Below are 57,671 nucleotides of genomic sequence, written 5' to 3' on the forward strand. Positions count from 1 at the left end.
CGCTTCAACTTCCGTATCCGCCATATTCCGATAGGCATTGCGCCTCTCTTTATCGTTTTGTTTTTCCCTTCGTTTCCGTTGGGACTGCAAAGGTAGAAATCTTTTTTGAACTTCCAAAAACTTTCTGAAGTTTTTTTTCTTTTCTCTTTTTCCGATTTCCGCGCTCAACTCTCGTTAAACCCTTCTTTTTTCATGGTTCCCTGCTCTCGCGGCAACCGTCCCTCCCTTGCGGAGTGGTGCAAAGATAGGGAGTTTACTAACAAACTTCCAAGCCTTTTGTTCTTATTTATTTCATTTTCCCCTTAACTGCCTGTAACGGTGCGAGATTCTTTTTGTAAAACAGGTGATCGGAAGGCTGGGAAGGCCGGTTCCGGGACAGAATGGGGACGGGAACCGGGACTCGATACAGGCTCCGCAGCGGAAACATGGATGAACATTGTATTGCTCGATCTGCTTAAGCTCGGGATCTCTTTGGTAGCCCGCTCGGCTCAACGCCCAATCGAAGACGATGCGCATAGGCGCAGCCTATAAACTGGTGAATATTGATAAGACCGGAAAATTGTGCCGTCGGAAAGAAACAGCAACGCAGGATATAACAGGGGACGGACGGATATCGGTAGGGCCAGAACAATGGCAGAACACAGGCTACCGGAATACCTTCTTCTGTAGCTATACTTTTCTACCTGTTTACTTAGGTTTAGTTTAGGGTTTGGTTAGGTTTAGTTTAGGTATAGTATAGGTTGTAGCTAAGCAAACCCTAACTTATTACTAAGCTAACGATAAACAAAAGCTAAACTAAGAAATAAAGCATCCTTAACTCTCCCTTATTTAGGGAAAGGTGGTTCCGCTCGGGGACAACGCTCCGGCTGCTGACAAAGGTCTGCGGAAACCCCCGACTGCCCTCCCAGCCTCCTTCGTACCATGGTCGGGGCTGGTTTAGCCCCTGAACGTCCTGCGTCCGTAGTGAGTCCGTGTTGTCTCCGACTCTAAGCCCGCACTCACCCCGCTGCCAGCACGGACAAATGACGCTCCGAACGCGACCATATCCCCCGGATGCCCCTAAAAAAGGCCAATACCAGACTGAACCGTAGCCGAACAACTCCGTAGCAACGCAGCAAACACGAAAACAACTCGGAAAAACATACTATCAAAGGCGCAAAAAGAATTTGGGAGCAGAGCAGCGTAGGGGAATGTCCCAATTTAACGATGGAGCGGAGCAACCCTTGTTATCTTATCTCCCTTGGTTTAAAGCAACACATAAGCTGTCTTTATTTATCAGTGATACACCGTGAATACGTGCTAAACCCGAGGTGAGTCTGCGTTGAGTCCGAGTCAGGCACGCAGTAAGCCCTGTCACGCTATGCTCCCCCCTTGAACTGTCCTTAGAGTGGCTTTCGGAGCGGAATGAAAACTGGATAAACACTGGATAATGACTAAAAAGCGCTATATGCCCGAAGAAACACAGCATAAAAAGGGCTAAAAAAGCATTTCGCCCTACTGATTTCCCGCATCGGCCTCAGCATAGGATCGAATCAGGATCCAGTTTAGAAACCTATTTCGAATTCTGGACGCCCTATCTTATCGTTTTTACCTATCGACGGTATTAATCTGAAACATGCTCAATGACCGCCTTAGTAAATGTTTGCTCGAGTATTATAGGCTTTACCTAGGTTTCCTTGATTAGCATTAGTCTGGGTACTCTTTTAGTAAAAGCTAAATATTTCATCCGATTAGCGGTCTGCTTTAAGAACAATTCATCTACTTATATAACAGTCAATTTTACAACTACTGGAATAACGCTTTTTTCAGTAAATTTGATCTAGGTTAATAAATAACAAAAAAGAAGACCTTATTTTTAAGAAATTAAAGATATTAAATACTTTTATTGCAAATAAAACCATATTGGTCCATGATAGATTATGCTCAGCTTTTAAAACAGGTAGAAGAATATGCTGAAACTTATATTACAGAAAATATTTCAGTTTGCCATTGTTTTCACAATACGATACACACACGTTCTGTTGTACGTGCGGCGGAGGAGATTTCATCGTACTATAAACTAGGAGAGGAGGATCACTTTATTGTCATTAGTGCCGCCTTCTTTCATGATCTCGGCTACGTAAAATCTGACAATGCTATTGGTCATGAAAAGAGAAGTGTCGAAATTGCTTTAAATTTCCTCCAGGACAAAGGCATACCGGAAGCCATACAGGAAAAAATCAAAGGTTGTATTTTAGCAACGAGAATGCCTCAGGATCCTACAAATCTGCTGGAGCAAATTCTCTGCGACGCAGACCTATTTCATTTTGGGAATGAGGATTTCGTCAACAGAAACAAACTGATGAAAGCCGAAGCTGAAGCAGTACTAGGGAAGGAGATCGATAAAGACGTATGGCGGGCCGGCACAATCAAACTATTAATGAGCCATCATTACCATACTGAATATGCGCAACAAAAGCTTAATGCCAAAAAGGAGATGAATCTAAAAGAACTGGAGAAAAAACAGGAGAAATCTATCTCAAAAAATAAAGAAAGTAAAAAGGAAGACAAAAAGGAAAAAGAGAAAGGCAGTAAGCCAGAACGTGGGATAGAAACAATGTTCCGGATTACGTCCTCAAACAATCAGCGACTAAGCGACATGGCAGACAATAAGGCCAACATCCTCTTAACGGTCAATTCTATTATCCTTTCTGTCGTGATTGCTGTCTTATTTCGGAAACTAGATGCCAACGAGCACCTGATTATCCCAACAATTATCTTAACTACAGCCGTGGTAGCAACCATGGTCATGGCCATACTATCAACGATACCCAAAATTCCGTCGGGTAAATTCTCAAAGGAGGAAATCGAACAGAAATCAGTCAATCTTCTCTTTTTTGGAAATTTTTACAAAATGAAACTCGACGATTATAACGATGGTATGCAGAAGGTAATGGTCGACTCGGAATTTCTATATGGCATGCTCACCAAGGATGTTTATTCGCAAGGTGTGGTATTAGGACGAAAATATAAGCTTCTACGATACGCCTATGGAATTTTTATGTTTGGACTTGTTATATCGGTTGTTTCTTTTGTCGCCGCAACCATATTTTAATGCAATACTATAAAAACAGTGAAATATTTCAGCATCATGTTTTCCAAACTTTCTTTTTTATTTAAAAAGATGCCGCCTTTAGATCAATCATTAGCTACCAATAGATAGCATCATTATTAATGTTGTTGTAAGCATGTTGCCATAACCATAAATTTATACGGATGAAGAAGAAAGACCTTTATATCAACAGAGACATCAGCTGGCTGTCGTTCAATGATAGGGTACTTGACCAAGCTGGTCGTCAGGAGGTACCTTTATTGGAAAAACTACAGTTTCTCGCTATTTTCTCATCCAATCTGGATGAATTTTATCGGGTTAGAATGCCTGTACTGATGGCTTGGAAAAAAATAATGAAGCAAAATCCCGGACAGCTCATTCCGAACATAGATATTGGGACGTATAAAAAAGCGTCAAAAACCATCAACAAACAACAGGAAAAATTTGGCCTAATACTAGCTGATATTATCCAAGAATTAGCAAAAGAAAATATATTCTTTATTTACAATCGAGCTATTCCGACCGAAATAAAAGACCTCACAGCCCAGTATTTCTTTACTACAATTGCCTCCTACCTCCAAATTATACCGATTGATGATACTTCTTTTTTCCCGATCAACAATCAGCTCTACTTCGTCGTTACAGACGACAATACTGGAGCTGTATTCTTTCTAAATGTCCCTTCAAATCATATTGGTCGCTTTTTCACCTGTGAGATCAATGGCAATAAATATGTCGTGCTCATAGATGATATTATCAAAGCATTTTTCCCTGAAGCCATAAGAAATACATCATTAAATTTCTACTCCTTTAAAATCACAAGGGATGCGGAATTAAATCTCCAAGATGAATTTGAGGGTGATATTGCCCAAAAAATCGAGACGGAAGTCAATAAACGTGACCTTGGCTATGCGACACGCTTTCTATTCCAGCCAAATCTGCCAAAACAGTTGATAGAAACACTGGCAACATTATTTGATCTGCGGAAAAGTAGCATTGTCGAAGGCGGAAACTACCACAATCTCAAGGATCTATTTTCATTTCCGATTAAAATAGCCGAACTTTCTTATCCAAAACAGCTGCAAATTAATAAGAATCAGAATTTTAAGGAATCTATCTTTGACCAAATAGACCGAGAGGATCTGTTAATCAGTACTCCCTATGAATCGTTCGACCCCATACTGCGTTTTTTTAACGAGGCTGCGATAGATCCAACCGTAGACGAGATTTACACAACCTTATATCGCATCGCCGGTGATTCACATATTGCACAAGCACTCGCTACCGCAGCAAAGAATGGAAAAAGAGTCAATGTATTTGTCGAATTGAAAGCGCGCTTTGATGAAGCAAATAATATACATTGGGCCCGATTGATGAAAGAACAGGGGGTAAAAATTACCTATAGTATCCCCAATTTAAAAGTACACGCCAAAATAGCGCTGGTCAAACGCAAACAAGGTCGTGAAAGTGCATTGCTAGGTACAGGAAATCTAAATGAAAAAACGGCGAAGGTCTACACAGACTATTTCCTCATTACCTCAAATAAGCTATTGACCAACGAATTAAATATGTTATTCGAGTTTTTACCGGCCCGGAGAAAACCCCATAGTCCAAATGAGCTGTCTTTTAGTCATTTACTGATTGCACAGTTCAACCTCAAACATACGTTTTTATCCCTGATCGACCAGGCCATCCAAGCTGCTAAAGCCGGAGAGACAGCTACAATAAAAATTAAATTAAACAATCTTGAAGAAGAATCGTTAATCAATAAATTGTATGAAGCAAGCCGGGCAGGGGTAAAACTGCAGCTATTGGTCAGAGGAATCTGTAGGCTAAAACCACAAGTACCTGGATTGAGCGACAAGATTGTCGTGAAACGGATTGTAGGACGATATTTAGAACATGGCAGAATATTTATTTTTCAATATCAAGCACAAAGCAGCGTATACCTGGGTTCTTCGGACTGGATGAACCGCAATATCTACCGACGTATAGAAACTTGCTTTCCGCTGCTGAATCTAACATTAGCCCATCAAATACAGGAGCTGTTCGATATTCAGTTTGCGGACGACACCGAAGCAACTTTGCTGGATGAACATGGGCAAAATCAGGCAATAGAAACACAACAGAAGAATGTTTCGCAGCAACAAATCCTTAATTATTTGAAAGGCAAAATGAAACAATAGGACTATTCAGTAAGGCATCTCATAAAAGCATGACCAGCCTGAAAGCCCAACAAAATAATCATTGCACGTAAGCTCATTCAGAAATCTGATGACTTCATCAATTTAAATTTAATCATATAATGATGAAAAACCCGACGATATTGACAACTATGGCATTAGGCTTAGCCTCCGCTATTTTTCTCGCCTGCAACCCGAATAATACAGCCAAGGAAAATAACAACAAGCTCGCTCATGTTCAAGCTGAAAAACCGCAACAAATACCCTATACATTATCTTCGGGCATAAAAATGAGTTTGCCAGACGAGTTATTAGAAATATCCGGGATAGCCTTTCTCGCGGGACAGAATGACGATATTTATGCCATCCAAGATGAGCAGGGCTTTCTTTATAAGTTTAACCAACCGACACAAAAAGTCACGTTCAACCCTTTCGGAAAAGATGGCGATTATGAGGATATCTCGATAAGCAATACACATTTCTTTATCTTAAAGAGCAATGGCAGCATCTATTCCTTTCCGATTGCCGAAAAGGACGATATAAAAAACGTTGTTGAACAGAAAAATTTACTCCCAAAAGGAGAGTACGAGGGACTTTTTGTTGACCGCGAAAGTAACCAGGCATACGTATTATGTAAAGAATGTAAGGTCGATAGAAAACAACCACAAACCTCTGGCTATGTCTTTTCAATTGACGAGCATGGTCAATTTCAGCCGAAAGGAGAATTTGCCATCCAGCTTGATCAACTTCAGGCATTTGATGCTAAAATTAAGAAAACGTTCAAACCCTCGGCGTTAGCTAAAAAAGCAGACAGCAAGGAATGGTATATCTTATCTTCTGTAGACAAAGCCCTTGTGGTAACCGATGAGAATTTTCGTGTAAAATCGCTCTCTCCATTAAATCCGAAGATTTTCCCTCAACCCGAAGGTATTAACTTTGATTCAAAATTCAATCTTTACATCAGCAGCGAAGCCGGTAATCAGGATAAAGGGATCATTTATAAATTTGAACAAAAATAGGCATGAAAAAGGTTGTACCATTCTTTCTTATTTTTCTTGCTAGTCATGTTTATTCACAACAAAAACATACACAGTCACCTGCACATCAGGGCAAGTCCTTTGCTAAAACCGTCATCAAGGACAGTGTAAGTATCGTTGCAAATGCAAAATATGGTAAAGCCAGTAAATTCAAAAAGTTCTTCCTTGGCGAAAACTACCGCAAAGAATGGGCTGCAGAAACCACCTTACCTTTGCTCCAACTTTCAACCTTATACGGGGGACTGCGTCCTGTCAAACAAGGAGGCGGGATGCAATCGGTTTCTCTACGACTTACAGATTCAAGCGGTCGGGAATGGGCCCTACGATCAGTCAATAAAAGGACTGAATCCCTCATACCAGAAGAGCTACATGGCACCTTTGTGCAGGATGTCTTGGACGATGCCACTAGCGCGCAGCATCCCTATTCCGCGCTTATGATCCCCGCTTTGGCAAATGCCGTGAACGTCCAACATGCCCATCCAATCATCGGCGTTGTTGCACAAGACAGCATATTGGGTGAATACGCTCCGCTTTTTGAGCATACGGTGGCTTTACTAGAAGAACGCGAACCTCTTGGTGATTCAGACAACAGCCCAAAAGCTGTACGAAAACTACAGGAAGATAACGACGATAACTTTAAGGCTAAGGCATATCTCCGCGCAAGAATGCTGGATGTACTGGTAAGCGACTGGGATCGACACGAGGATCAATGGCGTTGGTACAATGAAAATCAGGATAGCACAGATCACGATAAAGACTATATTCCTATTCCCCGCGATCGGGATCAGGCACTGCGTGTCACACAAGGTTTTCTAATGAAAGATATCTATCAGCAATTTGTCAACCCAGTCATGCAAGGTTTCACGACCGGTATTCCCGATATTCGCTATTCTTTGTTTAAATCACGCTTTTTAAATGCTCATCCGAGCAACCAGCTTCCTCACAAGGAATGGACCAAAGAGGTCAAGCAATTTGTAGCACGTCTCACAGATTCGGTATTATGGGAGTCGGTACATAGCCTGCCGCAATCGTCCATTGCTATTCGTGGAGAGCAAATTTTTAAAACACTTCAAAGCCGTCGTGATGCACTGCCCATGGCGATGGAAGAGTATTACAATTTCATTAATAACATTGTCGATATTCATCTCAGCGACAAAAATGAAAAAGTAGAAATATACAGCACAGCGAATAAAAACTTAAAAGTCAAAGTTTCGAAGATCAATAAAGATGGGAAAGTCACCAAAGCATTGATGGACAAAACCTATAAAGATTCCCTGACGAAAGAAATTCGTCTCTATCTGGCTGAAGGAAAAGACTCTGTTGTCATCGATAACGCAAATTCTCCTATAAAACTCCGAATTATTGGCGATAACACGCCAAAGACTTATGTGATCAACCAAAGCAAATCGAAAATACAGCTTTACGAAAACACCAAAAATTCCACTTTACTGGGTGAAAAGAACAAAATAAAGCTTCATTATGCACAAGATAGTACCAACACGCAATTTGTTCCTGTAAACCTGTACAACACCTGGCTTCCCCTGGTGACTGCGGGTTATAATGCTGATGACGGTTTTTCGCTGGGGCTAGGGGCTGCTTATACACATCAGCGTGGATTTAGAAAAAGTCCTTTTACGTATAAGCAACAACTTACTGTAGCAACAGCCTTCCGGACCGGAGCTTATAAAATTCACTATAGAGGCGAATGGATAGCTGTTGTCGGGGACGCGGATCTTGTTGTCGATGCGCTAGCAAAAGCTCCTGACAACACGCAGAATTTCTTTGGCGTAGGTAATAACTCGCTCTTCTTAAAGGAACAGTATGGTGCAAAATATTACAGAAGTAGATTCAATATTTTCAATGTCAATCCACAGTTAAGGTGGAAACCTTCAGCTACATTAAACTTTGCCGTAGGTCCGCATATCCAATTTTACCACCTAGATCCGATTGAAAATCAAGATCGATTTATTTTAAATCCCCAAGCTTTACATTCTTACGATAGTTTATCGATTACCAAAGACAAAGCTTTTGCAGGTATCAATGCATTTTTAACGCAAGATTCCCGTAATCGAAACATTAACCCAAGTAAAGGGCTATATATTGAAGCCGCTTTTAATTCTTATTTTGGACTCAATCAGTACTCAAAAAACTCAGCGCAGTTAAGTGCAGCAATGACGGGCTATTTTAGCGCATTCAATGAAGGTATTATATTCGCCAATAGAACAGGAGGGGGCACCGTTGTCGGGAACCCTACATTTTATCAATATCTATTTCTAGGCGGCCATGAAAATCTCAGGGGATTTCGCCAGTATCGATTTGCAGGGCAACAGATGCTTTACAATAACCTAGAGGCTCGTGTCAAAGTAATTGATGTCAAAAGCTATGTTCTTCCAGGTGAATTCGGACTAATGGGTATGTATGATGTTGGAAAAGTGTGGGCAAAGGGCTATAACAACGATAAGTTTCATCAAGGTGTGGGTGGAGGCATTTATTACATCGTCGCCAATGCACTTCCTTTGCATTTTGTCATGACGAAATCCAATGAAGGTTGGTATCCCTATTTCAGCACAGGTTTCCGCTTTTAAAATTTTCGATCCATGGAGATAAAGAAAGTACAACTCACAACGGCGAAAATGGCCAATACGTATGCAAATGGCAGGCTAGACTTTGAACCATTTTTCAAATACCTGGAATCTTTTATTGAAAATGGCACTTCATCGGATGACATGATTCCTTTGTTTGCGTTGGAACGCATCAAAGAAATAGAGCATCTCAACGGTAAACTCTGCAAGCATAACCTCAATGCCTATAAAGATATTCTGCAATTGATTTATAGCCTCTCCGTATCGTTGGTTGACACTGCTCCAAAAAGGTACTGGGCACTCACAACAGCCCTAGCAGAAGAAGTCTTCTATGGAACGGAAGCCTTTTTCGACCTAACTAGCCATCAGCTTGTGGAGCAAGAAATTCAAGGGAAGATGCGTACCGGAAGCCTTCTTACTAATCAAGAAAAGCTCTTTTATACCCTCATTTTCGAGCGTCTGTATGGCTTTTCTTCCAATGAAAACAGCAGCATTGTTTATCATCAACTCAATGATCAGGGGGAGATCGTGGATTATTACGATTTGGACATCGATTTCAAATTTGTTGAGATCAAGGCAAAAAAAACACTGCCTGCGCTTGATATAGGTCGTTTATCGGAAAATCCCAGTGATTCGCTTTTTGATTGGAATACCGTTATCAATACCGTTAAACTGGAAGATTTTGAGTTATCGGGCTTTAGTATTGTAACTTTCAGAAAGACCAGTACGGAACATACTTTACGCCGCATTCAGTCCATTCTTTTGGAACTGCCAACATACAATTATCACCTCTTTTTCGCTGATTTAGAAAAAATCATCACACCGCTATTAAAAGGGACTGATACCATATTTAGTCTATTTCCGTTATTCCAATTAAATGGGGTCCCATTTTTTGATTATTCAATCACCAATAAGAGCATCTTGATTGCGGAAGCGTATACCGCAAATAAAACCTTCAAGATCAATCCTGAACTTGCGGGCTACCTAAAACATCCGCATGTTATATTTTATACCAATAATGCGACGAATGGCCTCCGAAATACCACATCTATTTTCGACGAGCGGATTGGTCGCTCGGGGGTAACGACCTATCTGTGTATTCCACTTATCCATAATCATTCCCTCTCAGGCATATTGGAAATATACAGCTATGAACAAGATCAGCTCGACAATGAGACAATGCAAGCCTTAAGTTCTTTGGTTCCGCTTTTATCACAATTATCTCAGGATATCACGCTAGAATTTAAAAAACGTATCGACGATATCATCATCAACCGGTTTACGACCATACAGCCCTCGGTTCAGTGGAAATTTAACCATATCGCAGCCCAGTACATTCAGGAACTGGAAAACGACAGTCGGGATGCGCATATCAAAGCGGTTGTATTTGAAGAAGTCTATCCGCTCTATGGTGCTGTCGATGTAAAAGACTCCACGATCATACGAAACGCCTCCATTCTGAAAGACTTTAGCTTCAAGGTCAAACAGCTCGCAATGCTTATTGATGAGCTCTCTTTAGATGGAAAGCACAAGTTGATTATGACCTTTTCAGCACGTGTTGAACAAATTACAGAATCTCTTGATCATATTTCTTTTGATGAGTCGATGGTCAAGATCATTGAGTTTTTTAGGAAAGATGTACAGCCATTTTTAGAAGAAGCCAGAAAGCAATTTCCGTCAAAAATAGAGGTGATTGAACATTATGCGAAGCATTTTTTCACCAATCGAGAAACCGGTGAATTTTATAGGAATGAATTTGAAACTTCTTTACGCCAGATCAATCAATTGATCGGTAAGGAACTAGACCATTTCAATAGCTTTATCCAAGGGAATTACCCATCGTATTTTCAAAAATTCAGGACAGACGGTATTGAATATGATATTTATATCGGCGAATCCATCACGCCACAACAGCCATTTAGCTACGAATTTATCAATGTATTTAGGCGTCAGCAAATTATTTCTATGGCTAGAATTGCGCTGAAAGCTTACCATACAAAGGATATTCTGCCTTTGGCTTTAGAAACAACACAATTGATTTTTATCAATCCACATAGCATTGATATCAGCTTCCGGGAAGATGAACGGAGGTTTGATGTAGAGGGATCACTCAATATCCGTTATGAAATAATCAAAAAAAGGATAGACAAAATTCGGATAAAGCGAACCAAAGAACGACTTACCCAGGTCAATAAAATTGCTATTGTCTATTTATCGGATGAAATCCTGGAGGACCTCATGTTAAGTATAAAGGCAATCTATGACATGGGCATCATTGAGCATACCATCGAACATTTAAAATTGGAGGATGTACAGGGAATCGCGGGTTTGAAAGCTATTCGCCTTTCGGTGAATTTAAACTATCAAGATTTCTCCTAAATTTGTCCAATAAAGGGAAGTTTATCCCCATTGGTGTTAAGCTATATGGGGTACCGTCAACTGGAGATTTTAATATAATGATTTAAAAAGGATTACCATGATTACTGATGCCAACTATTTTTATCTAAGCGATTTGCTTGGCACCTTATTTTTTGCAATATCAGGCACGCTGTCGGCAAAACGTAAAGATATTGATATTTTTGGGGCAGCCTTTTTAGGCTTTGTGACAGCCATTGGCGGTGGATCGATGCGGGATGTATTTTTGAATCTGCGCCCAGTATGGGTCAATGATAGCAATTACCTCATTGCTATTTTCCTCGGAATTTTAATTGCCATTGTCTTCAACAAACAGTTGTATGGTTATTATCGCACGCTGACACTTTTTGATGCCATCGGAATTAGCTTTTTTACTATCCTAGGGGTACAAAAATCACTCAATTACGAAAGCAATACCTATGCTGCCATTATCTTTGGAATGTTCACCGCGGTATGTGGGGGGATGACGCGCGATGTCTTACTCAACGAAACCCCCTTAATCTTTAAAAAAGAAGTATATGCTACGGCCTGTTTAGGTGGAGGTCTCACATATATCTTGCTGGTGCATCTCGATTTTGATCTTTCTTGGGCAGCCTTTATTGGGGCTGCTGTTGTATTTTTAATACGAATGACAGCCGTTAAATATCGTCTATATTTACCTCGGTTGGATTGAGGAATGTTCTTCTTCGCGCATGAAATTTCTATAACACGCTCTACTGGATGACCGATTCGATCTCAAAAATAGATTAAAAGGATGGATCAGTAGGTAGAACACGGATATTCTTGATCTCCAACCAATTTTATGCCGAAGAAGCCGCAAAAAAAAGCGTTAGTATGAACTAACGCTTTTTCTTTTGCTGTGGAAATTTCATTTTATAACCAACGCGAATATTTCCTTTCGCGATAGCATCTAATCGCCCCTTAAGCATCGTTTTCTTCAAGGCACTCAATTTGTCGGTAAATAGTTTACCTTCAATATGATCATATTCGTGTTGTACCACACGGGCAGCCAAACCTGTTAAGTCTACTTCATGTTCTTCAAAGTTCTCATCCAAGTAATTGATGCGAATATTTCTGTGACGCAATACGTCCTCATTAATATCTGGGATACTCAGGCATCCTTCACCGAAAGCCCATTTCTCACCAGACTCTTCAACCATGATGGGATTGATGAAAACTTTTTTGAACGATTGGAGTACTTCTTTGTTTTCTTCATCATCTTCTGCGAAAGGAGTTGCGTCGATAACGAACATCCGTATAGGCAAGCCTACCTGTGGAGCTGCCAAACCAACACCATGAGCTGCATACATGGTATCGAACATATCATCAATCAATTTCTTTAAATCTGGATAGTCTTCATCTATTTCCTCAGCGACCTTTCTTAATACAGGATCGCCATACGCCACTATCGGAAGTTTCATATGTATTATAATTATTTATAAGTGCCGATACTCATTGCTATACCTGAGTTCGTTACACGTTGTTTGCTTTTAAAGATCACTAGGCACCTGTTGTAATTTTAGCACGATTTTATTTCAGATCATGTCAGGCTAATTGCTCACCCTGAGTCATTGTACTATTTTAACAAGGATACCCTGTAGCACCATTATATTTTTCGGTACAAAGGTACGGATAATTATTAAAAGTGAATATTTCGTCAAAACTTCCATAAAAGTTACTTTTGTTTTATGGATCCTTCGTTTTTAAATTTGTCAACGCAGTTCAAGCTTAGGCTCGAGCAGGCCCTTGAAGTCCCATTAGGGCTTTGCCAGGATGATGGATTTATACAAATATACTCTCCGGAATTAGCAATTAACATTTTACTATACCCTCATAACAAATCCGTTAGACGTGATACTTCCGACCCTTGCATTCATATCGATGAGGACCAATTAATAACAAAGTTTGATTTGATCGTCAGACGCATTGTTGCTAGAACAAAAAATGACAAACGCATTTACGCACGCAATACTGTAGTCGCCCGGATCGACAAAAGAACGAGTTTACAGTTCCTCGTGGAACATCATTTACAAACCGCTCTTCCCGGCAAGTATCGTTATGGCCTTTATGAACGGGGAGAGCTTGTCGCCGTCGCGGTATTCTCTGGAGGACGCCGAATGCTGGATAAAGATGAAGACTATCGCTCATTTGAATTATTACGCTTTTGTAATAAAACAGGTATTAATGTTATAGGAGGCCTAAGCAAATTAATTAAAGCATTTTGTAGCGATTTCTCGCCAGGAGACATTATGACTTTCACCGATCGTGATTGGAGCCAACACTCTTCGCTCGAAAAAATTGGGTTTGTTGCTAAAGAAATTACGGCACCTATTAACTTTTGGATCACAGGAACAAAGCGGTATACCTATCGAAATACAGATGAATTAAAGGGGCTTAGGGAGCAGTTCCCCCATGGCTTTCCCAAAGAAAATATGGGTAGCATCAAGATGATTTTATACATAAAATAAGCTAAATTGTGTATATTGTACACTGTAAAAGTTTGAAAAATAAATAATCAAAAATAATAACGTTATGAAGAGAAAACTTCGCATGGGTATGGTCGGAGGCGGAAACGATGCCTTTATTGGCGCTGTACACCGTATTGCTGCTTTTATGGATGGCAAGATTGAACTGGTTTGTGGTGCATTTAGTATTGATCCACAGATTTCAAAACAATCTGGAGAGGACTTATTTGTAGCTCCTGAGCGTGTCTATCTAAACTATGAAGAGATGATCGAAAAAGAATCTTTGCTTCCCGAAGGCGAACGCATGGATTTTGTAACGATCGTAACACCCAATTTTTTACATTTTGCTCCCGCTAAATTAGCGCTAGAAAAAGGTTTTGATGTTGTCGTTGAAAAACCAATGACAGTATCTGTTGAAGAAGCAAAAGAATTACAAGAAACGGTAGAACGTACTGGTCGTACGCTGTGCCTTACCCATACGTATTCAGGCTACCCAATGGTTAAACAAGCCAAAGCAATGGTCAAAGAAGGTCACTTCGGTAAGATCAGAAAGATTGTTGTTGAGTATCCACAAGGTTGGTTAAGTCGTTTAACGGAACGCGAGGGTAATGCAGGAGCTGCTTGGCGTGCAGATCCGAAACGCTCGGGTAAATCGTTGGTTATGGGTGATATCGGTACCCATGCTGCGCATTTAGCGGAATATGTATCGGGCTTAAAAATCCAAGAGCTATGTGCAGACCTAACAACATTTGTTGAAGGCCGTCTATTGGATGACGATGGGTCGGTGCTTTTGCGTTTCGAAAATGGTGCTAAAGGAGTATTGATGGCTTCGCAAATTTCAGCCGGAGAAGAAAATGCGGTTCGTATACGTATCTATGGTGAAAAAGGTGGATTGGAATGGGCGAATGAGGATCCGAACAATTTAATTATCAAAATGCTTGATCAGCCTCGTCAGCTTTATCGCACAGGCAATGCTTACGCAGCGCCTTATACGTTGAGTTCGTTTGCAACACATAATACCCGTGTACCAGCGGGTCACCCTGAAGGGCTATTAGAATCATTTGCAAATATCTACCGTAATTTTGCGGCAACAGTTACAGCAAAACGTGAAGGAAAAACTCCTACAGCTGAACAACAGGATTTTCCAACAGTTTACGATGGCGTAAGAGGCATGGCTTTTATTGATACTGTCGTAAAAAATAACGAAGGAACAGAAAAATGGACTAAATTTGTTCTGTGATAGACAGATTAAAATATACACTTTCTCTTTTGGAACAGCAAACCGTTCCAAAAGAGAAAGTTATCGTTATCTTAGGGCCTACAGCTTCTGGAAAAACGAAACTGGCCGTCCAACTGGCCCAACACATTGATGCTGAAATCATCAGTGCTGATTCCCGCCAAATCTATCGAAGGATGGACATCGGTACGGGAAAAGACCTATCGGAATACCAAGATATTCCCTATCATCTTATCGACATTCATGAACCGGGAGAACGCTACAATCTCGGAAACTTTATTGCTGACTTCCGTCAAGCCCAACAATCCATTCTAGAAAAGGGAAAACATACCATCCTATGTGGTGGTACAGGTTTATATATTCAAAGTGTAATCCAAGAAAATCCCTATGCGCTGATCCCATCAATCGAAGGCTTCAAGGAGTCATTACTTGCATATCCAGAGACGGAGCTGTTAGCGCGTCTTCAGGAATATACACTACCTGTGAACTTTCAGATCGATCTTTCGACCAAAAAACGTATAATCCGAGCAATAGAAATATTAGCGTTTTTAGAGAATCACCCCGATCACATCGTCCAGCAACAAGCGGTAGATAGCATTGTTATCGGATTAAATCCCCCGTTGGAAATCAGACGCGAACACATTAGCCAAAGATTAAAACAACGATTGAATGAAGGCTTCTTAGAAGAAGTGTGCGGGCTCTTGAGAGAAGGTATTACACACGAGCAACTTCAATACTATGGTTTGGAGTATAAATATGCGTCGCTCCATCTCCTTGGACAGCTCGATTATCCTGCTTTTACAACAAAACTGGAGACAGAAATACATCGCTATGCCAAAAGACAAATGACTTACTTCCGCAAAATGGAAAAAGACGGCATAATTATCCATTGGGTTTAAACAATACAATGATATAAAAACAAAAAAGGGTTAGTATCACTACTAACCCTTTTCGTTAATCTCTTTCTATTATAACTTGATTTCTTCATCCTTCGCATTGAAGAAATGGAATTCAGTTAGATAATATGACGTCATTGGATTTACTTTAATCCATTTTCCGTACTTCATGAACCATTTCATTCTTTTAGAAATCAAACCAGACTTAATGTAGGCGTCTATATAAGGGTGAACACATAAGGTCACCTTCTTTTCGTTCTGTTCTTGAAGAATAAAGCTCAAATTATTTTCAATATCATCCATGAGGACAATACTTGATCGGATTTCACCTGTACCATCACAAGCCGGACATTTTTCGTTTGTGACGATATTCATTTCAGGTCTAACGCGCTGACGTGTAATTTGAACCAATCCAAATTTACTTGGAGGCAAAATTGTATGTCTCGCTCTATCCGCTACCATACATTCTTTTAAGAACGTATACAACTCTTTTCGATGATTGGGTTTATGCATATCGATAAAATCGATGACTACAATTCCGCCCATATCACGCAAACGCAGCTGACGCGCAATTTCTTTTGCTGCTTCCATATTGACCAGCAATGCATTGTCTTCCTGATTCTCCTTATTAGCAGAACGGTTACCACTGTTGACATCAATGACATGCAAGGCTTCGGTATGCTCTATAACGAGGTACGCACCGCCCGGCAATGTTACAGTTTTGCCAAAAGCTGCCTTGATTTGCTTTTCAACTCCGAAATGATCAAAAATTGGCTCTTTATGTTTATAAAGTTTGACAATTTTCTCCAAGTCTGGAGATATATCGTGTATATATGATTTTGTTTCTTCGAAGATCGAAGGATCATTAACATAAATATGCGAAAACTCGTCTGTCAAAATATCCCGTAGAATAGTGGATGCACGATCCATTTCGCCAAGAACCTTTTGAGGCGGTTCAGCATTACGAAGACGTTTGGTAAATAGCTCCCATTTTGAGATCAGGTCCAATAAGTCACGTTGTAGTTCTTCAACACCCTTACCCTCGGAAACTGTACGAATGATAACGCCAAAATTAGCTGGCTTAATTCCTTCGACAATCTTTTTCAGGCGGTTGCGTTCGTTACTACCTTTGATACGCTTGGAAATGGAAACAGTACTTGAGAAAGGTACCAAAACGACAAAACGACCCGCTATTGAAAGGTCTGAACTCAGACGCGGTCCTTTTGTTGAAATGGGTTCTTTGGCGATTTGTACTGGCACGAGCATATTTTTGCTCAAGACATCAGAGATCTTACCAGCTTTATCGATATCCTTTTCAAGTTTTAAACTATTGAGCAGTTTCTCTTGATAACTGCCATTCTTCACTATACGCGTAAGCTTTAGCAAAGATTGAACTTGAGGACCCAAATCTAAATAATGTAGAAAAGCATCCTTTTCGTAGCCTACATCTACGAAAGCTGCATTAAGCCCAGGCATAATTCGCTTAATACGTCCGAGATAGATATCTCCAACGGCGAAGTTATTATTTGCGGGCTCGCGGTTAAGTTCAACAAGCTGCTTATCTTGTAGTAAAGCAATAGTTACCCCTTTATCAGGAGTTGAATCGATAATTAATTCCTTTACCAAAAGCTACTCATTTTTGATACCTATGCAATATCCTATCGCAATCTTGGGTATCCGATTAAACATTTAAAGAACGTTGTTACGAAAAAAACAATCTACATCCCCTTCACAGACATGTAGATCGTTTCGTAAAGCTATCTCAGCAAAATGGGCCAAGATGTTTAAAAGCTTATCACAAGACTATTTTTTCTTGTGTCTATTTTTTCTTAAACGTTTTTTACGTTTGTGAGTAGCCATCTTGTGTCTTTTTCTTTTTTTTCCGCTTGGCATAGCTAAATTTTTTAATGATTATAAAATAATAAATTAATTACTTGCTCAATTCCGCGATCTTTCGATCGATGAATTGTGATAGGGAAGGATCGGCTGCCAGTTCCTTACTTTTTTGAAAAGCTGTAACGGCTTCCTTTTTCATCCCAATATTTTCATAGCCTGTGGCTAAGTAAAAGTATGACTCAGCATCGGGTTTTTGATCGATAACGGTCTTAAAACGCTCGATGGCTTTGTCAAACTGACGGGATTGTAATGAAAACAATCCCAAAGTTTTGTTTGCTTCTAAGTTTTTAGGATCGGCAGCAACGACTTCTCGCAATAAGGCAATACCTGCCATAGGGTTGTTCGTTCCTGATACCATTGCGGCACCCAATCCTGTTTTTGCATCCAAACTGCTTGTATTCGCTTTTAACGCAGCCTCATATGCATGAATAGCATTTTGATTCAACGCTTGGGCTAAAGTAGAATCTTGCAAATTTGTATAAGCGGCACGATAAGCATTACCTGCTTTCAACCAATATTCAAACTTCGGTGAAACCTTTGCCATTTCCTCATAGATGAAAGCCTGAGGGGCTGGTTTTGCGACATCATCCCACTTATTTGCCAACTGTTGCAACAGCTTTATCTTATCCTCTCCAGAAGCTTTTGCAACTTGGCCCTCAATATCGGAAATTTCTTTGACTAAACTAGCATCTAAACCTTGTTTTGTCATCGAAGATATATTTTCCAAATTCACTTCATTGGAAGGCTTCGACTCAGATGCTGCAGCAGTTTGTTTTTCTTTGTTCACCAAACCTTTAATAGGCTGTGCTAAAAGCACAGCAACCAAGGCTACTACTGATCCTATTACTATTATCTGTTTGGTTTTTGCCATTTTAATCTATTTTAAAGATTATTTATTGCCATTCTTTACTTTCTCTACGAAAATTTTAGCTGGCTTGAAACTAGGAACAAAGTGTTCAGGGATAATGATTGCTGTATTTTTTGAAATGTTTCTTGCAGTCTTCTCAGCTCTTTTTTTGACTACGAAGCTACCAAAACCTCTTACATATACATTTTCTCCTCCGATCATTGCGTTTTTGACAACTTTAAAGAACGCCTCTACGGTTTCTTGAACATCTACCTTCTCTAAGCCAGTTTTGGTAGAGATTTCTGCAATAATTTCTGCTTTAGTCATATCTATTTTACTGTAATTATTTATTTTTCAACCCTTAAGCCAACTAATGTTTGGGGATGCAAAAGTATTGTTTTAAAATGAGTAATGGAAATTATTTAAATACTTTTTTGATAAATAAGCTTCCAAAAGCCAAACATTTACAATCAATTAACGAGACATTGCGTCCAACCAACCATTAAATAGACCTCAAAAATAAAAACAATTATCTAATTTACAAGATGTTGACTTATTACTTGTCATATAAAAATCAATATATGCCAATTGCATGACTCAGCTGGTCCAAATCTGCTTTGGTATGGTGCGCGTTTACCACAATCCGATTTAATAGAGGGTCTGTAGCGAGGGGATAAGGAAAACTTGAAACCAGTATTCCAGCATTCATCAGCCTCGCATAAAGGCCCGTATCCATTGAAGAAAAGACCGGAAAATCAGCAACAGCGTTTAATCCAGACTCCATATGTGCTTTGAAGGAATTGATATTATATTGCAGTTTTTCGAATTGCTGTAGATAGACCTGCTCTCCATGAACAAATGCATATAAGCTGGCTGGTGAACTTGGAGAAGCCCCTGTATAAAAGTTTGATCGCTTGAGATACTTGATCCGTTCCCCATCGGCCAAAATCAATCCAGCATCTGTTGCCAGGCCTTTTGCCAAAGATGCGACGACGATCAGTTCGATATTAGTCTGCTGAAAACTACTTGTATCCAATGAAATGCTATTCTTGCGCAAAACTCCTATTCCGTGAGAATCGTCCAAGAGCAGTATAATCTTTTTGTCCGGATCAATACGATTGAAAACAGTGAAATCGTACAATTCTGGCCGCATATTGTCCAAGCTGTTGCTAACGATGATAAATGATGTTTGGGCTGAATGATTGATATACTCGATCGTTGCATTGGCCCACTCAACAAAATGCCCAGTTGCAACGGGCTTCTTATCCAGCCATAAAGAAGGGTGACAAGCGGGAGCGTACAATACTTCTCCTTCGGTCGCCAAGGTTCTTACAAGAAATTGCGTTGCCAGATATCCACTTGAGAGCAACAGGCTTGCTTCAAAACCAAAACGCTTTGCGGCATATTCTTCGGCCTGATCAAATATGGCCTGTTGCACATTATTATTTCGTGAAGTGCCGTTGTTGATACCATACCGCTGTATACCTTCTATGAAAATAGAAGCATATGCTTTATCTGTTGCCAGCCCTAGATAGGAAGTTCCACCAAAAAAAAGATATTCCTTACCGCCGACCACAATAACGCGACCTGTTGGTTGTTCTAAATGTGTAAAATTATTCATCTATGTATAGCCGATTCATTTTATTAGCGGGTCAAAACCGCGGGGTTAGCGATATGCTGTGGATCGCCCTCGGAAAAGGCTACAATATTCTCAAAAGCAAGTCTAAATAATTGTTCGTAACCATTTTTCTCCACATAGCCAATATGTGGCGTACAAAGTACATTTGGCCGCTGCAATAACGGATAGTTCGGATCAAAGATTGGTTCGGACTCATAGACATCTACCGCAGCCATCCCCGGAACACCTGTCTCGAGCGCGGTCAATAACGCCCCCTCTTCAACCAACTCAGCACGAGAGGTGTTGACAAAAAGCGCTGTCGGCTTCATAGACCGGAGATCTTCGAGCTTTACGACACCTCGCGTCTCAGGCACTAACCTAAGGTGTAAAGTAACAACATCTGAAAAATGAAAAAAATCGGATTTACTGGCAGCAGCTAAAAAACCATCTCTTACAGCTTCTTCTCGGGAATTTTCGTTTCCCCAAACAATTACTTGGGCACCAAAAGCCCTTGCATATTGCGCTATTCGCTTCCCTATTTTTCCATAGCTCCATATCCCTATTGTTTTCCCGGCGACACAATCTCCTATGTTCGTTTGCCATAGGCCTTTGTCCATATCTGAAAGAGCCTTAGGTAAACCACGGAGGGCATTCATGATCAAAAGCCAGGTCAACTCAGCTGGAGCAACAGGAGAGCCCATACTTTCAGCAACAGCCACATGGAAACGGCTACAAACAGCCAAATCCAAATGGTTTGAAATTTTGCCCGTCTGGCTAATTAACTTTAGCTTGGGAAGCTGAGACAACAGGTCTTCTGTAATTCGCGTCCGTTCTCTGATGAGCACTAACGCTTCCGTATCGCTCAATTTTTCGGCCAGTAAAGCCGAATCTGAATAGGACTGTTTCAATATTTGGACATCGTGACCATCAAGAATTTTGAAACAGTCCAACTTTCGGACAGCGTCTTGATAGTCATCTAAAATGGTTATTCGCATTTTTCTGACTTAATTTTAAACTCTTATTTTCAATATCAAACGAAAGTAAAATGACTTTTATATCCGCTATAAGTACGTCGCATATAAAAGCAATTTTTCGCGTTCTCCACTTTCCATTGCGGAACTTATTTATGGAGGAAATTTTGTTTTTCGATATCAATTTACAGCATAAAGTTGGAATCCTGCAATTCGTCATGATATTTTGACATTCCATCCACTCTTTTTCGCAGGAACACTTACAGCCGCGGATATTTGAATAAAATTAAAGAAAAATGAAGCTGTTATTAACCTTACTATTTTTAAGTATTACCATCGTATCTGCGCAGTCCATCTTGAAAGGGAAAGTGCTGGGCAAAAACGGCAAACCTATATATTTAGCCAATGTTTATATTGAAGGCACTTATGATGGTGGCACCACCGATTCCCTTGGAAATTTCGTATTTGAGACCAGTGAACAAGGCACTAAAATCATTAAAGCGTCTGTTGTGGGCCTCCCAACATATAACAGGCCTATCCAGCTACCTCAAAAAGAATTGCTGATTATTCAAATGCAAGAAAGCGAGAATCGCTTACAGGAAGTCACGATTCAGGCGGGGGTTCTACAAGCCAATAGCTCCGGAAAAAACACGGTAATGAGTCCATTGGATATTGTCACTACGGCAGGCAGCATGGGAAACATCATCAGCGCACTCGCAACATTGCCCGGAGCACAGGTTGGGGGCGAGAATGGACGTCTTATGGTTCACGGTGGAGATGCTTCCGAAACACAGACCTACATCAATGGAATCAGAGTAGCCCAACCTTACACCGCAACACCAAACGAAGTTCCTGTAAGGGGCAGGTTTTCGCCCATGCTCTTTAAAGGCGTGAATTTCTCTACAGGCGGCTATTCTGCAGAATTTGGCAATGCGCTGTCCAGCATTCTAGCGCTAAACACCGAAAATACCATAGAGCAGTCCAAAACAGAGCTTTCGCTATCTTCCGTTGGATTAGGGCTAGGACATACCTTACAATGGGGCAAAAACTCTCTCACCTTCAACAGCAGTTATACAAACTTAAAACCCTATTCCAAAATTATTACACCAGATATAAAATGGACGAAACCCTATGAAAACGCTTCTGGAGAAATGATCTATCGCCATCAGTTTAAAGAAGGTTTTCTAAATATTTATGGGGCTTACAATTTCGAAAATATGGGACTTTACCAAGCGGACATCAATTATGAGCAGCCCGTCCCATTGAAAAAGAAATCCAACAATGCCTACGCCAACATCAGCTACAGTCAGAATTTGGGGAACCGATGGACATTCCAGTCTGGTATTGGCCTAGGCTACCTGACCGATAAGCTGCATTACGATGACGTTTACCTACCTAATGAAGAAAAGAGTCTTCACTTAAAAGGAACGCTAAGTAAGATCTGGAACAATAAGATTAAAAGTATCGGAGGAATAGAATATTTCGACACGAATTATCAAGAAGAATATCACCGACAATCCCTTGGCTATAGCTATGGTTATCATAGCAAGATGACCGCTGTATTTACGGAAACTACCTTCGGCATCCTCCCGAACTTAATCGGGAAGATCGGCTTACGAGAAACTTCTTCCAATTTACAGGCGAAGAGCACGTTAGAACCGAGGGCTTCGCTGGGCTATGCATTAAATAAATATACGCAGCTATCACTTGCTTATGGGAACTTCCATCAGCAGGCGCCAACACCGCTGTTAAAATATGCTCCACAACTTGACTGGATGGAGGCCAATCATTATATCGCAAATTATTTCTATTCGCGTGGCGGGCACTTACTTCGCTTAGAAGCCTATCACAAAGAATATAACAATTTGGCAAAATACAACAGTATAACTCCAAAATATGACAGCCAATATGACAATAACGGAAGCGGTAAGGTCAAAGGCTTTGACTTATTTTATAAAAACAGCAGCACCATCAAAAACCTCCAATACTGGATTTCATATTCCTATACCGACAGTAAGAGAAATGAAGCGAATTATCCGACGACAGTCACTCCCCCTTACGTTTACAAACACAGTTTCTATATCGTTGGAAAATACTGGCTATCAAGCCTACGTTCACAGCTCAGTTTGACAAATTCGTTTGTATCCGGCAGAAATTACAATGATCCCAACCAAACAGTATTCATGAATGGCCATACAAAAGGCTACAATAGTCTGTCTATGAGTTGGTCGTTTCTTTACAGCCAGCAAAAAATTATCCATTTCTCCGTCAGTAATGTTCTTGGCGCTAGCCCAATCTATGGGTATCAATATGCAGACCGGCCAAATTCACAAGGAATCTACGACCGTAGACCGATTGTCCCTACTGCCAAACGCTTTGTATTTCTAGGCTATTTTTGGACAATCAGTAAAAATGAAAAAGACAATCAATTGGACAATCTATAATAAACATCAGCTCATCATCGAAATACGTCGGTCCATCCAGAATTATTTCTGTTTGCAGAAAAGGATTACCAACTTCAAGAACATTCAATATCAGATACATCAAACACAACAACAATAACTTAGAAAAATATTTACTACTAAAAACGAAAGATCATGAAATCATTTATTATCGTTCTCATCTGCCTGATAAGCGGCAGCACATTTGCACAAAGCAATTTTGAAAAAAGTATGGGACAAGCCATGAGCCTATGGCAATCGGGTGAGACGCAGAAAGCGGCCGCTCTTTTAGAACGTATTTCACAGGCAGAAAAGGACAATTGGATTCCTGCCTATTATCAGGCCATGGTACTGACAACAGCATCCTTCAGGGAGAAAAATAAAGAGACACAGACAAAATATATACAGTCTGCAGAAGAAATACTAAACAATAGCGCCCAGGACAATAATTCAGAATGGCTTGTGCTGAAAGCGATGAACCAAACGGCATTGATGATTACAGATCCGATGACAAAAGCCAAAGAGCTTTCACCTAAGATTATAGGTCTATATAAAAAAGCCATCACCCTTGCGCCAAATAATCCACGTGCGGTATTGGGATTAGCGGAATTCCAAATAAACGCAAAAAAATATTTCAACCAGGATACCAGCAAAGAATGTGAGGATGTAAAGAAAGCACTATCTTTATTCAGTGAAGAGAAAACTACTACACCATTTGCACCTTCATGGGGCAAAGATCGGGCAGAACAGTTGATAAAAGAATGCAAATAACACTTTGTGAAAAAAGCACCATTTAAAGCTATTATACAAGCATTACTCGCAAGCTTGGTCGTAACCATCTATTTTGTGGTTGTGGCCAAACTTGACCACAATGATGTCCCTTGGATATCCATCATCTTTCATCCTAATATGGTCAGAGGTTTACTATACGGATTTTTTCTCTTTCTAGGTCATAGTTATCTATCGAAATGGGTCGGGAACAAATACCCAAGCAGTAAAGATTTTGGAAAAAAGATGATTGTTTTTTACAGTGTCAGTTTCTTCTTGACCATACTGGTCGTTTTTATTGTCAATGCTTTTTTTTCCGGACTGTTTAAACCCAGTATTGCCCAAAATTTCCCACAACGTTTCCACCAATTTATTCACCAACAACGTGTTGCATATTATTTTCAAACTGCGATGATATCTTGGTGCATTTCTATGATTTTTTTTGGATTCTATTTCTATAAAAGATTCAAAGATTATCAAATCAAAGAATCTCATCAGGAAAAACAGCAAATAACAGCACAATTTGAGTCGCTCAAAAATCAACTCGATCCACATTTTTTGTTCAACAGCCTGAATGTATTGAATGGATTAATTGAAGAAAGCCCCAAAAAGGCCAGCATGTTTACCACGGACCTTTCTAAGATATATCGCTATGTATTGGAGCAAAAAGACAAAAGCCTCGTTTCTTTACAGGATGAGCTTACTTTTTCAAGAGCCTATTTAAACCTCTTGAGTCTTCGCTTCGAAGCCGGTATACAGATCGATTTACAGATCAATGCGGAACAACATACTGGTTTTATATTACCCCTTTCCCTTCAATTACTGATCGAAAATGCAATCAAACACAATATTATTTCGGTCAGGAAGCCTCTTTTATTGAAGATTTATCGAAAAAATAATTACCTCTATGTTGAAAATAATCTTCAAAAGAAGAAAGTGCTCCATGATCATTCGGGAATCGGTCTGAAAAACATTCAGGAACGTTACGCTATACTGTCCAATTTATCTGTACATCTTCAGGAAACTGATATTTTATTTTCTGTCGGACTGCCCATCATCAATGAAATAGTCTCTTAAAAGTAACCTGTTCTTAAACAAACATGCAAGAGGTAATCGTAGCAAAACTAATAGCATAGGCACAACGATGCTCGATAAATTAAACAATACAACGGTCTGATGATCGATAAGCATGCAAAAAACAATGAAAATAGTAATTATAGAAGACGAACTCCCATCAGCTAGATTACTCCAAAGAAAACTGGAGAACCTCGGTTACACGGTAGCTGCCGTACTGCAGACTGTGGAAGAATCTATCGAATGGTTTATGTCAAATACCGAACCTGACCTACTGTTCTTGGATATTCAGCTCGCCGATGGGATTTCATTTGACATCCTTGAGCAGGTGAAGCCTAATTCGGCCATTATTTTTACCACCGCATACGATGAATATATGTTGCGGGCATTTAAACAAAATAGCATCGATTACCTCCTGAAGCCGATTGAAGATGAAGAGCTGAAAAATGCTATTGAAAAATTCCGTCAATTAAGACACCCAAAGCCACAGCTCGATCTGGCATCTTTTGAAGCTTTATTTAGAAACACTGTCCAAACATATAAGGAACGCTTTACCATCAAAATAGGCCAAAACCTAAAAGTAGTGACCACCCAGCAAATCGAATGTATTTACAGCGAAAACAAAGGCACTTACCTTTATACCAATGAAAAGGGGAACTATCTTTTGGACCAAACATTGGATGCGCTGATGCCACAACTATCCCCTAAGGATTTCTTTAGGATCAACCGAAGCACTATAGTTCAATTTGATGCTATCAAAAATATTGCTGTACATTCTAATGCCCGGTTAAAAATATACCTTAAGCATTATGAATCGGATGAGCTCATTGTTTCAAGGGAGAAAGTCACGGCCTTCAAAAACTGGCTTGACAATTAATCTAGTCCTCTCTAAAAAGTGCTTTAGCGCAATTACTTTGCAAGTGAAATAGACTATCATAAAAAATGGTCCTGTCAAGTTTAGCTTTTGGAAGGTAAACCAAGCAGATGTGGGATCCATTAATCTAAGCTACATATTGATTCGATAATTTAGCGGAATACTAAATCGAAGAGACACCGCGAACCCCTTTATCGGATTGTAATCTTTTTTTTCATTGATGGAAAATCCATAACCAAAGTCAATATCCACCAATGTGGCCAAACTCACTCCAACTTTGGGCGTAAAGGTATACGGAGTAAGCTCTGCACGAACAAAGGGAGTTAAGACATATGTTTGAGGATAATACGTTACTGCAGCCTCAGGTATCACGGCAAACTTCTTTTGTGTCCAAGTAAAGTTGGCTGTGGCATCTGCTCGGAGAATATGATCTCCTATAAAAGGAAATGCGAAATAAGCACCAGTTTTTATTATACTCCCTTTTTGAAACTGGTAGCTTAACGTCGGACCGATTAAGTGGTCTTGCGCTTTTAGGTTGCTAACTATAGCTAACAACACAACAAGTGACCCCAGGAGTTTATAAACCGTCTTACTGCGCATTTTTCAATTAATAAATATGAAAATTGAGCGGAATATTTACCCCTACTGAAACGGTAATTCCGTCAATCGGCTTAAAATTTTTCTTAGTATTGTAATCAAATCCATAACCTATTCCCAGATCCACAATAGAGAATAGACTTGCACCAACTTTTGGCGTTATGGTATAAGGTGTTAACTCTGCTTTTACAAAAGGAAAAACAACAAAATCATTTAGATAATAGGTAAACCCCAGCTCTGGAATAACAGTCGTTTTACCTTCCATCCAGCTGAAATTGGCTCCTGCATCAATTTTCATATACTGAAAATCATTAGGTGCAAATAATCCCCAACCCGAAACTTTAAGGAAATTACCACTTTGATACTGATACCCTACTGAAGGACCCCAAATCCATTTATTATGCTGTTTCCATGGCTTATCTTGTGCCATAGACAACGTGGAAAAGAGAAGAAGGATAGTAAATAACGATAATATTCTTAGTTTCATCCAGCTAAATTACAAACTATAATCTATTTTATGGAATACAACAGGTGCATGCCAGAATAGTTTTACTTAAAACAGAAAAACAATAAATATATACGCCTGCAGTAAACCAATAAAAGTATGGTTTGTGCCTGTTTAATGGGGTAATATCTTGATTCTGATAAATTGTGATCTTTCGTTCAGCGATCCTTCTTCACCCCAGTAACCGTCTACATGGTTGGCAGCAGTATAGATACAACCGTCCTTTCCCCAGAACATTAACTCTTCTTTCCAGGTTGGCATCCACTCTTTAAAACTAATAAAAAGCATCGGTGTCACCTTTCCTTGTTTCACGTGGAAGAGCTGCAGGTCGCCCGTCGATTCATAGGGGTCGGCATGCAAGGTCATCAGGTAATTTTTATCGGCAGAGAAGAATGGATAATCCCCACATTCCACAATAAGATGACCATCTTGTTTATCAAAAAGCCGCACATCAGCACTTTCCCAATAATTCCCATCAACAGCAAAAGCATTTAAAAAATCGTAATGCCCTTTATAAGAATAGCTGGCTTCTAATTCATTATCGATATCCTTATCCTTAAATGTTAGCTTTTTCCCATTTGTCAACGGCAATTCCAAAATCTTTCCATTTTTGGGATAAGACAGAGTATCCTTGATCAAGTAGTTTTTAGCCGTATTCCGAGCGGCTAAGAACGTTTGCTCATCAATCAACTCTAGCTGGAGATACTTATCTAAAGAATGTCCATTTTCGTAATACATTTCTTTACCATTTATCGTCAATGAAACGATTGAATTTAAATCTTTGGGAGAGATTGTAATTTTATCTTGTTTCCCCAGCTTGGACTTCGCTACATAGACCTTTTCCCATCGCGTTACATCACCTTTTTCGCCATTGTTCCCGCTATAATCGCGCTGGATACGATCCATTACGGCAATCCATTCTCCTTCTTCACCGATCACATCGAGCTTGGTACCATAGGGATATTTTCCTAATAGCGGGGCAGCCTTATCCGCGCCTTGTCTAAGTTCGGCTCCAGCCCGATCAACAACATAGGTATTTTTTAAAACCTTCGTCTTGTCAAAGTCAATTGGCAAAGGAGGAAATTTAGCAGCAGCCATCGTATCCTTCACAGCGACTGTTTTAAGTTCAGCAGAATCCTTTAAATCCGCACCGTTGACTTTTGTATTGTGTCCACAGCTCAAGATTCCAATGGATAACGTCGCTCCTAGGAATAAAGATAGGGGTGAAAATAGCTGTCTATTCATAAAGGTCAAGGTAGCGATTCCCATGCCAAAAAAAAATACTGGTTTTCAGGGGTTCTTCGAGATCCAATACTATTATCAAAAGCTTCATAGTTTTGGCAACCTAAATCAACGCTCATTCCAAATGTGGGCCAGATCATTTGAAGAACATATCTACAGCTATGAAGGTTCATTAAAAAAACTCCGGATTTCTAATCTTTTAGCCACAAATTTTTCCTTTCAATTTGTAGACCGCCATTTGACTTCCTTGAATGGACAATGGTCATTATGATTGCTACAATGATGGTCAAAAAGCGGAAAAAATTGCTCCATCCATTTCCGGCAGCATTGTCCGAAACATCAAAAATCATCCAAGCCGAATTCATCAAAACATGAAGTGTTACCGGTATCCAAAGGTTAAACTTCCACTCAGCATACAACCACGAAAATAGGATAGAGCCGAAGAAAGTCATACCGAAAATCAGGACCAATTCACCCAAATCCTGACTCTGATAAAGATGTAGTAAAGCAAACAGGAGTGATGTAGCTAAAATGGATGGAATAAAACCTAGTCGGGTATAGCGAAAAACTAAACCAAAAAAATAGGCACGAAAGATCATTTCTTCAAAGAATCCTGATGACACACTATTTATTAATAGCCCGTTTGGATCTATTTTCCGATTTAAGGTAAAAACAAAGGCATACCCCAAGAACATCGGTAAGGTAGCTATTATTCCAAAAGAAAGCCCCTGTAAAAAATTGCCTTTCAACCCAAATTTTTCCAAGAATTCATTCTGCCCTTTCGGTTTAAGCAGCATTGCCCCAAAAAGCAACGGTACAAGGCTAATTGAATACGTCAGTACATGCCCCAAAAATCTACTTTGGACATAGTTGATTATCATGGATTGAAGGGGCGCAAAAAACAAATAATCGAGGATAAAATATATTCCGAAGAAGAGAAATAATACCAGCAGGTTTAAACTTTTTGTGTTCATCTTTTTTTTGAACAAAATTATGCTACCCAAGACGAGTATACAAAGTTATGTGGCGTATGGCAAGATTTAGGGACGATTGACCAAAACGTGGGTGGTCAGTCCGACAAATAGGGTCTAACTGATTCTATAGCAGACCTCGAAATAACAGCACAATCTTCAGTATCTGCAAAACGTAACAAAAAACCTTGGGCATTCCCTTCCTTTACAAGGATTTTTTCAAAATTGACAAGAAAGGACCGATGACATCGGTGAATAGACATTGTATTCAACAGTTCAGATAAGCGGCTCAACGTAATTCGTACCATCTGCTTCTTTACCATGCCATCCTTCCTAAAGTAGATCATGCAATAATTATCCATCGATTTTGCAAAAATAAAATCGCTTGGCAGCAACTTTAACGGTTGATTACCATTCGGAATATCGACCAAAGCCAAATGGCAGTCATTCGCTTGACTCAATATCATAGCTGGCTTTATTGAAAGACTTTCTATCGACGATTTATTCTTTTCATGATTCGAATGACGCTTATCAACTCGAAGCAAAAAATAAATCGCTGCAATAGGGCTATAAAGTGAAAGCGTGTAACATCCAATATAGGGCAGGTTGTTCCACTGCAACGGGGCCTGATTGATGAACCAACCGTGATAGGCGAAATTTAAAAAACTTGATAATAGGAACACAAGAAAAAGACGAAATAGTTCTATCGCAACTGTTCCTCTTTTTTTACGCAAGACGATAGAAATTAAGGCATATGCAATGGATAAAATGACTCCGTAGCCGGATAACAAGCTAAATTTATAGGCATTCTGAAAATTATACGTTCCGAATGGCTGAAAAACCAGTAGGAATACATAAGCTGATAAGCCGAGGAAGAGGGCATAAGTGAGCAGCTCTCTTATGGAGACAATCTTGGGAATTACGATATTTAAATAATTTATAATAGATTTTTTATATATCATGATTGGATAAATTTAGCATTTTTCTTGTGATTAACAGCGTACATTACACAAAGACTTCTTCAAAAAAGGCTGGCAGAGCAAAAATTTATAGTGAAAAAATTGAAATATATTGAATTTATAATTTAACTTAGAAGATATTTTTTCAAGCACATTAGTTAGCTTGAATTAAAATTGATTTGTCATATTATATTTTAACGTAATTCTCCAAGCTATGCGTTTAGGTCAACTACTTACTTTATTTCTTTGTTCGGCTTTTGTACATGTTATCCAAGCACAGGAAAAGCAAGTTTTAATAGAAAATGTCAAACTGCTCGACTATACAACTAAAACCTTAACTCCACCAAAACATGTTTTAATAAACGGAAATACAATTCAGACCATCAGTACATCCCCTATTGACGCACAAGGAAAGAATATCGTCAGAATTGACGCTAAAGGCAAAACACTGATCCCTGGATTGATCGATGTGCATGTCCATTTGGTATTTGGAGCTTTGACAATGCCTCAAATGATGACAAATGACCTATCCGAGGACTTCTTGATCAAGACGGTGGGGCTATCGGCTCAACAGATGTTAATGCGGGGTTTTACAAGCGTACGTGATGTCGGTGGCCCCATATTTCCATTAAAAGCTGCGATCGACAAAGGTAAGCTTTTAGGGCCTAGAATCTGGCCTTCTGGTGCCGTTGTAAGCCAAACTGCAGGGCATGGAGATTTTCGGACACCGGAGGAAAAATCGCGTCGTTTTTTCGGCGTTGTCTCTCGTGCGGAGCGATATGGAGCAACCTTCATCGCCGATGGTCGTGATGAGGTCCTGACTGCAGTAAGAGAGAATCTAAGATTCGGGGCAAGTCAAATTAAACTCATGGCAGGCGGAGGAACTTCTTCAGCATATGATCCTGTGGATGTCACCCAATATACGCTAGACGAAATGAAAGCAGCAGTAGATGCAGCCGAAGACTGGGGAACCTATGTCACCGTACATGCGTATACGCCAAGAGCAATTCGAAGAGCGATCGAAGCTGGCGTAAAATGTATAGAGCATGGACAATTGCTCGAAGAAGAAACTTTACAGCTAATTGCAGAAAAAAATATCTGGCTTAGTTTACAGAATCTTGTGGAAGATACACCCGATATGGATCCACAACGAAGAATCAAGCGTAAGCCTGTCATTGAAGGTCAGGAAAAAGTATGGCCTATGGCTAAGAAATATGGAGTAAAACTAGCTTGGGGTACAGATTTCCTTTTTGAACCGGACCTGAATAAATTGCAGAATACTTTTATTTTACGCCTTCAAAAGTGGTTTACGAATGTCGAAATCATTAAAATGATTACCCAAGACAATGGCGAGCTTCTGCAGCTTTCGGGATTAAGAAGTCCTTATCCTGGCAAGCTGGGAACAGTAGAAGAAGGAGCGTTGGCAGATCTAATCCTTGTAGACGGAGATCCTCTTAAGAATTTAAAACTATTGGCAGATCCTGAAAAAAACTTTCTGTTAATCATGAAAGACGGTCAGATTCATAAAAATAGCCTCCAGAAACGTTAATATTTCCAAGGTCAAATTTATTGTATATCGAAAATACAGCATATTAAGATGATAAAATGTATTTTCGATGACATCAGTTAAAAGGGGCTACTTGGGCCCTTAAAGGTGAAAAAGGAATCAAACAATTTTTACCATCACTAGGTGCAGGCGGTTGCATTAGGGTATAATTTATTTGAAGAGTAAACACCTTTGCATTTAATTGATTAGTTTTGCGTTTAAACGATAAATCAAAGCATTCGGTGGCATTATTATTCAACGACGGACGTCCAGTAGTAAGACTCAGAGCATTTCGGGCTATCGACGATCCCCAAACCTGTGAACGTTTCATAGAAGGACACGCGCACGTGTTAACTGCTATAGGCGTAAAGAAAGTAACTTCTTCCAAAAATGACTGGATGTACAATCCCGCATCATTCGTATTGATCGTAGAATCCCTTGATGGCGATAAAGTCTATGGTGGAGTACGTATACACGTATCTGGAGGGAGCGAACCACTTCCCATTGAACAGGCCACGGGAGCGATGGACGCTAAAATCTTAGACCTTGTTTATGATTATGCGCAACAGGGGACAGGTGAAGGTTGTGGCCTTTGGAACTCCAGGGAGATTGCTGGATATGGCATTGGCAGCATATTTTTGACGAGAGCTGGTGCCGCCATCAGTACACAGGTTGGCATTAAATCACTCTTTGCTTTATGTGCTCCTTACACGGTGAAATTAGCAGAAAGTGTTGGCTACCGCATTGATACAAGTGTTGGAAATAATGGCACATTCTATTATCCGAAGCTGGATCTACTGGCTACCGTAATGATTATGCGCAATCTAGACACCTTGACCGAAGCCGATCAGGAAAACAAAGATGCAATTTTGTCGCTTCGTAATAATTCCAATATTGTCCGCATAGAAACTTTGCGGAATAAGGAGATTGAAATTCATTATCAAATCGATATTCCGAATCTCAATCAATGGGATTTAAATGAAATTATTAAAAATCTGAAACATACATCATTAGATCATAAACCAGATGATCGTAATTTAAATATCTTATAATGGACACTAAACATTATGGTGCCGGCTATTTAATGGATACCGGTGATTTTCTTAAACAATTAAAAATACATTCATATACTCCTTTTAATACGATTAAAGAGGGGGTTGTCGTCGATCTTGGCTGTGGAACTGGAATGGATGCCATCAATTTGGCTAATATGTTGGGCCATAATGTACTTGTCGTTGGATTGGATCATGATAAGGCTTTAATCGAGCATGCCAAAACAAGCAGTGAAGAGGTAAAGAACGTCGACTTTGTTCAGGGTGAAGTTTATCAACTTAGCTTTACAGATAATTCCATTTCTGGCATTAGAATGGAGCGCGTTGTACAACATCTGCTGGAAGCGCCAAAAATGTTTGCTGAGGTTCACCGTGTTTTGCGTGAAGGTCAACCCTTAGTGATCGTTGAGACCATTTGGAACAGCCTGACGTTTTACAGCAAACATGTTAACATTGAGGCTAAGATATGTCATTATTTGACCGAAGAAAAAGTCAACAATGGCTGGGCTGGGAATAAATTAACTTCAGACCTATTGACTCAAGGCTTTAAACAAGTTCAATTGCAAACATTCTGTATGGTAGCCCGTTCGAAAGAAGAGGCCAACCGCTATCTATTCTTAGATAAAATTCTTCTGGAGATGGTCGAAAAAGAGAAGTTAAGTACAGTTGAAATGGAGGAATTTCAAAATACATTGGATCAAGCTGATGAAGCGGGTTGTTTCCTTGTTTCTATGAATTTAGTTATTGCCGAAGCAAAAAAATAGCATATAGTGATGAAATGCTGGCTTAACTTAGTCTTCTTATTTATTTTTACATGCAGTTCAACTTGTTTTGGAGAGGTTATTATCGATAAACCGACACAACGTGTATTGATCGGATATGGTCTGGAGCGTTATACCGGGAAAGGGGAGCCTGACTTTGCAGATACTTCGGCTTCCTCCTTTCAATCGTTAGAAAGCAAGGTCCCCAATTTGGGCATATCACCCGCTGACATCTGGTTTCGATTGCCCGTAACAAACAAGGGCAAAGAAAAGCTTGAACTCTTGCTCGAAATCGCCTATCCCCTCTTGGATGAGGTCGAACTTTTTGTACCGTCATCAAACGGGCATTATAACTCGATCAAGTTGGGCGAACATCAATCTTTTTCGGCTAGAAAATATAAGGTCCCTAATTATGCATTCGACATTCAATTGCCTGGAAATGAGAAGACCATCTTTTTTCTTCGCATAAAAAGTACGGAACAGATTATTCTCCCGATCTATTTAAGTAACGAGCGTAGTTTCTTAAAAGAGATGAATGACGACAGTTTATTAAGCGGCATCTATATTGGTATTGTCGGCATTATGGCGATATACAATTTATTCCTGTTTTTTTCTGTCCGTGAAAGAGGCTATCTGTATTATGTCCTTTATGTTCTTTGTGCAGGAATCACACAAATGGGTATTAAAGGTTACAGTTTTCAATATTTGTGGCCAAATTGGACTTATTTTGCAACAAAGGGTCCTATTATTTTTGGTTGTTTATCAGGCTTATGCGCCCTGCTTTTTGCAGATTCTTTTCTTCAATTACCGAAAAATGCTCCTCGGTCAAGACGTGTTATTACTGTTTTTATCATTCTTTTTGTCATTGGCAGCCTTCTTACATTGCTCAACCTGACACAACCAGCGTTCATGGTTATGCAGCTAACAACAGGAGCGGGGTCTTTATTTGTCCTTTACTTATCCTATCGTGTAATGATAAATGGTTATAAACCGGCTAAATATTTTGTTTACGGTTGGACAATTTTATTATTAGGTTCTGTCGTGTTTTTACTGAAAGACTATGGCATCTTAAAATATAACGATTTTACGAGCAATGCTGTACAAATTGCATCTGTGGTGGAGATGGCCTTACTGTCCTTCGGTCTAGCTTACAGTATCAATATTTTAAAAGAAGAAAAAGAAGCATCACAAGTCAGGGAATTAGCAATCTCATTAGAAAACGAGAAGTTAATACGTGAACAAAATATTGTATTGGAACAAAAAGTCGATGAGCGGACACGTGAATTAACAGAATCTAATGAGTCTCTACAAACCACTCTTACTCACTTAAAGGAAACGCAGTCTCAACTTGTCGAAGCCGAGAAGATGGCCTCCCTTGGTCAATTGACTGCTGGGGTTGCGCATGAGATCAACAACCCAATCAACTTTGTTACGTCTAATGTCGCTCCGTTAAAACGTGATATTAAGATGATCTGGGAAACGCTGGAGGAAGTAGAACGTATTGCTTTTAAAGAGGGGATATCCGATACTGAAAAGCAATCTCAGATCAAAAAATTCAAAGATGATCAGGATATCGACTATCTGAAAACAGAAGTAGATTTTCTATTAAAGGGGATGCATGATGGGGCCCATCGGACTGCCGAAATCGTAAAGAGTTTGCGGATCTTCTCGCGCGTAGATGAGGATACATTAAAATTTGCCGATCTAAATGAGGGGTTGGAGTCAACAATGGTTATCCTCAATAGCTTATTAAATAACACGATTGAAGTTGACAAGATCTATGGCGATATGCCAAAGGTCGAATGTCATGCAGGCAAACTTAATCAAGTCTTTTTGAATATCGTGACAAATGCTATTTACGCCGTAAATAAAAAGTTTAATCACGATGTTGGTGGTAAAATATGTATTGAGACCGGAGTTAAGGAGGATAATACAGCTGTGTTTATCAAAATCGCAGACAATGGCATCGGTATTCCAAAAGAAATCCATGAACGGATATTTGAACCATTTTTTACAACGAAAGACGTTGGCGAAGGTACTGGTTTGGGAATGTCCATTGCCTATAATACCATTGCGAAACATCATGGTAAAATTATTGTAGATTCAGAAGTGGGACAAGGCACAAGTTTTACACTCCTCATTCCAATTCAACAAAACAATTAATACCGCTATAAACTGAAAATAGTTCAATTAACTATTATTTTTTCATATCTTTTGTAAGGGAAAAACCATATAATAAAATTATGCAGAGGGAGCTTGAAATATTATATATCGATGACGAAGTAAACAATTTAGTTAGCTTTAAAGCGAACTTTAGATACGATTACGCTATCCATACAGCATCCAATACGAGTGAGGCCGAAACGATCCTTCATGCTCATCCTGATATCCGTATTATCTTCTGTGACCAACGTATGCCGGATGAGATGGGCATCGATTTTTTGCACCGCATTAAAAAAGATTTTCCAAAACCAATCCGTATTCTTTTAACGGCTTATGCCAATATGGAAACTGTAATTGATGCAGTTAATAAGGGCCATATTTTTAGATTTGTCCGAAAACCCTGGATGAATGAAGAAATCGTTTCCGCTATAGAAGAAGCAAATAAATTTTATGTTGCAAACTCTATGCTAGAAGTTAAGAATCAAGAGCTGCAAAAAGCTTATGATGAATTAGATAAATTCGCATATAGTGTTAGTCATGATCTTCGTGATCCATTGACAGGGGTTCTTTCTGCGGTGAAACTTGGGTTAGAATTTGACAGCATAGATCGTATTCATGAGTTGTTATCACTAATGGATAGTTCATTGGTCAGCTTAGATGCTTATATTGACAGTCTGCGAGACTATTATCTCTTACGAAGAGGCGAACTTATGTTGTCAGCCATAAATTTCGAAGATCTCTTTGATAATATCCGTCAGTTTTACAGTATGTACACGCAAAATAAAGATGTTGCTTTTGAAATTTCAGTGGATCAAAAAGAGATCTTTAGCGGAGACAAAGCTCTTCTAGAATTAATTTTGCATAATCTTCTTTCTAATGCGTTTAAATACCAACGTAAAGGGCAGGAAAACCAGTACGTCAAACTCTCCGTATTCGTATCAGAACGTAAAGCCAAAATTATTGTGAGTGACAACGGAATAGGCATATCTCCAGAGTATGTTGAAGATATCTTTAAATTATTCTTTAGAGCAAGTGATCAAGCTAAGGGCATGGGATTTGGGCTCTATAATGTTCAGAACGCACTCTTAAAACTACAGGGGAAAATTGAAGTGCAATCACAACCAAATCAGGGCACAACCTTTACAGTCATTATACCGAGCAAATAAGGCCTCTCACTTTCTGCAATCCTATGCGATTGCAGCGAAGAGTATTACAAAGCAAACAGACATTTTAAATAAAAGTTGACTTTCCTAAAATTACAATCTTTTAGGAAAGTAGCTTTTGTCGCAGCAGAAACTCCAACTGATCATTTGAAGTCTCAAGCTGAGAATTAGTCTCCACAATCTTTTGACGCTCAGCATAGACATCATAAGCGCGTTGAATCGTTTGATCGAGCTCCTCTTCACTCCACGGCTTATTGAGGTAATGAAAGATTTTTCCTTTATTGACAGCATCAACGACGGCTGCCATATCTGTATACCCTGTCAAAAGGATACGCATTGGGGCTGCATTGATCTTAATAATCTCTTCCAAAAACTCTACACCGGTCATTTCCGGCATCCGTTGATCAGTAATGATAATATGTATTTGGTTGTTTTTGACAATATCGATTGCATCGGCACCACTAATTGCCGTAAACACTTTATACTTTAGTCGAAATGTCGCTTTAAAAGAAAACAGATTGTTTTCTTCGTCGTCAACGTACAATATCGAAATCTTCTTGTCTTCCATAAGCTTATCGTCTGAAATACAAATTTACATAATAAATTCGCTGAATTAATAACAGATTAAAGAGTTTTATGTTTTCCTAGCAGAAATAATACGTGATCTCTGATAAAATAATGGATTAGTTATCCGAAAATTATAGCATCAGACGCCGGAAAAACGATTTAAAGTTAATATTTCCACAACGGTAATAATCCAACTTGTATTAGGCACAAAAAAGCCATCCTACTTACGTAAAACGGCTTTTTTGAAAGTGACCCCGCTGAGGCTCGAACTCAGGACCCACAGATTAAGAGTCTGTTGCTCTACCAACTGAGCTACGAAGTCATTCGATAATCCAAATGTAAGGTTCACCGTAGAAAAAGTCAAGTGGAAAAGAATATTTTTTTGACTTTTATGACATTCAAGCGAGATTTTTGCCAGTTGCTCGATAAAAAAACTGACCAAAATAAGACCATCAAACTATTTATTCTTTCGCCCTATATTGCCTTGTGTTCCCACCACAGCGATCTTTCCCATAATCATTGGCTTAACTTCCATTTCTATTGGTTTATCCAGTTGCATTTTACTCCCTTTTTTGAATGGAATCACAACAGTTTTATAGCCAAACATCTGTGCACGGAGCTCTTGGTTTACCCGAAACAATGATTGCGGTACCCAAAGCTGAAAATTTCCATTTTCATCCACTTTCGTACGATAATTTCCTAAGGATACCTCTGTGCCCACCATGCTTACATCGCTTCCAGCACAAACAACTTTACCTTTTATACTTACTTTAGTACAATCACGGCTTCCCTTTAACGCTGAATTATCATTTGTTGATGAGTTGCCCCAATCTTGCTTCTTTATCTGATCATTTTTCGTTTTTGTTTGGACAACGACAACTTCTCCAGTCAGTTTGTTTTGTGCTTGAGCAGTATGAAAACTCAAGGATCCAACCAATAGAAGGCCCGCAGCAATGCCTGTCCATCTTCCTTGCCAAATAGGGTTTTTAGAAAAAGAAATAGTGGCATCCAATTCGCGCATCAACTGATCTTCATAAAATCGACCACATAACCCCCTACTGGCTTTTTTTATTTGATCCACAATTTCCTGATCATTCATCTGTGAAAAATCAACAACCATCTTCTCACATTGGCCACAGAAACGGCCTTGTTCTTGCGGCGTCATCTTACCCCAATCTGCAGAGCAAGATTCTTTTACCTGTAATACAATCTTTTCCATATTGCCTTATATTTTCAGAAGGGATGCAGGAAAATCACCAATTTCATAATGAAACAGCGAACCAAAACATTAAAAACTGATAAACAGATACTTAAAAAAATAAAACCATTTAAAATCGTCTATTAACTTCCACAGAGCAAAGGGTGGGACCAAATGAAGTAAATGAACCGAATGAGGTAAATCATACGCTGAAGGGTAATAAATAACAAAAATTAGAAGATCGTATTCATAAAAACATGAGACGTTAAAAAAAATAGGCTGTCTCAAAAAAGTTGGACAGCCTATTTACAGTAAGTAATTCTAATTGTTACTTCCCTATTTGATATTGTCAAGAATTTCTTTTATCGCTCTTTCCAACTGCGGATCTTTATTTTCCATCCGATCTTGTACTGTATTTTTTACAAGAATATCTGGGGCAACTCCGGTTTGCTCGAGATCCTGACCATCAAGCGTATAACATCCCCAAGACGGAAGTCGATAGTTTGATCCGTCGACTAAGCCTTTAGCAGAAGTAAAAATAATCCAACGATAGGTCTCATTACCGATGATTTTCCCCAATTTAAGGGCTTTAAAGCCCGCAGCGGTCATTTCAGCATCGCTCAGCGATTGCTCATTAATCAATAAAACAATAGGTTTGGCAGATGGTGCAAAATTACTTTGTGGCGCACGTTTACCACCTCGGTATTGCCATTGTAAGTAAGGGCGTTGTGACAGGAATCGTAAAACTTCATCGTGCACATTTCCGCCTGTATTATACCGTAAATCTAAAATAATCCCTTGTTTGTTATTCTCCTGTTCAGCCATGTCGATCAAGAACCGCTGTAACTCAGTATCCGACATATTTTTCATGTGTGAATACGCTATCTTATTGCTACTCAACTGATCAACTCGGCTTCGGTTATCTCTAATCCATTGGTCGTAGAGGAGGTCTCTAAACACGGCGCTTGATACCGGACGAATGTTTGTCTGAATTTCCTTGCCATTACGACTCAAGGTCAATTGGATTTCTTCTTCCAGTGAAGGCCAAGTAAAATAACTATCGCGGTCTGCCTGCGTATTCAATTTTGTTCCATTAATCGCCATGAGAATATCACCCGCGTGAATATCGGCCTCTTTCTTTGCTGCGGGGCCATTCGGAACAATATAGCTAATCTTATAAGGGTTGCTTGTATCATAGATCACACCGATTTCATTCGTTACAAAACCAAACGGCTTACGTTCTTCCTGCCCCATAGAACTGAACCCCAAATGTGACGAATTGAGTTCGCCCAACATATCATTTAAGAGGATGCGCAAATCTGTCCTATCGTTGATACCTGGAAGATATTTCTCATATTTCTTTTTAACAGCGGTCCAATCTACACCATGGAAATTGCTATCGTAGAAATTCTCCTCCAGATTGGCCCATGTCTCATAAAACATCTGATTGAACTCTTTCTCAAGATCCCGATTGAATTTAAAACTCATGGTGACCGCATCAAGCTTATTCAAGTCAAGATTATATTTCTGAATTGTTCCTCGGGTCAGCACGAAGTACTTGCCTGCAGACTCTACAAATTGCCCCATACCTCCATCTGTGACTTTTTCGGTTTTGGCTGGTGTAAATAACTCATATACGGTACGATATGTACTATATTTTCCTTCATGATTGGAAGCATAGAACAAATAGGATTTATCCCCTTTTTGTATCACCAAAGGATCAGATTGTGTTCCAAATGCTGGACTGACTTGCTCAATTCGGTCACGCAATCCTTCTAAATCCAATTGGACCAAAACAGCTTTCTTTGCTTCGGCTGCTGGTATTGCGGTTGACTTTACCTTGTCGGCATCATTTTTCTTCTTATCCTTAGCAGCATCTTCCTTCTTAGTTGCACCAGTTTTATTTACTGTCGTATCTTTCTTTTCAGGTGTTACAAATAATTCATCAAACTTTGCGCTACGATAAGGTTGGTCAAAGTTGGTCAATGCCATTCGGAAAATGCTTGAGTTTTGCATACCAGTAGGATAAGAAGGTTTAGTCCTATTACTCGCAAAATAAATGTATTTACCATCGGGAGACCAATATGGTGCTGCCTCTGTAACACCAGTATTTGTCAAATTTGTCGTTTGCTCATTTTTCAGGTTATACACAAAAATATCCTGTTCAAAATTGCGTATAGCCGTGAATAAAAGATAATTTCCATCGGGAGAAAATGAGGGCGAAGAATTTTGAAATGCCCAGATTTCATCTCTAACTACTGTTTGGCTCTTCAAACTTGTCAAATCCAATAGACGAACTTCATCACGTCCGCTGAGATATACCGCTTTTGTTTTATCCCCATTGAATGTAATATCCCGATTGTTACGCAGATCTTGTGTCAATTGTTTTACCTCTCCTTTACCGTCTGCTGTACGTGAAAACCAGTTCTGATACCCTTGATGCGTTTGACTATAGAGCAATGTTTTACTGTCTTTAAGCCATTTAACTTCCATGATGCGCTCCCCTTGACTAGGCATCTGACGAACAAACTTTCCTTCGATATCCGAAACGAACAATTCCCCACGGGATACAAATGCCATCTTTTTCCCGTCCGGTGAAACGTCGAAATTACTGATGTTACCTGAAATATTGAACTCCTTCAGCTTTCCTAGGACCTGATTACGGTTAAGTGCGATGCTGGGCTGCATGGTTTTCTTTCCATTGACATCGTAAATATAAAGCTGGTACCCCTTTTCAAAAGCGATCTTACTACCATCTGCCGCGACAAACGGACGTTTGATTGATTCTGGGAAAGAGGTCAATTGGGTTTTCGCTTTTCCAGCTATTTGATAAAGATTGTATTCACCATTGCTTTCGTCGGACACATAGAATATGTTTCCTTTTTGGTCTACTGTCGGCCAAAAATCCTTACCTATATAATCTGTATACTGTTGAAAAGCTTTTGTTTTGGGATTATAGGACTTTATATCCGGATTGAAAGCACCTTTATATCGCTTGCGGTTGGCCGAGCTATAGCCTTCCCAGCTGTCATTGAATAATAATTCTCCTGAAGGTGTTGGCACCACATTACTGATATAATTAAAGACATGAGGAAACAACCTTGTTGCCGTTCCGCCATCCAAAGCGACTTGATAAGCACTCATTCTATTGTAACGCGATGACGTAAAATAAAGCGTCTTGCTATCCCAGCTCCAGCTGTCTACTTCATCCGAAGCATCGTGCGATGTAAGCTGTCGTATATCTCCACCAGCCAAAGGCATCACATAGACGTCCATGTTACCATTTTGATTGGCCGAAAACGCTAGCCATTTTCCATCAGGGGAAATTCGTGGATTGATCTCATTTCCTTCCATTCCTGTCAGCCGAACTGCAACACCGCCCTGGCTCCCTACTTTCCAAAGGTCACCTTCGTAACTAAAAACCATTTCCTTACCATCGGGACTCAACGTCGGATGGGACAAAAATGTGGGTTGCTGCGCAATAACACAGGTAGTTCCAGCATAAGCTAGTACTGTGCTTAAGATTAGTTTTTTTATCATGTTATCTAGGAGGCTAATAATTGTTTGCCAATACAAAGGTAGAATAGGTATTGAACAATACCAATATGAAATAGTGAAGAATTTTATATTTTTATTTCTTCAGCATTTAATCGTAGACCTATTCCACTTTTTCATAGGTGTTTATTTTCTAAAGAAGTAGAAGCTCCCACTCGGCCTATTTTTGACTTCCACATCTAATTTCTTTTTAAATTGAACCATGCTTGAAAATAGACTGAAACAAATGTGTGTCTTTCCTGTTCTTATACAAGGAATGGTTATGCAAAACATATCACATTGAATACATATGTTTTAGCCAAATTCAAAAAGGACATCGTATTATTTTCTTACTGAAAGACTGAAACAGAAGATAATTATCGAATTAATCGCATATAATTATCAACAATCCGATGAGCAATTTAAATATAGGCATATTTCTGTATTCCTATTGCAACCTAAAAGCTGAAGTATTTTTTTGAATCATTATATTCTTTAATGGGATACTTATCCTTAACTTTGCACCCTCAAATCAGAAACTATGGAAGCAACGTTAACTCACTCAGAAGAAGATCTTTATAACAAACGAAATCGCATAAGAATCGCGGTATCACTTTTCTTTTTTTGCCAAGGGATCGCGTTTGCATCTTGGGCAAGTCGAATTCCCGTTATTAAAGCTCATCTCCATTTAAGTGAGGGGCAATTGGGTACAATTTTACTAATGCTTCCTGTTGGTCAGCTTGCAACAATGGCTCTCTCAGGAAAGCTGGTCACAAAATATGGCAGTGCAAGTGTTTTGCGTATTGTACCTATCGCTTACACCTTGGTCCTGTGCTCCATCCCCTTTGCACAGAATGCCTGGCAGTTGGGGGGCATATTATTTCTGTTTGGTGTCACTGGCAATATGTGTAATATTTCCGTTAACACGCAAGGCGTTGCAACTGAGCAGATTTTCAAAAAATCAATAATGACTTCTTTTCATGGGGCCTGGAGCATCGCTGGCTTCACAGGTGCACTAGTCGGCTTGTTAACGATGAATTTGGGTCTGAACACCTTTTATCATTTTTTAATCATATTAGTCATTGTCACAGCGAATACACTAATCAACCAAAAGTATCTGGTTCCGGGCAAATCTCCTCAAAAGGAAAAGCGTAGTTTTTTCTCTAAACCAGAAGGTGGCTTACTTCAACTCGGCATTATCGGCTTTTTCAGCATGGCAACAGAAGGGGCAATGTTTGACTGGAGTGGGGTATATTTCAAAGAGATCGTTCAAGCTCCTGAAAAATTTGTTGTCGTTGGCTACGCGTCTTTTATGATTATGATGGCCACTGGGCGCTTTGTTGGTGATGCTGTCATTCGCAAATTAGGGAGAAAAAGAACCCTGCAATACAGTGGCCTCCTGATGTTCGTCGGAATGATGACATCGGTTATCTTCCCCGAATTTATCATCTGTACCCTAGCCTTTATGTTGGTAGGTATAGGTGTGGCCTGTAACGTCCCATCTATCTATAGCATTGCTGGGCAGAACAAAAATGTACCATCTGGAGTAGCCTTAGCCATGGTTTCAAGCATCAGTTACCTGGGCTTCTTAATGGGACCGCCTTTAATTGGATATATTGCTGAAGCTTTTAGCCTACGTTATTCCTACGGTGTTTTTGCCTGTTTCGGCCTATTGATGTTTGTGATGGTTGGGCGATTATCTTTATTTAAAGAAACACGCGTAGCCTAATCTATCAACGCACATGTTTACCGAATTTGCACTTTAGATTTTGACCTGAAGAAATCTCAGGCCAAATGACATGCGTTTACTTCTTAAAACATAAGGCATTGCAAGTAAATAAAAACAAGCTGTACTGGTTCCTAAAATCGATCCAAACCATACATCTTCTACAAAATGCTGGCCCAAATACACCCGAGAATAGCCCGTTAATACAGCAAGAACAAATAAAATTATACCAAAAGCCCTATTTTTTGAGATAATGGCTAACGTAGCTGCCATCGCAAAGGCCGACGTTGTATGTCCAGAAGGGAAAGAGTTAAAGTGCGCTACACGCAACCAAGAAACAACATGGAATGTTGGGTCTCCATGAAATACCGTTGCCGGTCTATCGGCATCGAAAAGGTTTTTCAATACACAACAGATCAGCCCTGAAAAGATATAAGTCCCGAGGATAGCTCGAGCAAAATTCCACTGCTGTGTACAGCAGTAAGCAATAAAAACACCTATAACAAAAAGACCATCTCCAAAATAGGTCTGTATTGTAAAAAGAATATCGGCCCAAAATGCATGACGTGTATTCACAAAATGGAATGAATCTCCCTTCGGTATAAATACAACTATAGCTGTCATTAAGGCCATCCAAATGGCAAAACAAACAAAAAAAGCAGGATTAGCTGCATATACCTTTCTAAATTGGTATAATAAAAATTTTCCCATTCAATCTATGTTACAGAATTACAGGCCAAAAGTAAAATTGCTGTATGTGTAAATAATGATCCGAAAGTAAACATTCTATTAAAAATTTACAATTCTATTACGCATTTATTTTGATAAGAAAAGAAAAACTATTAAGCACTAAACAAAAAAAGCGATGGAAATCCATCGCTTTTCTCAGTAGCCCCGAGCAGAATCGAACTGCTATCAAATGTTTAGGAAACATCTATTCTATCCGTTGAACTACGGGGCCTTTTCAGAAGCCAAACTTAGGTTTATTTTATATATAAGTCAATAGCTAGTCTAAAATCCTGTTATATTTTTTTCAAAAAGAGAGGTAACCCCTGTATAGACTGGTTATACTAAAGCCATTAACATCCACAATAGCAAAAAATCTATATTAAAGCCGTTTCATGTACGATGGAATAGTCCCGAACAAACGCAAATTTAGAACCTGAAAGATAAACTGGATTTAGAAAATGAAAAATGGTGGAGGGAGAAGGATTCGAACCTTCGAAGCCGAAGCAACGGATTTACAGTCCGTCCCATTTGACCGCTCTGGAACCCCTCCAGCATTGTGTTGTTCTAGAATTGAACGTCGCAAAAGTAGCTTTTGATTTGCAAAACTGCAATTATTTTAGGCCATAAATTTGTAACTACCGCAGTATTAATTCATTTATTTTCAAGAAACATTCAAATGATCTGTTCATCATGAGATCAAGTTATCATTATTATAATAAAAACTTATTGTTATAATCTAGTCATAATAGATTTTGACGATAGTGTATTGGTAAAATCAATTCGCTTTTTGCATCGAGTTGCTGTATCTTTGTGTCAACAAAAAAAAGAAAGATATATTATGAGTTTCACAGGTAAAAGTTTTCCAAGCATTACAGTAGATGCAATTGATTATTTAGGCGACAATTTACAAATCAACATTTTTGAAAAAGCAGTTAAAGAAGGTAAAAAAGTGCTTTTATTTTGGTATCCAAAAGATTTCACTTTCGTATGTCCTACTGAATTGCACGCTTTCCAAGAAGCAGCTGCTGAGTTTGAAAAACGCAATACAGTCTTAATCGGCGCTTCTTGCGATACAAATGAAGTACACTTTGCCTGGTTAAACACAGCAAAAGATAACGGTGGAATTGAAGGTGTTGAATATCCTCTTTTGGCAGACACCAACCGTAACTTATCAAGTATATTGGGAATCTTAGATGTTCAAGAAGTTGAACACCCTGAATACGGAACATTGGCTCAAGGTTCTGCGGTTACTTATAGAGCAACTTACTTGATCGATGAAACTGGCCGTGTATTCCATGAATCAGTAAACGACATGCCTTTGGGCCGTAACGTTAAAGAATATTTACGTTTGATCGACGCTTACGCTCACGTTCAGAAATTTGGCGAAGTGTGTCCTGCAAACTGGGAAGAAGGTAAAGATGCCATGAACGCAGATAGAAAAGGTGTAGCTGATTATTTAGCGAAACACTAACAATACAATACCACAGTGTCTTATCAACAGGAGCTTTTCCCGGCTCCTGTTGATTTCTCCAACAATCACCTTAATAATAAAATCATGTTACAAGAATTAGAAAACGATAATTTACAAGAAATTGTAAACAATAACGATATTGTGATGGTTCAGTACTCTGCCACTTGGTGCGGTAACTGCAAAATCATGAAACCAAAATTCAAAAAACTGGCTGGCGAAAATGATAGCGTACCTTTTGTTATTGCTGATGCAGAAAAATTTCCTGAATCCCGCAAACTGGCAAATGTCAATAACCTACCCACTTTTGCCGCTTTTAAGAACGGTAAATTAGTCAATCAGGTACAAACAAATAAGTTAGACGCATTAGTAGAATTATTCAATGAAACTACCAGTAATTAAGCATTTGACAGAGTTCATCGAGCAGAATGATGTAGATTATGTCCTGGAAACAATCGAGACACTGGAAGCATTAACCGAAGCTCCTTTAAAGGATGAAGAACTTGACGTTCTTGGTGAATTGATTTCAAACCTATACGGAGCTGTAGAGGTTGATAAATTAATTAAAGAAGGTAACTCAAAAAAAGACGCGTTAAATATGTTTATGAAGCGTGTTCTAGGTGCTATTGATAAATAGTCTTTGCAAAAAAGCATTCGTGTGAAACTTTCTTTAAAGGTTGTTCCTGTCGTTTTTGAGCATTTGAAGCATAAAAACTAACATCAATTGAAATTTGTCAAACAAATATGCAATTGGATTTAGACCAATCCAGATTTTTTTTAAGGTAGTGGAGAATCTATCTTACCCTAAAGATCGTTGTATTGCAGCATCTTAAACGCATGACGCCTATATATTATATGTTTTCCAAAAGCTAAAATGTTGACAAAATTTAGCAATGTGGAAAACTAATTAAAGTAATCTAACAGAACTAAATATTTTCTACATATATTTACTATGTTAAAGGTTGCCACTTGGAGCGAAGCGACAAAATAACTATTCTCTAAAAATTCGTTTCAGGAAAAAATATTTTAATTGTTAAACGGAAATTCCAAATTGATTGGGATTTCCGTTTTTTATTTATACCTCTGTTTTACCTTTCAACGATCGATCCCTTTACCTCTTCGCTAAATATTGACCTAAGTTGAATCAGGTTAATGGTTAATATCCGTAAGTCAAAGCAATAAACCAACGTCATAAACACGCTACTTAAAGACTGTCAATAAAATTACAATCTCCAACAATCCGTTGTTCATCAAAATCTTTATCTTTAAACATGCGAAGACCTTTTCTCTCTGTTATTATTATTTTGGCTGGTATCTTGTCAACTTCAATCGTTAAAGCACAGAATCCACAGTGGAATGCTGCTGAAATTAAAGTTAATCTAGAAAAACTGAACGTGTTGGGCTCAGTCCTTTATTTTGCGGCACATCCGGATGATGAAAATACCCGGCTAATCGCTTGGCTAGCTCAGGAAAAAAAATATAAAACAGGTTATTTATCCCTAACTCGAGGTGACGGCGGACAAAACCTCATCGGAACAGAACAAGGTATTGAACTTGGATTGATTCGAACGCAGGAATTACTGGCAGCTCGAAAAATCGATAAAGGTGAGCAATTTTTTTCATCAGCATACGATTTTGGATTCTCGAAGACTCCAGAGGAAACTTTCGAATTCTGGGATAAACAGCGTGTTCTCCGCGAAGCCGTATGGATTATCCGCAAATTTAGGCCCGATGTCATCATCACGCGTTTTCCTCCCGATTCAAGGGGTGGCCATGGTCATCATCAAGCCTCGGCCATTCTAGCACATGAAGCCTTTAAAGCTGCTGCTGATCCGAATATATTCCCAGAGCAACTTCAATTTGTACGCCCCTGGAAAGCTAAACGCTTGCTTTGGAATACAGCTAACTTCGGAGGTCAAAACAATACACGTGAAGATCAGTTAAAAATAGATATCGGGGATTACAATTCTCTTCTAGGAGCCTCTTATGGAGAAATTGCCGCACACAGCCGTTCATCACACAAAAGCCAAGGCTTTGGTTCGGCAAGCCAACGTGGCTCTTCAATCGAATACTTTGAGTATGTAGACGGTGCACCTGCAAAAAATACACTCTTGGATGGAGTTGACACCTCATGGAAAAGAATTCAAAACGGCAGTAAAGTTGAGTCCTTAATTGACCACATCAATCAAACATATCAAATTGATAAACCCGAATTGATCATTGCTGAATTGATCCAACTGTACAAAGCACTGGATCAAATTGATGATGAATACTGGAAAACTGAAAAGAAAAAAGAGGTTGAAAAACTAATTCTTGCCTGTGGTGGAATTTGGTTCGAAAGTATCGCTAAAAATCCATCCTATGCCTTGGAAGATCAGATCAAAGTAGAACATTCCATTATTGTTCGACGTCCAAATGTAACCGTTGAGCTGACCCAAATAAATGGAAATAGCATTCATGAAACACTAAAAATAAACAAGCTACAAAGAGACTCGGTTCTTATACATGCCGACAGGACGACACAACCATACTGGTTGATTGATCCACATGGAAAAGGCAAATTTAATGTCAGTGATTTTAACCTGACTGGCTATCCAGAAAACCCCTATGCTCCAGAGGTATCATTTCAACTCCGGATCAATGGTGAAAATATCACACTCAGTCAGCCCATAAAATATAAATATACCGATCCTGTTCGTGGCGAAATCTACGACCCCATTGTGATCGTCCCACAGTTGACGGCAAAAAGTTCCAGCCCTTTGGCACTTACACAAAATGCCCACATTGTCAAAATGAATCTGACTTTTCAGAAAAACGGACAAGCAAACACAACCACATTTAACGTCAGACCGAATGTACCTAAAGGCTGGGAAGTTTCACCGGCATCTTTTGACCTATCTTTTGACAAAGGCGAACGTACAATTTCCAAAGAGATCAGCATAAAACCATCAGATGCTTCTAAATCTTCCATTGATACCCTGGACTTCCTCTTAGCAAACAAAGAGCACTTAAAAGAGATAAAATCCATCGATTACAATCATATACCTAATATTGTTTATTTCCCAGATGTCGCTATAAAAATGAGCAATGTCAACCTGATCAACGACATAAAGAAAGTGGCATACATCCATGGGGCAGGGGATCTAATTCCGGAGTCGCTGGCGGCCATTGGTATTAAAGTCGATGTATTAAGTAACGAACAGGCATTAAAAGCAGATCTCTCTAGCTACGATGCTGTAATCTTGGGTGTACGAATATTCAACGTCAACAAGCAAATTGCACAGCTCCAAAACAGACTACTTGCGTATGTGAACATGGGTGGAACGGTCCTGGAACAGTACAATGTAAACAATGGACTGTTCTCAAAAAACTTTGGCCCTTTTCCTTTTAGCATCGGCAGAAGCCGTGTAACAGACGAACTTGCAACGGTACATTTCGATAAAAATGACCCGATTTTTAATTACCCGAACAAGATCAGCGAAGCTGACTTCGAACACTGGGTGCAGGAGCGGGGACTCTACTTTGCGGAAGATATCGATAAAAAGTACCGCACCCCGATCAGCATGCAAGATCCCGGCGAACCGTTACATAATGGCTCATTACTCATTGCTCAATATGGAAAAGGTAAATTTGTTTATACATCTTTGTCTTTTTTCAGACAATTGCCTGCCGGGATTCCCGGAGCTTACAGATTATTCGTAAATTTGCTATCAAAATCAAAATAATATAATAATGGAAAATCAGATTGACAACAGCTGCACGACAATTGATGCTGGCAAAGCAAAAGGAATCATTCTTTTAGTTGCTGTAGTATTTGGTGCATTAATTGGATTCACTGCAAACGAGACATTTTTAAGCATCTTTGGAGGTGCTATTGTCGGATTGATTATCGCTGCTATTTTTAATAGCGTTATTTATCCTCAAAAGCCTTCAGATAGATAAGAAAGATGAATAGCTGGAAGCGTTTCTACTGGTTGGTCGTTATCTGGCTATTCGTATTCATCCTTTTTCTGTACATTTTCACGAACCACTATTCATGAGTACAGCAGATTGGATCGTGTTATTTCTGACACTCTTAGTTATTGTCCTATATGGCGTTTATAAGAGTAGGGGTATAAAAAATATTGACGGATATCTTCTAGGTAATCGTTCTTTACCTTGGTATCACGTCGGATTATCGGTAATGGCGACGCAAGCGAGCGCCATTACTTTCTTATCTGCCCCCGGCTTAGCTTATTCCTCAGGAATGAGTTTTGTCCAATTCTACTTTGGTCTTCCGTTGGCCATGATTGTGCTCTGCATTACATTTGTTCCTATTTTTCATAAGCTAAAAGTATTTACAGCCTACGAATTTCTAGAAAAACGGTTTGATGTCAAAACCAGAGGGCTCACCGCCATTCTTTTTTTGGTACAGCGGGGAATATCAACGGGTATAACCATCTTTGCACCGGCTTTAATTATATCGACCATCCTTCATATTGATCTAACATGGACCACATTGGCCATAGGAAGTTTTGTTGTTATCTATACGACCTATGGAGGAACCAAAGCCGTGTCTCATACACAGTTGCTTCAAATGAGCATTATCTTTGGATCATTACTCGTAGCAGGTATATTAGTTATCCATCTGTTGCCAGAGTCTATTGGATTATCAAAAGCACTTCATATTGCAGGAAAATCAGGAAAAACCAATGCATTGGATTTCACTTTTGATCTCAATAATAACTATACGCTTTGGACAGGACTAATCGGTGGTTTTTTCCTACAGCTTTCCTACTTCGGGACCGACCAAAGTCAAGTAGGTCGTTATTTGACAGGGGCTTCGATCAAAGAAAGTCGCATGGGATTAATTATGAATGGTCTCTTGAAAATCCCTATGCAATTTGCTATCCTGTTGATTGGAGTTCTGGTATTTGCCTATTATCAATTCCATCAGCCGCCCATTTTTTTTAATCAAGTCGAGATCAAGAAGCTCAAAGAAAGCAAATATGCTCCTGACTACCAGCTTCTCGAACAAAAGCATAGCGAGCTATTTAAAACACGTGAATCTGTTGTTCAGCAGCTTAATACAGCATTGGATCACGACGATGAAAAAAGAATTGCTGATTATCGATCCTCACTCGGTCAACTTAATGCAAAAATGCAGGTCGTAAAAGAAGGGACTTTGGACTTAATCAAAAAAAACAACCCAACAGCGGAAACGAATGACAATAATTATGTCTTTCTTTCTTTTGTGACAAGCGTCTTCCCAAAGGGTCTAATTGGGCTACTCATAGCGGTCATTTTTCTCGCATCCATGGGTTCTACGGCAAGTGCTATTAACTCATTGGCCTCAACAACGACCATTGATATCTACAAAAGATTTATTAATCCTAACTCATCTGAAAAACAAGACCTTTTGTGGTCGCGTTTATTTACGTTGATCTGGGGTACATTTACTGTTATTGTTGCTTTGTATGCGAACAGATTGGGTAATCTCCTCGAAGCGGTCAATATCCTGGGCTCACTATTCTATGGTACTATCCTAGGGATCTTTATCGTCGCCTTCTACATGAAGAAAATTCAAGGCAAAGCTGTTTTTCTTGCAGCCATTCTTTCCGAAATTATCGTGATAGCGGTATGGACGATAAATAAAATTCCTTTTCTCTGGCTAAATCTTATTGGCTGCCTAGCTGTCATGTTAATCGCCTATATCGTACAACTGGGGACGAAAGTACCTCGTCCCATGGAGGACAATAGTGATCTTAAATAAAACCTTCATGACTTCACAGACACCAACAGCAATGAAAGCGAGCTGAAGGTTCTTTTTGGCCAATAAGATCATACTTTCAGAAAAAATAAAAAAGCCTGATTGCTCAGGCTCCGTATTTTTTATAGATATTGTACAATACACTCTTATCGTATATGGTCAATTCGGGGGTTGTATCTCGAACGACAAACTTTCGTTTAAAGGCAACGATAGCGGCTTTTAGATTGGACGTATCATAACCAATAATTTTAAGCGCATCTATCGCATTAAAGCTATCAGGAGGGGCCACAAGCTGTCCTTCATCATACCATATTCCAAAACCCCGTTCTGCAAGCTTTTTCCACGGGAAAAAAACGCTTGGATCATTCTTGCGTGATGGAGCGATATCAGCATGGCCAATAAAATTATTTGCTGGAATTAAATAACGCGATTTCAAGGTATCAAGCACAGTCATCAATGAATTAATTTGTGCCTCAGGAAAAGGCTCCCTACCATTATTATCCAATTCTATACCTATAGAACAGGAGTTCATGTCGACAATAGAACCCCATTTTGCCATCCCCGCATGCCAAGACCGAACATAATCGTTCAACATTTGTATAATCTCCCCATTCCGGCCAATGACATAATGTGAACTCACTTTAGTTCTTGGAATCTGAAAGGTTTTGATCGTCTGCCCAATACTATCTTGTGCTGTATGATGAATAATGACATAGTTAGGTTTACGAACATCATAATGTATGGCTTCCTCTTGGCGCCAATAAGGATGGTTTCCAGATTTCTGTAAAAAAACAACCTTTCTTTCCTCAGGTGTCAATAAATTGGTATCTGGCTTAGCTTCGACTTTCTCTTCCACAACCAATGCAGAAGCAAATGACGCAACTAGCGGTTTTGCAACCACCGGCTGTATCTTCGACTTGCAGCTTGCCAAAGACAGCAATGAACAAAGCAATATCCCTATTGACACAGACCTAAACATTATTTTGGTAAACTATAGACTATACCCATCGCCAACGACTGACTCAACTGCACTCTTGAAATAACATCTGGATCGTAGATCATGATACCATTTAAGTTCACATTGATGACTCTCGTGACTTTTGCCGTTACAGTTACATCCAAACGGTGTGTAGGGTTGGAAAGTTTCTCGTAGTCAGCAAAAAGGTTATAACGAGCCTTTACATTCAGTTTATCTGTGAAGTTTTTGTCCAGGTTACCCGTTAGCTGAAATGCCAGTGCATTGGCAAAAGAGCGGTCTTCCTTTACACCAAATCGTTCACCAGTACCCGCACTTGGATTGTTAGGATCTCTATAATAGCCATATTTCTCAAAGAAACCTTCTCCAGAACGAGGCTTAACACGCTCATCCAAGATAAAAGTTTGACGTGCAGTACCCGTACCAAAACGCAAGGAAAATTCGTTACTAGGCTTATACTCAAGACCGAAAGATTCTGTCAGATAAGCTGGTGCCATAAAAGCATTCTCAATATAGTCTATTGTATCTCTGCCGTTAACCGTTTTATACTTATAACCCGCATCAAATTGCGACTCAAATGTCACCGACGTAAACAATGCCCAATTGGCAGACAATTTATAAGAAAGCTTATTATCCCAAAATATACGGTCATTATTCTTCTTCGCAATATTATTGGTATTCTTTATCTTTCCATAACGTAAATCAACTTCGGTCACAAAATTGAAATTGTCCTTCGTATAATCCGATTTATGATTCGCATTCAATCCTACAGCAATAGAACCAACACCCCCACCTTTCCAATTATCATTAAATGACGCCTGGTTTAAATTGATCCCGAATTTTGTCCAATGTTTCCAATAGTCTACCTCTAAGTTTAGTTTTGGAACTATAGGACGAATCGTTTTAATATTTAATGGTTGCTCTTTCTGTACAGAAATTACGGTATCTGGTTTTGCTCGAAGATCTTTCAGATCCTGTGCTTTTAAGCTGGTAATAGAAAGGCAAAGCAGAGCCATGCCGACAAAATTGAATAACTTCATTCTGAAAACGTCTATTTTTTGTTTACGGTACTAATTTATAATTAATTGTTGGAAAAGGCTCAATAAAATATTGCGAAGGGTTCAATTGATACTGTGAATAACAATCCTTGATATAATTCGCCAGTTCATAATCACTCGCTGAGAGAACAAAGAAATAGGAGGGTCTAAATATCCTTCTAAATCGTTCTGCTTCATCGCTATTTAGTCCAGTAATCTTGCTGATAAGCTCTTTCGAAAATTTATAATCGATCACATTTTCCTTATAGTCATTTTCAATGGTTTTAGTTAGTCGACGTGCTCTTTTGGCCTCCTTGCTAAATAAACTATAGATTGAATTGATGCTTAATCCAGCACCATTTTGACCAACAGAAAATACGTCACCATAACCCGCAAGACGATACGCTTTCTCGTAATCCTCCTTTGCTTTTTTCAGAATTTCTTCTGGCGTCTTGCGTGCAAAAACCTGAACTTCATCAATATAAAACGATTCACGTACCAAATGAAATAGCAACAATCCACGCTTATCCACCTGAAGAGTATCTGAAAAATAGCCTTTACATAGCGCAACAATATGATCTCCTAGCTGTGCATTAAAGACAAATTCTCCTTTAATAGTATTATAATTGACCTCGCCAGTACGTAAGTTGGCCAGCCTTACATTTCCAATACGTTGTTTGGTATTTTTATCAAAAACGATACCCTCGACTTTTTTATCTTGGCAAAAAAGTGGAGAGGTAAAGCCCACAAGGGCAATAAGTAGAAAAATATATCGCAATAGTATCACTTTCGTAAAACTACTATATCGCTGTACAAAAGCGAAATATTTAACATCTTTTAAAGCGTAACTATTTAGATATAACCAATAGCTGCCCTAAAGATAGCGCATCATCGGTAAGACCGTTTAGGGATTTGATCTGATCAACGGATACATTGTACAGCTTACTGAGCGAATATAACGTATCCTGCGCTTTAACCTCATGAATACGCATAGCTACCGGGCTCTTGATTTCTTCTGTCTTTACGACGGTAGGAGGGGTTTCTTGTACATTCTGCACGATCTCGACCTGAACAGTCTCTTCACGTACAACCTTTTCACGTGGCGATTCACCGCGATCGTATTGATCAAGATGATATCTTTCGATCATTTCGATCAGCAATTCAGGATAACGCGGATTGGTGGCGTATCCAGCCGCTTTCAAGCCTTTGGCCCAGCCTTTATAGTCGTTCTTATTCAACTTAAAGAGTGCCGCATATCGCGGTCGTAACAGAAACTCTGAGTGATCCCGAAAAGATTGTTCGGGATTTTCATAAACACGAAAGCAGTCATTGATATTATCATCGGGACGAGTCACGGATTTTCCTTTCCAAACTCCGCCACATTTAATACCGAAATGATTATTAGCCTCACGCGCAAGATAACTGTTACCATTACCGGATTCCAGTAAAGCCTGAGCAAGTTTAATACTCGCAGGAATACCATATTTATTCATTTCTGCAACGGCCACATCTTTGTAATGAGCAATATAGTCGTTGCCAGCCATGGTCGGTCGTCCCACAGAAGAGGATGAAGAAGTTTTTGAATTGGAGCCAGATTTAGAGGAGGATATTGTGCCTCTCCGGCTTGAACATGATGTAATCAACATCATGAATACAAACATGCCATAAAAAAACTTCTTCATGCAATACTATCGCGCTTATTTTTTTGTTGACGAGAATCTATTTTGCTTAGCATCATTATCAAACATATCCAAATGATATTGTCTAATAGTAGCGAGTACTTTTGCTGTCCAACCTTTACTCGTCGAGTAACCCGAACGAGCAATCGCTTTTACCCAAGCTTCGTATTTTTCACCAGGATGTTTTTCAAAAAGACTCTGAGTAGTCTTTTTTCTTTTTACTATTCCTACAAAATCATCATACGAGTCCATTACAGACCGATAACCTTTGTAAGCTGACCGAATAACGGTACTGTTGTTTTTTCCTTTGACACCAAAATGGTTATTCAAATTTTTTGCTACCCTGCTACCACCATTTCCGCTTTCATGCATAGCGATGGCTAAGATAACCGATGCTGGAACACCGTGTTCCTCCATCATTTCTTTTGCTATTGGACTGTACTTATCGACATATGCCGCATTACTTTGAGCTGAAACTTTTGTTAATCCAAAAGTTCCCAAAGCTAGTAACAGTACAAAGCTTTTTAATTGTTTTAAATTCATGAAGAATGTTTTAGTTCACAAATTACTTCTTGCGTAAGGCAAAAAGTCCGTCTCGAATCGGTAATATTACCTTTTCTACGCGCTTGTCCTGAGCTAAACGTGCATTCAAATCAATGATCTGCTTTGTTTGGTTGTCTGGTTTTGAATCTAACACCTTACCTTTCCATAAGACATTGTCAATCAAAATAAGTCCCCCAGACGGAACTTGATTTATTATCGTTTCGAAATAATATAAATTTCTCTTTTTGTCCGCGTCGATAAATACCAGATCAAATGTTTCATCTAATGTAGGTAGTATTACCGCTGCATCTCCAATATGATAGTTGATTTTATCAGCAAATGCCGATTCATCAAAATAACCTTGGACGCGTTCTTGTTGCTCTGCATTGATATCGATAGTATGTAATATCCCATCTTCCTGCAGCCCTTCTGCGAGACACAACGTTGCGTATCCCGTAAACGTTCCTATCTCCAAGATACGTTTCGGAGCAACCAATTTACTCAATAAAGAAAGAACTCTTCCCTGGTAGTGTCCAGATAACATATGGGGCATTGTTTCCTTCAAATATGTCTCCCGATTTACCCTTTTCAGTAACGAATTTTCCTCGTCTGTAGTATGTTCCAAATAGGACTCTAAATCGTCGGCAACAATTTCCATAACCACAAAGGTACCAAAAAACATTTTTATGATAAAAACTTTTTTTTACAAAAAGCTGAATATCAGCAAAATACAATTATCCTTTTGTAAAGAGCATTTTTCGGAAATCGCGTCAGATGCATAAAAAAGCCATATTGCCATTTTTTGATTTTCTATTTTGTTTCCAAATTTCATCAAAAAAAAGCCCCCCTAAAAGATCATCTTTTAGGGGGGCTTTTTTATTATTAAACAACAAATATACTAAGCAAGATCAGCAGTGATCAAGCGTAAAAATTCGGATCTTGTCACATCATTTTGGAATGCTCCAGTAAATGCAGAGGTAGTCGTTACGGAATTCTGTTTCTGAACTCCACGCATCGCCATACACATGTGCTTGCATTCCATAACCACAGCTACACCACGAGCGCCTAAAGTTTCTTGAATACAATCTCTGATCTCATTGGTGAGACGTTC

General features: G+C 39.3%; 48 protein-coding genes and 3 tRNA genes (1 of these 51 running past the window's edge). 26 read left to right on the forward strand and 25 right to left on the reverse strand.

Annotated elements, in window-relative coordinates; all coding sequences use genetic code 11:
* Window positions 1–318: 318 nt before the first annotated feature.
* The 7 genes from B2X72_RS06210 to B2X72_RS06240 all read left to right on the forward strand — a co-directional run bounded on the left by B2X72_RS06210 (window position 319) and on the right by B2X72_RS06240 (window position 11,981).
* Complete coding sequence (locus B2X72_RS06210; protein WP_112375125.1) at window positions 319–531, forward strand: hypothetical protein; 213 nt, start codon at window positions 319–321, stop codon at window positions 529–531.
* A gap of 1,378 nt (window positions 532–1,909) precedes the next feature.
* On the forward strand, window positions 1,910–3,094 hold the full coding sequence (locus B2X72_RS06215) for a Pycsar system effector family protein (protein WP_236560325.1): 1,185 nt from the start codon (window positions 1,910–1,912) through the stop codon (window positions 3,092–3,094).
* A 161-nt stretch (window positions 3,095–3,255) separates the two neighbouring features.
* Window positions 3,256–5,277, forward strand: a complete 2,022-nt coding sequence (gene ppk1, locus B2X72_RS06220; RefSeq protein ID WP_286848647.1) for a polyphosphate kinase 1 — start codon at window positions 3,256–3,258, stop codon at window positions 5,275–5,277.
* A gap of 119 nt (window positions 5,278–5,396) precedes the next feature.
* Complete coding sequence (locus tag B2X72_RS06225; RefSeq protein ID WP_244294482.1) at window positions 5,397–6,293, forward strand: AvrE-family type 3 secretion system effector; 897 nt, start codon at window positions 5,397–5,399, stop codon at window positions 6,291–6,293.
* A 2-nt stretch (window positions 6,294–6,295) separates the two neighbouring features.
* The gene (locus B2X72_RS06230) at window positions 6,296–8,896 is read left to right on the forward strand and encodes a hypothetical protein (protein WP_286848650.1); all 2,601 of its coding nucleotides are present in this window, start codon (window positions 6,296–6,298) and stop codon (window positions 8,894–8,896) included.
* Window positions 8,897–8,908: 12 nt separating this feature from the next.
* Window positions 8,909–11,272 carry a GAF domain-containing protein gene (locus tag B2X72_RS06235; RefSeq protein WP_286848653.1) on the forward strand — a complete coding sequence of 788 codons (2,364 nt, stop codon included), beginning with the start codon at window positions 8,909–8,911 and terminating at the stop codon, window positions 11,270–11,272.
* A gap of 97 nt (window positions 11,273–11,369) precedes the next feature.
* Window positions 11,370–11,981 (forward strand): trimeric intracellular cation channel family protein, encoded by a 612-nt coding sequence (locus B2X72_RS06240; protein WP_075990355.1) that lies wholly within the window; start codon window positions 11,370–11,372, stop codon window positions 11,979–11,981.
* 166 nt (window positions 11,982–12,147) lie between these two features.
* On the opposite strand, the gene def is transcribed toward B2X72_RS06240, so the two are convergent.
* A complete protein-coding gene (gene def, locus B2X72_RS06245) occupies window positions 12,148–12,729 on the reverse strand; it encodes a peptide deformylase (protein WP_088163356.1) in 582 nt (193 codons plus the stop codon).
* A 267-nt stretch (window positions 12,730–12,996) separates the two neighbouring features.
* Between def and B2X72_RS06250 the strand changes: the two genes are divergently transcribed.
* The 3 genes from B2X72_RS06250 to miaA all read left to right on the forward strand — a co-directional run bounded on the left by B2X72_RS06250 (window position 12,997) and on the right by miaA (window position 15,909).
* Window positions 12,997–13,776 carry a hypothetical protein gene (locus tag B2X72_RS06250; RefSeq protein ID WP_286848656.1) on the forward strand — a complete coding sequence of 260 codons (780 nt, stop codon included), beginning with the start codon at window positions 12,997–12,999 and terminating at the stop codon, window positions 13,774–13,776.
* A gap of 64 nt (window positions 13,777–13,840) precedes the next feature.
* Entirely contained in the window at window positions 13,841–15,013 is a 1,173-nt protein-coding gene (locus B2X72_RS06255) for a Gfo/Idh/MocA family protein (RefSeq protein WP_075990358.1), read from the forward strand.
* The gene (miaA, locus tag B2X72_RS06260) at window positions 15,010–15,909 is read left to right on the forward strand and encodes a tRNA (adenosine(37)-N6)-dimethylallyltransferase MiaA (RefSeq protein ID WP_286848658.1); all 900 of its coding nucleotides are present in this window, start codon (window positions 15,010–15,012) and stop codon (window positions 15,907–15,909) included. The genes B2X72_RS06255 and miaA overlap by 4 nt, the downstream gene beginning before the upstream one ends.
* 69 nt (window positions 15,910–15,978) lie before the next feature.
* Here miaA and B2X72_RS06265 read toward each other — a convergent pair whose 3' ends face one another.
* The 5 genes from B2X72_RS06265 to B2X72_RS06285 form a co-directional block, all read right to left on the reverse strand.
* A complete protein-coding gene (locus B2X72_RS06265) occupies window positions 15,979–17,532 on the reverse strand; it encodes an Rne/Rng family ribonuclease (protein WP_046673301.1) in 1,554 nt (517 codons plus the stop codon).
* Between the two features lie 304 nt (window positions 17,533–17,836).
* Window positions 17,837–18,673 (reverse strand): tetratricopeptide repeat protein, encoded by an 837-nt coding sequence (locus B2X72_RS06270; RefSeq protein ID WP_070562796.1) that lies wholly within the window; start codon window positions 18,671–18,673, stop codon window positions 17,837–17,839.
* An 18-nt stretch (window positions 18,674–18,691) separates the two neighbouring features.
* A complete protein-coding gene (locus B2X72_RS06275; RefSeq protein WP_046673299.1) occupies window positions 18,692–18,976 on the reverse strand; it encodes an HU family DNA-binding protein in 285 nt (94 codons plus the stop codon).
* Between the two features lie 247 nt (window positions 18,977–19,223).
* A complete protein-coding gene (locus B2X72_RS06280; RefSeq protein ID WP_286848661.1) occupies window positions 19,224–20,270 on the reverse strand; it encodes an 8-amino-7-oxononanoate synthase in 1,047 nt (348 codons plus the stop codon).
* Between the two features lie 23 nt (window positions 20,271–20,293).
* Window positions 20,294–21,262 carry a D-2-hydroxyacid dehydrogenase family protein gene (locus B2X72_RS06285; protein ID WP_286848663.1) on the reverse strand — a complete coding sequence of 323 codons (969 nt, stop codon included), beginning with the start codon at window positions 21,260–21,262 and terminating at the stop codon, window positions 20,294–20,296.
* Between the two features lie 272 nt (window positions 21,263–21,534).
* On the opposite strand from B2X72_RS06285, the gene B2X72_RS06290 reads away from it, so the two are divergent.
* The 4 genes from B2X72_RS06290 to B2X72_RS06305 all read left to right on the forward strand — a co-directional run bounded on the left by B2X72_RS06290 (window position 21,535) and on the right by B2X72_RS06305 (window position 26,398).
* On the forward strand, window positions 21,535–23,682 hold the full coding sequence (locus B2X72_RS06290; protein ID WP_286848665.1) for a TonB-dependent receptor: 2,148 nt from the start codon (window positions 21,535–21,537) through the stop codon (window positions 23,680–23,682).
* Between the two features lie 153 nt (window positions 23,683–23,835).
* Window positions 23,836–24,450, forward strand: a complete 615-nt coding sequence (locus tag B2X72_RS06295) for a tetratricopeptide repeat protein (RefSeq protein WP_286848667.1) — start codon at window positions 23,836–23,838, stop codon at window positions 24,448–24,450.
* A gap of 6 nt (window positions 24,451–24,456) precedes the next feature.
* On the forward strand, window positions 24,457–25,524 hold the full coding sequence (locus tag B2X72_RS06300) for a sensor histidine kinase (protein WP_088163362.1): 1,068 nt from the start codon (window positions 24,457–24,459) through the stop codon (window positions 25,522–25,524).
* A 124-nt stretch (window positions 25,525–25,648) separates the two neighbouring features.
* The gene (locus B2X72_RS06305) at window positions 25,649–26,398 is read left to right on the forward strand and encodes a LytR/AlgR family response regulator transcription factor (protein ID WP_201666967.1); all 750 of its coding nucleotides are present in this window, start codon (window positions 25,649–25,651) and stop codon (window positions 26,396–26,398) included.
* A gap of 129 nt (window positions 26,399–26,527) precedes the next feature.
* Here B2X72_RS06305 and B2X72_RS06310 read toward each other — a convergent pair whose 3' ends face one another.
* The 5 genes from B2X72_RS06310 to B2X72_RS06330 all read right to left on the reverse strand — a co-directional run bounded on the left by B2X72_RS06310 (window position 26,528) and on the right by B2X72_RS06330 (window position 30,672).
* Window positions 26,528–26,995, reverse strand: coding sequence for a hypothetical protein (locus B2X72_RS06310; RefSeq protein WP_088163364.1), 468 nt, complete (start codon window positions 26,993–26,995; stop codon window positions 26,528–26,530).
* A 7-nt stretch (window positions 26,996–27,002) separates the two neighbouring features.
* Window positions 27,003–27,479 carry a hypothetical protein gene (locus B2X72_RS06315; protein WP_088163365.1) on the reverse strand — a complete coding sequence of 159 codons (477 nt, stop codon included), beginning with the start codon at window positions 27,477–27,479 and terminating at the stop codon, window positions 27,003–27,005.
* Between the two features lie 132 nt (window positions 27,480–27,611).
* Window positions 27,612–28,742 carry an SH3 domain-containing protein gene (locus B2X72_RS06320; protein WP_157698594.1) on the reverse strand — a complete coding sequence of 377 codons (1,131 nt, stop codon included), beginning with the start codon at window positions 28,740–28,742 and terminating at the stop codon, window positions 27,612–27,614.
* A 188-nt stretch (window positions 28,743–28,930) separates the two neighbouring features.
* The gene (locus tag B2X72_RS06325; protein WP_088163367.1) at window positions 28,931–29,713 is read right to left on the reverse strand and encodes a CPBP family intramembrane glutamic endopeptidase; all 783 of its coding nucleotides are present in this window, start codon (window positions 29,711–29,713) and stop codon (window positions 28,931–28,933) included.
* 95 nt (window positions 29,714–29,808) lie between these two features.
* Window positions 29,809–30,672 (reverse strand): LytTR family DNA-binding domain-containing protein, encoded by an 864-nt coding sequence (locus B2X72_RS06330; protein WP_286848670.1) that lies wholly within the window; start codon window positions 30,670–30,672, stop codon window positions 29,809–29,811.
* A 211-nt stretch (window positions 30,673–30,883) separates the two neighbouring features.
* Here B2X72_RS06330 and B2X72_RS06335 point away from each other — a divergent pair, with 211 nt between their 5' ends.
* The 5 genes from B2X72_RS06335 (at window position 30,884) to B2X72_RS06355 (ending at window position 37,357) form a co-directional block, all read left to right on the forward strand.
* A complete protein-coding gene (locus tag B2X72_RS06335) occupies window positions 30,884–32,218 on the forward strand; it encodes a metal-dependent hydrolase family protein (protein WP_286848672.1) in 1,335 nt (444 codons plus the stop codon).
* Window positions 32,219–32,457: 239 nt separating this feature from the next.
* Window positions 32,458–33,267: a hypothetical protein gene (locus B2X72_RS06340; RefSeq protein ID WP_070562848.1), complete on the forward strand. Its 810-nt coding sequence runs from the start codon at window positions 32,458–32,460 to the stop codon at window positions 33,265–33,267.
* Complete coding sequence (locus tag B2X72_RS06345) at window positions 33,267–34,031, forward strand: methyltransferase domain-containing protein (protein ID WP_286848674.1); 765 nt, start codon at window positions 33,267–33,269, stop codon at window positions 34,029–34,031. The genes B2X72_RS06340 and B2X72_RS06345 overlap by 1 nt, the downstream gene beginning before the upstream one ends.
* 9 nt (window positions 34,032–34,040) lie before the next feature.
* Window positions 34,041–36,191 (forward strand): sensor histidine kinase, encoded by a 2,151-nt coding sequence (locus B2X72_RS06350; RefSeq protein ID WP_286848676.1) that lies wholly within the window; start codon window positions 34,041–34,043, stop codon window positions 36,189–36,191.
* 80 nt (window positions 36,192–36,271) lie between these two features.
* Entirely contained in the window at window positions 36,272–37,357 is a 1,086-nt protein-coding gene (locus B2X72_RS06355; protein WP_145328269.1) for a hybrid sensor histidine kinase/response regulator, read from the forward strand.
* 100 nt (window positions 37,358–37,457) lie between these two features.
* Here B2X72_RS06355 and B2X72_RS06360 read toward each other — a convergent pair whose 3' ends face one another.
* The 4 genes from B2X72_RS06360 to B2X72_RS06375 form a co-directional block, all read right to left on the reverse strand.
* The gene (locus B2X72_RS06360; RefSeq protein WP_046673283.1) at window positions 37,458–37,922 is read right to left on the reverse strand and encodes a response regulator; all 465 of its coding nucleotides are present in this window, start codon (window positions 37,920–37,922) and stop codon (window positions 37,458–37,460) included.
* Window positions 37,923–38,170: 248 nt separating this feature from the next.
* Window positions 38,171–38,243: transfer RNA gene (locus B2X72_RS06365), tRNA-Lys, on the reverse strand.
* Window positions 38,244–38,378: 135 nt separating this feature from the next.
* Window positions 38,379–39,140: a hypothetical protein gene (locus tag B2X72_RS06370; protein WP_286848678.1), complete on the reverse strand. Its 762-nt coding sequence runs from the start codon at window positions 39,138–39,140 to the stop codon at window positions 38,379–38,381.
* Between the two features lie 315 nt (window positions 39,141–39,455).
* On the reverse strand, window positions 39,456–42,659 hold the full coding sequence (locus tag B2X72_RS06375; RefSeq protein WP_286848680.1) for a S41 family peptidase: 3,204 nt from the start codon (window positions 42,657–42,659) through the stop codon (window positions 39,456–39,458).
* 535 nt (window positions 42,660–43,194) lie between these two features.
* Here B2X72_RS06375 and B2X72_RS06380 point away from each other — a divergent pair.
* Window positions 43,195–44,382 (forward strand): MFS transporter, encoded by a 1,188-nt coding sequence (locus B2X72_RS06380; protein WP_286848682.1) that lies wholly within the window; start codon window positions 43,195–43,197, stop codon window positions 44,380–44,382.
* Window positions 44,383–44,415: 33 nt separating this feature from the next.
* Here B2X72_RS06380 and B2X72_RS06385 read toward each other — a convergent pair whose 3' ends face one another.
* The 3 genes from B2X72_RS06385 to B2X72_RS06395 form a co-directional block, all read right to left on the reverse strand.
* Window positions 44,416–45,090: a phosphatase PAP2 family protein gene (locus tag B2X72_RS06385; RefSeq protein WP_088163376.1), complete on the reverse strand. Its 675-nt coding sequence runs from the start codon at window positions 45,088–45,090 to the stop codon at window positions 44,416–44,418.
* 178 nt (window positions 45,091–45,268) lie between these two features.
* Window positions 45,269–45,340, reverse strand: a tRNA-Arg gene (locus B2X72_RS06390).
* A gap of 234 nt (window positions 45,341–45,574) precedes the next feature.
* Window positions 45,575–45,658, reverse strand: a tRNA-Tyr gene (locus B2X72_RS06395).
* 288 nt (window positions 45,659–45,946) lie between these two features.
* Here B2X72_RS06395 and B2X72_RS06400 point away from each other — a divergent pair.
* The 6 genes from B2X72_RS06400 (at window position 45,947) to B2X72_RS06425 (ending at window position 52,328) form a co-directional block, all read left to right on the forward strand.
* Window positions 45,947–46,579, forward strand: a complete 633-nt coding sequence (locus tag B2X72_RS06400; protein WP_070562738.1) for a peroxiredoxin — start codon at window positions 45,947–45,949, stop codon at window positions 46,577–46,579.
* Between the two features lie 84 nt (window positions 46,580–46,663).
* Complete coding sequence (locus tag B2X72_RS06405) at window positions 46,664–46,978, forward strand: thioredoxin family protein (protein WP_046673204.1); 315 nt, start codon at window positions 46,664–46,666, stop codon at window positions 46,976–46,978.
* Complete coding sequence (locus tag B2X72_RS06410; protein ID WP_046673203.1) at window positions 46,959–47,213, forward strand: DUF6952 family protein; 255 nt, start codon at window positions 46,959–46,961, stop codon at window positions 47,211–47,213. The genes B2X72_RS06405 and B2X72_RS06410 overlap by 20 nt, the downstream gene beginning before the upstream one ends.
* A gap of 634 nt (window positions 47,214–47,847) precedes the next feature.
* Window positions 47,848–50,301, forward strand: coding sequence for a PIG-L family deacetylase (locus B2X72_RS06415; RefSeq protein ID WP_286848686.1), 2,454 nt, complete (start codon window positions 47,848–47,850; stop codon window positions 50,299–50,301).
* A gap of 7 nt (window positions 50,302–50,308) precedes the next feature.
* A complete protein-coding gene (locus tag B2X72_RS06420) occupies window positions 50,309–50,518 on the forward strand; it encodes a hypothetical protein (protein ID WP_070562731.1) in 210 nt (69 codons plus the stop codon).
* A 94-nt stretch (window positions 50,519–50,612) separates the two neighbouring features.
* Window positions 50,613–52,328 (forward strand): sodium:solute symporter, encoded by a 1,716-nt coding sequence (locus tag B2X72_RS06425; RefSeq protein WP_286848688.1) that lies wholly within the window; start codon window positions 50,613–50,615, stop codon window positions 52,326–52,328.
* A 103-nt stretch (window positions 52,329–52,431) separates the two neighbouring features.
* Here B2X72_RS06425 and B2X72_RS06430 read toward each other — a convergent pair whose 3' ends face one another.
* From B2X72_RS06430 to folE, 7 genes are all read right to left on the reverse strand, one after another.
* Window positions 52,432–53,292: an N-acetylmuramoyl-L-alanine amidase gene (locus tag B2X72_RS06430; RefSeq protein WP_286848690.1), complete on the reverse strand. Its 861-nt coding sequence runs from the start codon at window positions 53,290–53,292 to the stop codon at window positions 52,432–52,434.
* 11 nt (window positions 53,293–53,303) lie between these two features.
* The gene (locus B2X72_RS06435) at window positions 53,304–54,341 is read right to left on the reverse strand and encodes a DUF3078 domain-containing protein (RefSeq protein ID WP_088163381.1); all 1,038 of its coding nucleotides are present in this window, start codon (window positions 54,339–54,341) and stop codon (window positions 53,304–53,306) included.
* Between the two features lie 22 nt (window positions 54,342–54,363).
* Window positions 54,364–55,116 (reverse strand): hypothetical protein, encoded by a 753-nt coding sequence (locus B2X72_RS06440; RefSeq protein ID WP_286848692.1) that lies wholly within the window; start codon window positions 55,114–55,116, stop codon window positions 54,364–54,366.
* Window positions 55,117–55,186: 70 nt separating this feature from the next.
* Window positions 55,187–56,020, reverse strand: coding sequence for a glucosaminidase domain-containing protein (locus B2X72_RS06445; RefSeq protein WP_088163383.1), 834 nt, complete (start codon window positions 56,018–56,020; stop codon window positions 55,187–55,189).
* Window positions 56,021–56,035: 15 nt separating this feature from the next.
* Window positions 56,036–56,560, reverse strand: a complete 525-nt coding sequence (locus tag B2X72_RS06450; protein WP_046673195.1) for a glucosaminidase domain-containing protein — start codon at window positions 56,558–56,560, stop codon at window positions 56,036–56,038.
* Window positions 56,561–56,582: 22 nt separating this feature from the next.
* Complete coding sequence (locus B2X72_RS06455) at window positions 56,583–57,218, reverse strand: O-methyltransferase (RefSeq protein WP_075994564.1); 636 nt, start codon at window positions 57,216–57,218, stop codon at window positions 56,583–56,585.
* Between the two features lie 240 nt (window positions 57,219–57,458).
* Window positions 57,459–57,671, reverse strand: the final stretch of a protein-coding gene (gene folE, locus B2X72_RS06460; protein WP_046673193.1) for a GTP cyclohydrolase I FolE. The gene runs 417 nt beyond the window's last position; the window shows 213 of its 630 coding nt (coding positions 418–630); its start codon lies beyond the right edge, outside the window; its stop codon occupies window positions 57,459–57,461.

This window comes from Sphingobacterium sp. UBA7253 (assembly GCF_002472745.1).
In the GTDB taxonomy this organism is placed as follows: Bacteria; Bacteroidota; Bacteroidia; order Sphingobacteriales; family Sphingobacteriaceae; genus Sphingobacterium; species Sphingobacterium siyangense.

Bases quoted from the DNA above. Each gene is read 5' to 3' on its own strand.
- B2X72_RS06445 (WP_088163383.1), bottom strand. From the start codon at position 56,020: ATGAAGAAGTTTTTTTATGGCATGTTTGTATTCATGATGTTGATTACA.
- B2X72_RS06275 (WP_046673299.1), bottom strand. From the start codon at position 18,976: ATGACTAAAGCAGAAATTATTGCAGAAATCTCTACCAAAACTGGCTTA.
- B2X72_RS06380 (WP_286848682.1), top strand. From the start codon at position 43,195: ATGGAAGCAACGTTAACTCACTCAGAAGAAGATCTTTATAACAAACGA.
- B2X72_RS06295 (WP_286848667.1), top strand. From the start codon at position 23,836: ATGAAATCATTTATTATCGTTCTCATCTGCCTGATAAGCGGCAGCACA.
- B2X72_RS06235 (WP_286848653.1), top strand. From the start codon at position 8,909: ATGGAGATAAAGAAAGTACAACTCACAACGGCGAAAATGGCCAATACG.
- B2X72_RS06325 (WP_088163367.1), bottom strand. From the start codon at position 29,713: ATGAACACAAAAAGTTTAAACCTGCTGGTATTATTTCTCTTCTTCGGA.
- B2X72_RS06355 (WP_145328269.1), top strand. From the start codon at position 36,272: ATGCAGAGGGAGCTTGAAATATTATATATCGATGACGAAGTAAACAAT.
- B2X72_RS06450 (WP_046673195.1), bottom strand. From the start codon at position 56,560: ATGAATTTAAAACAATTAAAAAGCTTTGTACTGTTACTAGCTTTGGGA.
- B2X72_RS06455 (WP_075994564.1), bottom strand. From the start codon at position 57,218: ATGGAAATTGTTGCCGACGATTTAGAGTCCTATTTGGAACATACTACA.
- B2X72_RS06285 (WP_286848663.1), bottom strand. From the start codon at position 21,262: ATGCGAATAACCATTTTAGATGACTATCAAGACGCTGTCCGAAAGTTG.
- B2X72_RS06230 (WP_286848650.1), top strand. From the start codon at position 6,296: ATGAAAAAGGTTGTACCATTCTTTCTTATTTTTCTTGCTAGTCATGTT.
- B2X72_RS06425 (WP_286848688.1), top strand. From the start codon at position 50,613: ATGAGTACAGCAGATTGGATCGTGTTATTTCTGACACTCTTAGTTATT.
- B2X72_RS06360 (WP_046673283.1), bottom strand. From the start codon at position 37,922: ATGGAAGACAAGAAGATTTCGATATTGTACGTTGACGACGAAGAAAAC.
- B2X72_RS06420 (WP_070562731.1), top strand. From the start codon at position 50,309: ATGGAAAATCAGATTGACAACAGCTGCACGACAATTGATGCTGGCAAA.
- B2X72_RS06370 (WP_286848678.1), bottom strand. From the start codon at position 39,140: ATGGAAAAGATTGTATTACAGGTAAAAGAATCTTGCTCTGCAGATTGG.
- B2X72_RS06330 (WP_286848670.1), bottom strand. From the start codon at position 30,672: ATGATATATAAAAAATCTATTATAAATTATTTAAATATCGTAATTCCC.
- ppk1 (WP_286848647.1), top strand. From the start codon at position 3,256: ATGAAGAAGAAAGACCTTTATATCAACAGAGACATCAGCTGGCTGTCG.
- B2X72_RS06250 (WP_286848656.1), top strand. From the start codon at position 12,997: ATGGATCCTTCGTTTTTAAATTTGTCAACGCAGTTCAAGCTTAGGCTC.
- B2X72_RS06280 (WP_286848661.1), bottom strand. From the start codon at position 20,270: ATGAATAATTTTACACATTTAGAACAACCAACAGGTCGCGTTATTGTG.
- B2X72_RS06225 (WP_244294482.1), top strand. From the start codon at position 5,397: ATGATGAAAAACCCGACGATATTGACAACTATGGCATTAGGCTTAGCC.
- B2X72_RS06435 (WP_088163381.1), bottom strand. From the start codon at position 54,341: ATGAAGTTATTCAATTTTGTCGGCATGGCTCTGCTTTGCCTTTCTATT.
- B2X72_RS06310 (WP_088163364.1), bottom strand. From the start codon at position 26,995: ATGCGCAGTAAGACGGTTTATAAACTCCTGGGGTCACTTGTTGTGTTG.
- B2X72_RS06215 (WP_236560325.1), top strand. From the start codon at position 1,910: ATGATAGATTATGCTCAGCTTTTAAAACAGGTAGAAGAATATGCTGAA.
- B2X72_RS06410 (WP_046673203.1), top strand. From the start codon at position 46,959: ATGAAACTACCAGTAATTAAGCATTTGACAGAGTTCATCGAGCAGAAT.
- B2X72_RS06345 (WP_286848674.1), top strand. From the start codon at position 33,267: ATGGACACTAAACATTATGGTGCCGGCTATTTAATGGATACCGGTGAT.
- def (WP_088163356.1), bottom strand. From the start codon at position 12,729: ATGAAACTTCCGATAGTGGCGTATGGCGATCCTGTATTAAGAAAGGTC.
- B2X72_RS06255 (WP_075990358.1), top strand. From the start codon at position 13,841: ATGAAGAGAAAACTTCGCATGGGTATGGTCGGAGGCGGAAACGATGCC.
- B2X72_RS06350 (WP_286848676.1), top strand. From the start codon at position 34,041: ATGAAATGCTGGCTTAACTTAGTCTTCTTATTTATTTTTACATGCAGT.
- B2X72_RS06375 (WP_286848680.1), bottom strand. From the start codon at position 42,659: ATGATAAAAAAACTAATCTTAAGCACAGTACTAGCTTATGCTGGAACT.
- B2X72_RS06240 (WP_075990355.1), top strand. From the start codon at position 11,370: ATGATTACTGATGCCAACTATTTTTATCTAAGCGATTTGCTTGGCACC.
- B2X72_RS06405 (WP_046673204.1), top strand. From the start codon at position 46,664: ATGTTACAAGAATTAGAAAACGATAATTTACAAGAAATTGTAAACAAT.
- B2X72_RS06335 (WP_286848672.1), top strand. From the start codon at position 30,884: ATGCGTTTAGGTCAACTACTTACTTTATTTCTTTGTTCGGCTTTTGTA.
- B2X72_RS06400 (WP_070562738.1), top strand. From the start codon at position 45,947: ATGAGTTTCACAGGTAAAAGTTTTCCAAGCATTACAGTAGATGCAATT.
- B2X72_RS06415 (WP_286848686.1), top strand. From the start codon at position 47,848: ATGCGAAGACCTTTTCTCTCTGTTATTATTATTTTGGCTGGTATCTTG.
- B2X72_RS06290 (WP_286848665.1), top strand. From the start codon at position 21,535: ATGAAGCTGTTATTAACCTTACTATTTTTAAGTATTACCATCGTATCT.
- B2X72_RS06305 (WP_201666967.1), top strand. From the start codon at position 25,649: ATGAAAATAGTAATTATAGAAGACGAACTCCCATCAGCTAGATTACTC.
- B2X72_RS06320 (WP_157698594.1), bottom strand. From the start codon at position 28,742: ATGAATAGACAGCTATTTTCACCCCTATCTTTATTCCTAGGAGCGACG.
- B2X72_RS06270 (WP_070562796.1), bottom strand. From the start codon at position 18,673: ATGGCAAAAACCAAACAGATAATAGTAATAGGATCAGTAGTAGCCTTG.
- B2X72_RS06385 (WP_088163376.1), bottom strand. From the start codon at position 45,090: ATGGGAAAATTTTTATTATACCAATTTAGAAAGGTATATGCAGCTAAT.
- B2X72_RS06315 (WP_088163365.1), bottom strand. From the start codon at position 27,479: ATGAAACTAAGAATATTATCGTTATTTACTATCCTTCTTCTCTTTTCC.